This window comes from Bradyrhizobium sp. WSM1253 (genome assembly GCF_000244935.1).
In the GTDB taxonomy this organism is placed as follows: Bacteria; Pseudomonadota; Alphaproteobacteria; order Rhizobiales; family Xanthobacteraceae; genus Bradyrhizobium; species Bradyrhizobium canariense.
In genome coordinates this window covers 2,655,150-2,712,820 of the sequence record NZ_JH600073.1, presented here as the reverse complement: position 1 = coordinate 2,712,820, position 57,671 = coordinate 2,655,150, and the positions used below count along the sequence as shown (strand labels likewise).

42 protein-coding genes and 1 pseudogene (2 of these 43 cut by a window edge) are annotated in these 57,671 nt (G+C 61.5%); 30 read left to right on the top strand and 13 right to left on the bottom strand.

All coding sequences use genetic code 11. The features are described from left to right. On the top strand, nt 1-285 hold the 3' end of the coding sequence (locus BRA1253DRAFT_RS14370) for a glycosyltransferase (protein WP_007595300.1). 912 nt of this gene lie to the left of the window's left edge; only the last 285 of its 1,197 coding nucleotides appear in the window; its start codon lies beyond the left edge, outside the window; its stop codon occupies nt 283-285. Here the strand turns inward: BRA1253DRAFT_RS14370 and BRA1253DRAFT_RS14365 are convergent. Continuing rightward, entirely contained in the window at nt 274-1,272 is a 999-nt protein-coding gene (locus BRA1253DRAFT_RS14365) for a glycosyltransferase family 2 protein (protein ID WP_007595299.1), read from the bottom strand. The two genes, BRA1253DRAFT_RS14370 and BRA1253DRAFT_RS14365, sit on opposite strands and share 12 nt — an antisense overlap. A 914-nt stretch (nt 1,273-2,186) precedes the next feature. Between BRA1253DRAFT_RS14365 and BRA1253DRAFT_RS14360 the strand changes: the two genes are divergently transcribed. The 7 genes from BRA1253DRAFT_RS14360 (at nt 2,187) to BRA1253DRAFT_RS40455 (ending at nt 16,538) form a co-directional block, all read left to right on the top strand. Next, on the top strand, nt 2,187-3,158 hold the full coding sequence (locus BRA1253DRAFT_RS14360) for a UDP-glucuronic acid decarboxylase family protein (protein WP_007595297.1): 972 nt from the start codon (nt 2,187-2,189) through the stop codon (nt 3,156-3,158). Next, the gene (gene galE / locus BRA1253DRAFT_RS14355; protein WP_007595295.1) at nt 3,155-4,138 is read left to right on the top strand and encodes a UDP-glucose 4-epimerase GalE; all 984 of its coding nucleotides are present in this window, start codon (nt 3,155-3,157) and stop codon (nt 4,136-4,138) included. Before BRA1253DRAFT_RS14360 ends, galE begins: the two co-directional genes overlap by 4 nt. A gap of 12 nt (nt 4,139-4,150) precedes the next feature. Beyond that, nucleotides 4,151-5,311, top strand: a complete 1,161-nt coding sequence (locus BRA1253DRAFT_RS14350) for a glycosyltransferase family 2 protein (protein ID WP_198288247.1) — start codon at nt 4,151-4,153, stop codon at nt 5,309-5,311. Further along, nucleotides 5,308-8,238, top strand: a complete 2,931-nt coding sequence (locus tag BRA1253DRAFT_RS14345; protein ID WP_007595292.1) for a trifunctional glycosyltransferase/class I SAM-dependent methyltransferase/polysaccharide deacetylase — start codon at nt 5,308-5,310, stop codon at nt 8,236-8,238. The genes BRA1253DRAFT_RS14350 and BRA1253DRAFT_RS14345 overlap by 4 nt, the downstream gene beginning before the upstream one ends. Further along, complete coding sequence (locus tag BRA1253DRAFT_RS14340) at nt 8,235-9,230, top strand: glycosyltransferase family 2 protein (RefSeq protein WP_007595290.1); 996 nt, start codon at nt 8,235-8,237, stop codon at nt 9,228-9,230. The genes BRA1253DRAFT_RS14345 and BRA1253DRAFT_RS14340 overlap by 4 nt, the downstream gene beginning before the upstream one ends. Nucleotides 9,231-9,280: 50 nt before the next feature. Further along, entirely contained in the window at nt 9,281-11,074 is a 1,794-nt protein-coding gene (locus BRA1253DRAFT_RS14335; protein ID WP_198288246.1) for an ABC transporter ATP-binding protein, read from the top strand. Nucleotides 11,075-11,300: 226 nt separating this feature from the next. Next, nucleotides 11,301-16,538: an Ig-like domain-containing protein gene (locus tag BRA1253DRAFT_RS40455; protein ID WP_007595284.1), complete on the top strand. Its 5,238-nt coding sequence runs from the start codon at nt 11,301-11,303 to the stop codon at nt 16,536-16,538. Here BRA1253DRAFT_RS40455 and BRA1253DRAFT_RS14325 read toward each other — a convergent pair. Next, nucleotides 16,525-17,991: a lipopolysaccharide biosynthesis protein gene (locus tag BRA1253DRAFT_RS14325; protein ID WP_157158586.1), complete on the bottom strand. Its 1,467-nt coding sequence runs from the start codon at nt 17,989-17,991 to the stop codon at nt 16,525-16,527. The genes BRA1253DRAFT_RS40455 and BRA1253DRAFT_RS14325 overlap by 14 nt on opposite strands. A 415-nt stretch (nt 17,992-18,406) precedes the next feature. On the opposite strand from BRA1253DRAFT_RS14325, the gene BRA1253DRAFT_RS14320 reads away from it, so the two are divergent. Beyond that, nucleotides 18,407-20,047 (top strand): hypothetical protein, encoded by a 1,641-nt coding sequence (locus tag BRA1253DRAFT_RS14320; protein WP_007595276.1) that lies wholly within the window; start codon nt 18,407-18,409, stop codon nt 20,045-20,047. Next, on the top strand, nt 20,001-20,495 hold the full coding sequence (locus BRA1253DRAFT_RS14315; RefSeq protein WP_007595275.1) for a thiol-disulfide oxidoreductase DCC family protein: 495 nt from the start codon (nt 20,001-20,003) through the stop codon (nt 20,493-20,495). Before BRA1253DRAFT_RS14320 ends, BRA1253DRAFT_RS14315 begins: the two co-directional genes overlap by 47 nt. A 41-nt stretch (nt 20,496-20,536) precedes the next feature. On the opposite strand, the gene BRA1253DRAFT_RS14310 is transcribed toward BRA1253DRAFT_RS14315, so the two are convergent. Continuing rightward, a complete protein-coding gene (locus BRA1253DRAFT_RS14310; protein ID WP_007595274.1) occupies nt 20,537-21,688 on the bottom strand; it encodes a glycosyltransferase family 2 protein in 1,152 nt (383 codons plus the stop codon). 618 nt (nt 21,689-22,306) lie between these two features. Further along, a complete protein-coding gene (locus BRA1253DRAFT_RS14305) occupies nt 22,307-22,597 on the bottom strand; it encodes a hypothetical protein (RefSeq protein ID WP_007595273.1) in 291 nt (96 codons plus the stop codon). 1,001 nt (nt 22,598-23,598) lie between these two features. Between BRA1253DRAFT_RS14305 and BRA1253DRAFT_RS14295 the strand changes: the two genes are divergently transcribed. The 5 genes and pseudogenes from BRA1253DRAFT_RS14295 to BRA1253DRAFT_RS14275 all read left to right on the top strand — a co-directional run bounded on the left by BRA1253DRAFT_RS14295 (nt 23,599) and on the right by BRA1253DRAFT_RS14275 (nt 31,092). After that, nucleotides 23,599-24,822, top strand: coding sequence for an acyltransferase (locus BRA1253DRAFT_RS14295; RefSeq protein ID WP_007595271.1), 1,224 nt, complete (start codon nt 23,599-23,601; stop codon nt 24,820-24,822). Nucleotides 24,823-26,625: 1,803 nt separating this feature from the next. Then, nucleotides 26,626-26,775: pseudogene (locus tag BRA1253DRAFT_RS46195) on the top strand (aldose 1-epimerase family protein); the annotation flags it as partial. Nucleotides 26,776-27,682: 907 nt separating this feature from the next. Then, the gene (locus BRA1253DRAFT_RS14285) at nt 27,683-28,690 is read left to right on the top strand and encodes an NAD-dependent epimerase/dehydratase family protein (protein WP_007595270.1); all 1,008 of its coding nucleotides are present in this window, start codon (nt 27,683-27,685) and stop codon (nt 28,688-28,690) included. Between the two features lie 24 nt (nt 28,691-28,714). Beyond that, on the top strand, nt 28,715-30,127 hold the full coding sequence (locus tag BRA1253DRAFT_RS14280) for a mannose-1-phosphate guanylyltransferase/mannose-6-phosphate isomerase (RefSeq protein WP_007595269.1): 1,413 nt from the start codon (nt 28,715-28,717) through the stop codon (nt 30,125-30,127). Between the two features lie 74 nt (nt 30,128-30,201). Then, nucleotides 30,202-31,092 (top strand): aldose 1-epimerase family protein, encoded by an 891-nt coding sequence (locus BRA1253DRAFT_RS14275; protein WP_007595264.1) that lies wholly within the window; start codon nt 30,202-30,204, stop codon nt 31,090-31,092. A 30-nt stretch (nt 31,093-31,122) separates the two neighbouring features. Here the strand turns inward: BRA1253DRAFT_RS14275 and BRA1253DRAFT_RS14270 are convergent, their stop codons facing one another. After that, a complete protein-coding gene (locus BRA1253DRAFT_RS14270) occupies nt 31,123-31,971 on the bottom strand; it encodes an MBL fold metallo-hydrolase (protein ID WP_007595263.1) in 849 nt (282 codons plus the stop codon). Between the two features lie 248 nt (nt 31,972-32,219). Here BRA1253DRAFT_RS14270 and BRA1253DRAFT_RS14265 point away from each other — a divergent pair, with 248 nt between their 5' ends. Beyond that, entirely contained in the window at nt 32,220-33,032 is an 813-nt protein-coding gene (locus BRA1253DRAFT_RS14265; protein WP_007595262.1) for a response regulator transcription factor, read from the top strand. A 232-nt stretch (nt 33,033-33,264) separates the two neighbouring features. On the opposite strand, the gene BRA1253DRAFT_RS14260 is transcribed toward BRA1253DRAFT_RS14265, so the two are convergent. Beyond that, nucleotides 33,265-34,071 (bottom strand): transglycosylase SLT domain-containing protein, encoded by an 807-nt coding sequence (locus BRA1253DRAFT_RS14260; protein WP_007595261.1) that lies wholly within the window; start codon nt 34,069-34,071, stop codon nt 33,265-33,267. A gap of 98 nt (nt 34,072-34,169) precedes the next feature. Then, a complete protein-coding gene (locus BRA1253DRAFT_RS14255) occupies nt 34,170-35,312 on the bottom strand; it encodes a S9 family peptidase (protein WP_007595260.1) in 1,143 nt (380 codons plus the stop codon). Nucleotides 35,313-35,454: 142 nt separating this feature from the next. Between BRA1253DRAFT_RS14255 and pgm the strand changes: the two genes are divergently transcribed. From pgm to BRA1253DRAFT_RS14235, 4 genes are all read left to right on the top strand, one after another. After that, the gene (pgm, locus tag BRA1253DRAFT_RS14250) at nt 35,455-37,101 is read left to right on the top strand and encodes a phosphoglucomutase (alpha-D-glucose-1,6-bisphosphate-dependent) (RefSeq protein ID WP_007595259.1); all 1,647 of its coding nucleotides are present in this window, start codon (nt 35,455-35,457) and stop codon (nt 37,099-37,101) included. A 292-nt stretch (nt 37,102-37,393) separates the two neighbouring features. Further along, nucleotides 37,394-38,443 (top strand): aromatic ring-hydroxylating dioxygenase subunit alpha, encoded by a 1,050-nt coding sequence (locus tag BRA1253DRAFT_RS14245; RefSeq protein ID WP_007595258.1) that lies wholly within the window; start codon nt 37,394-37,396, stop codon nt 38,441-38,443. A 6-nt stretch (nt 38,444-38,449) separates the two neighbouring features. After that, complete coding sequence (locus BRA1253DRAFT_RS14240; protein WP_007595257.1) at nt 38,450-39,202, top strand: GntR family transcriptional regulator; 753 nt, start codon at nt 38,450-38,452, stop codon at nt 39,200-39,202. Nucleotides 39,203-39,213: 11 nt separating this feature from the next. Further along, nucleotides 39,214-40,194: a PDR/VanB family oxidoreductase gene (locus tag BRA1253DRAFT_RS14235; RefSeq protein WP_007595256.1), complete on the top strand. Its 981-nt coding sequence runs from the start codon at nt 39,214-39,216 to the stop codon at nt 40,192-40,194. 211 nt (nt 40,195-40,405) lie between these two features. Here BRA1253DRAFT_RS14235 and BRA1253DRAFT_RS14230 read toward each other — a convergent pair whose 3' ends face one another. Further along, the gene (locus tag BRA1253DRAFT_RS14230; protein ID WP_035995188.1) at nt 40,406-42,367 is read right to left on the bottom strand and encodes a bifunctional diguanylate cyclase/phosphodiesterase; all 1,962 of its coding nucleotides are present in this window, start codon (nt 42,365-42,367) and stop codon (nt 40,406-40,408) included. 421 nt (nt 42,368-42,788) lie between these two features. Continuing rightward, nucleotides 42,789-43,160 (bottom strand): hypothetical protein, encoded by a 372-nt coding sequence (locus tag BRA1253DRAFT_RS14225; RefSeq protein ID WP_007595254.1) that lies wholly within the window; start codon nt 43,158-43,160, stop codon nt 42,789-42,791. A gap of 662 nt (nt 43,161-43,822) precedes the next feature. On the opposite strand from BRA1253DRAFT_RS14225, the gene BRA1253DRAFT_RS14220 reads away from it, so the two are divergent. Beyond that, entirely contained in the window at nt 43,823-45,280 is a 1,458-nt protein-coding gene (locus BRA1253DRAFT_RS14220; RefSeq protein WP_007595253.1) for a DUF1254 domain-containing protein, read from the top strand. Between the two features lie 164 nt (nt 45,281-45,444). Here the strand turns inward: BRA1253DRAFT_RS14220 and BRA1253DRAFT_RS14215 are convergent, their stop codons facing one another. Further along, entirely contained in the window at nt 45,445-45,810 is a 366-nt protein-coding gene (locus BRA1253DRAFT_RS14215) for a nuclear transport factor 2 family protein (RefSeq protein WP_007595252.1), read from the bottom strand. A gap of 100 nt (nt 45,811-45,910) precedes the next feature. Here BRA1253DRAFT_RS14215 and BRA1253DRAFT_RS14210 point away from each other — a divergent pair, with 100 nt between their 5' ends. From BRA1253DRAFT_RS14210 to hemC, 3 genes are read left to right on the top strand one after another with little or no spacing between them, the layout of a single operon-like run. Then, nucleotides 45,911-46,501 (top strand): TetR/AcrR family transcriptional regulator, encoded by a 591-nt coding sequence (locus BRA1253DRAFT_RS14210; RefSeq protein WP_007595244.1) that lies wholly within the window; start codon nt 45,911-45,913, stop codon nt 46,499-46,501. A 51-nt stretch (nt 46,502-46,552) separates the two neighbouring features. Continuing rightward, nucleotides 46,553-48,178: a GMC family oxidoreductase gene (locus tag BRA1253DRAFT_RS14205; RefSeq protein WP_007595241.1), complete on the top strand. Its 1,626-nt coding sequence runs from the start codon at nt 46,553-46,555 to the stop codon at nt 48,176-48,178. A 25-nt stretch (nt 48,179-48,203) separates the two neighbouring features. Further along, entirely contained in the window at nt 48,204-49,184 is a 981-nt protein-coding gene (gene hemC / locus BRA1253DRAFT_RS14200) for a hydroxymethylbilane synthase (protein WP_007595240.1), read from the top strand. Between the two features lie 203 nt (nt 49,185-49,387). Here hemC and hemE read toward each other — a convergent pair whose 3' ends face one another. Next, on the bottom strand, nt 49,388-50,422 hold the full coding sequence (gene hemE, locus BRA1253DRAFT_RS14195; RefSeq protein ID WP_007595237.1) for a uroporphyrinogen decarboxylase: 1,035 nt from the start codon (nt 50,420-50,422) through the stop codon (nt 49,388-49,390). Nucleotides 50,423-50,532: 110 nt separating this feature from the next. Here hemE and BRA1253DRAFT_RS14190 point away from each other — a divergent pair, with 110 nt between their 5' ends. Continuing rightward, nucleotides 50,533-50,748 (top strand): hypothetical protein, encoded by a 216-nt coding sequence (locus BRA1253DRAFT_RS14190; protein ID WP_007595236.1) that lies wholly within the window; start codon nt 50,533-50,535, stop codon nt 50,746-50,748. Between the two features lie 169 nt (nt 50,749-50,917). Then, nucleotides 50,918-52,822: a diguanylate cyclase gene (locus BRA1253DRAFT_RS14185; protein WP_007595234.1), complete on the top strand. Its 1,905-nt coding sequence runs from the start codon at nt 50,918-50,920 to the stop codon at nt 52,820-52,822. Between the two features lie 6 nt (nt 52,823-52,828). Here BRA1253DRAFT_RS14185 and BRA1253DRAFT_RS14180 read toward each other — a convergent pair whose 3' ends face one another. Both BRA1253DRAFT_RS14180 and BRA1253DRAFT_RS14175 read right to left on the bottom strand, forming a co-directional pair. After that, nucleotides 52,829-53,047, bottom strand: coding sequence for a SlyX family protein (locus tag BRA1253DRAFT_RS14180; protein ID WP_007595232.1), 219 nt, complete (start codon nt 53,045-53,047; stop codon nt 52,829-52,831). Continuing rightward, entirely contained in the window at nt 53,037-53,834 is a 798-nt protein-coding gene (locus tag BRA1253DRAFT_RS14175) for a rhodanese-related sulfurtransferase (RefSeq protein ID WP_007595230.1), read from the bottom strand. Before BRA1253DRAFT_RS14175 ends, BRA1253DRAFT_RS14180 begins: the two co-directional genes overlap by 11 nt. Before the next feature lie 186 nt (nt 53,835-54,020). Here BRA1253DRAFT_RS14175 and ggt point away from each other — a divergent pair, with 186 nt between their 5' ends. The 4 genes from ggt to BRA1253DRAFT_RS14155 all read left to right on the top strand — a co-directional run. Then, nucleotides 54,021-55,607: a gamma-glutamyltransferase gene (gene ggt / locus BRA1253DRAFT_RS14170; RefSeq protein ID WP_007595222.1), complete on the top strand. Its 1,587-nt coding sequence runs from the start codon at nt 54,021-54,023 to the stop codon at nt 55,605-55,607. A gap of 169 nt (nt 55,608-55,776) precedes the next feature. Further along, the gene (locus tag BRA1253DRAFT_RS14165; RefSeq protein ID WP_007595221.1) at nt 55,777-56,391 is read left to right on the top strand and encodes a (2Fe-2S)-binding protein; all 615 of its coding nucleotides are present in this window, start codon (nt 55,777-55,779) and stop codon (nt 56,389-56,391) included. A gap of 4 nt (nt 56,392-56,395) precedes the next feature. Next, on the top strand, nt 56,396-57,412 hold the full coding sequence (locus BRA1253DRAFT_RS14160) for a xanthine dehydrogenase family protein subunit M (RefSeq protein ID WP_007595219.1): 1,017 nt from the start codon (nt 56,396-56,398) through the stop codon (nt 57,410-57,412). A gap of 2 nt (nt 57,413-57,414) precedes the next feature. Then, a protein-coding gene (locus BRA1253DRAFT_RS14155) for a xanthine dehydrogenase family protein molybdopterin-binding subunit (RefSeq protein WP_007595217.1) crosses the window boundary here: on the top strand, nt 57,415-57,671 show its 5' end (the start). Its footprint extends 2,035 nt past the window's final position; the window shows 257 of its 2,292 coding nt (coding positions 1-257); the start codon lies at nt 57,415-57,417; its stop codon lies off the right edge, out of view.

The following is a 57,671-nucleotide window of genomic DNA, read 5'->3' as shown; positions in this document are numbered from 1 at the left end:
CCGATTGTCGCGTCGAACATTGGAACCTTTGCCGAATGGCTGAGCGATCGGGCAGAGGGAACGCTCGTTCCTCCAGATGACCCCGCCGCATTGTCCCGGTCACTCGAGCGGCTAATTGATGATCCTGATTATCGAAACTCCAAGGGACAAGCAATGCTGGATCTGCGCGACTCCGTGCCGACGTGGACCTCAATTGCCCGCCTGACCGAGGTCGCTTATGCGAAGGCGGGCCGGCATGCAGACGCACTGGTCAGCGCCCAGGTTCTGCAGGATTCAGGAAACTGAAGGGGTCATCTGCCAGGTGGTCTGGCGGATCGACAGGATGCCCCAGAAAAAGCCAAGTGCCCACGCGAAGTGCATCACGACAGCGGCCGGCAGCGCAAGCAACCCGCAAATCGAGCGATGCTTTTGTGCAATTGTCACTGCAGTAAGCCCAAGTATCGCCAGATAAGCCATCGGCAATGTCAACAGTACAGGTGCGAATGGAGACAGAACGATGGCGCAGAACATCAACGCGACGTGAGTCGGTACCAGGAACTGGCGCAGTCGCAACGATCCGGGATGCCGTCTCACGGTTCTCGATCGACCGCGACCATAGTTGAAGTACTGCTTCGCCAGGCTCAGAAAACCCGACCTCGGTCGATATGAAAGGCGGATGTCCGAATCCAGAAATATCCGGCCGCCGATTGCACGCAGCCGGCAGTCAAACTCTGCATCTTCATTGTGAGTGAAGGTTTCATCGTAACCACCGGCCCTGCGAAAGGCGTCGATGGTCATCGCTGCGTGATGTCCATGATCGACAAAGCCGCTTTTCTTTCCGCCGCGATGTGCCGATCCGCCCGAACCGACCTTTGTGTCCGATACCCAGGCGACGGCCTTTTGCAGGCAGCCGTCACCGCGCGAGTCCATAGGGACCACGACCGAGTCGGCTTGGCGCTCGTCCAAGGTCTTGAGGAGGCGCGAAATATAGTCCGTCGGATATTGGCAATGGGCGTCACACCGCACCAGGACCTGCGCTGCAGCACCGTAGACTTGTACGGCCAGATTAACCCCGGCGCTCTGCAGCCGCTGCGGATTGCGCAACAGATGGACGCCGGCAATCTCCTCGGCCAGCTGGCGCACAATGTCAGCCGTCTCATCGGTGCTGCCGCCATCTGCAACCACGATTGTGCGATCTTCATGAACGCTGTCGCTAGCGAGGTTACGGACAACGGTCTCGATGTGGGGAGCCTCATTCAATACCGGTACGACGATCAGGACTTTTCTGGACACGGTTTAGCTACCATCCTGCGGTTCTTTGCTCAATCCGTTGGCAGGCACAGCATTGTTCTCTGATGCTCGCCAACGGATGTGTCGACGGTCAAATATAACAATGGCCAACTCGTGACCTGCCGCTCTTTTGTTGCCTTGATCAGCCAGTATGCTCAGCTACCAAGCCATAAAATGGCGATATATTTTGGTGGATACTGTGTGGCCGATCGCCTGAAGATCCGGCATCAAACCTGACCGGAGCGATATGTGAAAATTGTTGTCGCCGTCTTCGCGTTGTTGCTCGCGCTATGTCATCCTGCATCAGCTGATCCGATGACACTTGATTTTTCATGGGGCGGGACACGCGGCTGTATCACACTTTTCCCAAATCCCGAGATCCGACTGAGCAATGTTCCCGTGGGCGCCACGTCGATGTCGCTCACACTAGCGCAAGGCACCCGAGAGATGGGAGGCCAGGACGTTCCGGTTCCCCGTAACGGCGTTGTGCCGTCTGGGACGGTCCGGACATTTGGTCCTTGCAAGCCTGGAATGTACGAATGGACCGCTCTGGCGAAATCATCGACAGGGCAGGTTCTCTCGGAAGCGCATCAAACGCGGTTCTATCCCGCGGACGAAACCGCCACGAGGCAATAGTTTCATAGCAATGCGCGCACCAAGGACACCGCTCGCGGCTGCATCCGACACGAGGGGCCGCAGGGGCGCATTTGTCGATTTTGTCAGATGGTTGCTGACCTAAATTCGATGTGACGAAAGTGTCGAGGCCTTGCAACTGCGCGTTCCCGGTTCCTGCGTCCCACCTGCGGCTGCGTCGGAGCCACGCATCGCACCAACTCAGGCCACAATTGCTTTAGATAAGGATCAGCTGGAATTTGGAAGTCGGAGAGTTGACAACAAGAATTTGTGACGAGGAGTAAATGTTGGCGCGAACGAGGCGAATCCTTGTAACGGGCGGTGCCGGCTTTTTGGGTTCGCACCTCTGCGAACGGTTGGTAAGCGCCGGAAACGAAGTTTTGTGTGTCGATAATTTCTACACCGGCTCAAAGGATAATCTGACTGGATTGCTTTCCAACCAAAAAGTTGAAGTAATCCGGCATGACATCACATTTCCTCTCTATGTGGAAGTCGACGAGATATTCAACCTCGCGTGCCCGGCCAGTCCAATTCATTACCAGCACGATCCTGTTCAAACGACCAAAACGAGCGTGCATGGTTCCATCAACATGCTTGGGCTGGCCAAGAGGATACGCGCAAAAATTCTGCAGGCGTCGACTTCGGAAGTTTACGGTGATCCCGAGGTTCATCCGCAAGACGAAACCTATTGGGGCAGGGTCAATCCGATCGGGCCGCGCTCGTGCTACGATGAGGGAAAGCGGTGCGCGGAAACACTGTTTTTCGACTATCGGCGGCAACACAAGCTTTCGATAAAGGTTGCCCGCATCTTCAATACTTACGGTCCACGTATGCGTCCCTATGACGGGCGTGTCATTTCCAATTTCATTGTGCAGGCACTAACCAATCAACCAATCACAATTTACGGTGACGGGCAGCAGACACGCTCATTCTGCTACGTCGATGACCTGATCGACGGTCTGGTCCGGCTGATGAACACATGTGATGACGTCGTCGGTCCTATGAATCTCGGCAACCCCGCTGAGATCACAATGCTTGAATTGGCCGGGATGATCGTGGACCTCACTGGATCCAGATCGGCTATCGAATTCATGCCGCTTCCGATCGACGATCCCAAGCAACGCCGACCCAACATCAGTTTGGCCCAGAAATCGTTGGGATGGCTTCCATCCTTCTCGTTGCGCGACGGCTTACGCAAAACCATTGCATATTTCGAGAGCCTAATGATTGCGCGGGGAGCGGAAGCGGCGAGATGAAAAAGACTGTTCTTGTCACTGGTGGTGCTGGCTACGTCGGCTCGCATTGCTGCAAGGCGTTTGCGATGGCGGGCTGGAACGTCGTGACGCTCGACAATCTTTCCCGAGGCTGGCGCGATGCTGTGCGCTGGGGACCGTTGGTCGAGTGCGATATTCGCAATTCAGCCGGCGTACGCGCAGCGCTGGAAACCTACAAGCCTGACCTCGTCGCGCAGTTTGCGGCACTGGCTTATGTCGGCGAATCGGTGGCTGATCCCGCCATTTACTACGATAACAACACGAGAGGAACGCTTGCCCTCCTGGATGCCATGCGGGCGGTCGGCTGTTCGCGCGTGCTCTTTTCCAGCACGTGTGCCAGTTACGGAGTACCCACGCGCACCCCGATAGACGAAACGCATCCGCAGGCGCCGATTAGTCCCTATGGATGGTCCAAGATGATTATCGAGCGTATGCTCGAGGACTTCGGTCGCGCGTACGAGATGTCGTCGGTTTCGCTGCGCTATTTCAACGCGGCGGGCTGTGATCCTGATGGCGAGATCGGCGAGCGCCACGAACCGGAGACGCACGCCATTCCGCTGGCGATCGAAGCGGTGCGCCGACCCGATCGGCCTTTCACCATTCTGGGAACGGACTTTCCGACGCCGGACGGCACTGCAATAAGGGACTATATACACGTCACTGACCTGGCGCAGGCCCACCTTCTGGCAGGTGACATGCTGGTGGCTCGAGGCGGTACTCATGTCTTCAATCTCGGTACGGGGGTTGGCACGAGTGTGCTCGAACTAGTAGAGGCGGTGAAGCGTGTCTCCGGAAAGGACCCGGTCGTCCGCCGCGGCCCACGCCGCCCAGGGGACCCGCCCACGCTCGTCGCCTCCTTTGCCAAAGCCAAGCGGGAGCTCGGTTGGAGCCCGTGGCAATCCGAGATCGATTTCATTATCAAGACCGCACTGAGGTGGAGCGATAGCCACCCGCCGGCATGATTGCGCACGAAGATGATCGACACCTCATTCGCAAGAATTGGATTGGGAAGAGGCGTGACGCATGTCTCCGTGACGTCGGCGTCCGATGTTGCGGAAACGACGTTGAGCGAGGGCATGACGGTGTTCTGGCGTGCCAACCAACCGATCGGCCATGTGCTGATGCATGAAGGCCAGATAACGGACGCCAGGATCGATCATATCAACGACAGCTTTCTGTCAGCTGTCGACTCCAAAGTGCGAACCCCGACGAAAGTGAGGCTCTCGGCGAGCGTGGTGATCTGCACGCGCGATCGTCCGGACGAGCTGAGCAAATGCTTGTCGTCGTTGCCGCGGCAGACCCATCCTCCACGAGAAATCATTGTGGTGGACAATGCATCGCGCGATCGGAGGACGCGGGATGTCGCGTTGGCCGCGGCAGCAACTTATATTCGCGAGGATCGCCCCGGTCTGGATATTGCGCGCAATGCCGGCGCGCTCCAAGCGACCGGAGATATTGTCGCCTATACGGACGACGATGTGCTGCTTCACCCGCGCTGGCTGGAGCAACTGACATCTGCGTTTGACTCTCCCGAGATCGGTGCAGTGACTGGGCTTGTGCTTCCCGCCGAGCTCGCGACCGAGGCGCAACGGCATTTCGAGACGTATTGGGGATTTGGCAAGGGCTATCGCGAACAGGATTACGACCCCGCAGTTTTCCGATCTCATCGCGGCCAGGTTCTTGCCGCGTGGGAGATCGGCGCCGGAGCGAGCATGGCGTTCCGGCGCGAGGTGTTTCAGGCCGTCGGGCTCTTTGATGAGCGCCTGGACGTCGGTCAGGCCGGTTGCTCGGGCGACTCGGAGTACTGGTATCGATTGCTCGCGGGCGGCTACACGTGTCGTTATACTCCGGCGTCAGTCGCATTCCACTTTCACCGCAGTACAATGGATGGACTGGCCAGCCAGATCTATCACTACATGCGCGGTCATGCAGCCGCACTTTTGGTGCAGTATGAGCGAACGGGGATCTCGGCGAACCGGTGTCTGGCCTACTATTACAAGCCGCGTTGGTATCTCTATCGGCTGCTCCGGAATGCAATGGAAGGAGGGAGCATTCGCGACCGCTTCCTCAAAGAGGAGGTGACGGGGTATTTCGCCGGATTGCTGTTCTATCATCGCCGAAGGTTTCGAAGATGACGGCCCATCCGCGTACGTCCGTCGTGGTGGCCGCCCGCGATGCTGCAGGTACCATTGCCGAAACGCTTGACGGCCTGCTCGCGCAGCGCGACCTCGACTGGGAAGCTCTTGTCGTGGATGACGGTTCGACCGATGCCACGGCCGCGATCGTCGCCGAATATGCGGCGCGGGATTCCCGCTTTCGGGTTCTGCAGTCTGGCGGAGTAGGCGCTTCAGGTGCCCGCAATAAGGGAATTGCAAGCGCGCGCGGCGAACGAATACTGTTCCTTGACAGTGACGATTGGATTGATCGGTCCTTCCTTGCCCGAATGAATGATGCGCTGGATCTCGATCCTTCGGCGGTGGCTGCCTATTGCAACTGTTGCCGGGTCATGCCTGACGGCAGTGAATCTCCCGTTCGCTGCGATCCGGCCATCCAGGACAACGCCTTCGAGCGGTTCGCTCGTACGTGTGCCACGTTCATTCATGGCGTGCTCGTCTTGAAGAGCGCTGTTGCAAAGGTCGGCGGCTTTGAGGCCAGCCTCCGCACGTGCGAAGATTGGGACCTGTGGCAACGGATCGCCCGCTGCGGCGGCAGGTGGATCCATGTTGATGAGAAATTGAGCTATTACCGGACAAGCGACCGTTCACTGACGCAAGATGTCAAACGGATGCTGGCCGACGCGCAGGTGGTCGTTGCTCGCGGATTTTCGAGTGATGATCGCGTTAGCGCGCCGGCACCCGCACATCGGGCGGGAGCGTCAACTGCATACGGCGGCGCCGCGGCGGCGTACGCGTACTTCGCGCTCTGGTGTGCCGGATTTGAATGCGGGCGCAGAAACGCCAGCCATCCAATGCTGGAAACGCTCAGGGACATTCCAAAAGCCCAGACGGCGGCGGACGAGATCACCAGCGTCCTGCTCGAAGCCGTCGTGGTCGGCGCCAGAACGGTGCCTGCCAAGTTGGCGGAACGGTGGTCGCAGTACGGGGACGGGGTAACCGGCCTCATCTTGGCAATCGGCTGTGCGTGGAACGACCCCGCGGCGGGGCGAAAGTGCCAATACAGGTTTGAGCGGAAAGTGCTCGAGTATGACGACCTTTCGGCACCCAGGGTGCTCACACTGACGCTCGGCATGCGCGTTGACCTTCGCCGTATCGCCACCATCAGGCCGATCGGGACCATTGATCGATTATACGTCTATCTCTGCGACGGCCCTCGCATCCTGGCGCTGCTGGATATTGGTGCCCTCGGCACTATCGACAGCCGGTTCTGGATCGCGCTGGCCTCCAATGGCCTGGTTCATTCCCAGATCAGAGCACAGCTCGGAAATCTCGTTCGTGCAAGAATCGAACTTCACAAGTGGACCGGAATGCTTCGTCGTTTCATGCGAGACGGCCGAGATACTCACCGGGCGCGACTGCGCGAGCTGGCCTCGCGAGCTTCAGGCCAGGCGCGGCCGCTGGCCATTTCGGGTATACCCGATTCCAGCAGCCGGATTCGATGTGCCGAAAGGTCTCGACACACCGCGCGCAAGCAATTTTGGGAAGGTCTGTTCGAGCAGGAAGATCCCTGGAACTACGGTTCGCCGTATGAACAGGAAAAGTACAGCCGGCAACTTGAACTCCTTCCAGACCAACCAGTGGACGACGCGCTTGAGCTTGCCTGTGCGGAGGGACATTTCACGCGGCAATTGGCTCCCAGGGTCAAGCGCCTCCAGGCCACCGATATTTCGAATAAGGCGCTCGATCGCGCCCGTGTCCGGTGCAATGGGCATCAGAATATCGAATTCTCCCAACTGGATTTGTCCGCCAATCCGCTCCCGCAGGACATCGATCTGATCGTCTGCTCCGAGGTCCTTTACTACCTCGATGACGAGGCTGAACTCCAATCGGTGGCGAAGCGACTGGTGCAGGCGCTGCGTCCTGGCGGTTACCTGGTGGTTGGGCACGCCTTTGTGCTGAAGGACAACATGTCGCGAACGGGGCTCGACTGGGAGAGTCCGTATGGGGCGGAGACGATCACGCGAATTATCCAGAGCGTACCCGGACTTGCCCTGGAGACGTCGATCGAGACGGAGCTGTACCGTATCGATCGATTCAGGCGGTTACTCCCGGGTGAAGCTGCCCCTGACACACAGGTGAAATGCGCGGCTATCGACGCCCCGATTGAAGTCGAGGTTGTGCGGTACATCGTGTGGGGTGGTGCCGTCGCGCGCAGGTCTGACGTCGCGCAATCCGAAAGACGCGCGCACGCTCCGGTCCTGATGTACCACAGAGTTGCGGTTGAAGGACCACGTGAATTGGCGCGGTACCGGCTGTCTCCCGATGCGTTCCGGCAACAGATGCTGTGGCTTCGCCGCAATGGATACCATACCATCAATTCGGATCAGCTCGCCTGGTTCGTGGCAAGCAATCATCCGTTCGTCGGCAGGCCGGTGCTGATCACCTTCGACGATGGGTACGAGGATTTTGCCGAGCATGCATGGCCGATCTTGCAGGCAAACGATTTCTCGGCAGAGGTGTTCGTTGCGACCGACTTCGTGGGAAAGCGGGCGGAATGGGATGCTCCGTTCGGAGAGCCCGCTCCACTGCTCGACGCGGTCAGGATCGCCGGGCTTGCCGCCGAGGGCGTATCCTTTGGTAGCCATTTGGCGAGCCATCCGCGCGGCGAGGAACTTGCGACCTGGACTCTCGCCGAGGAATTGACGCGATCTCGTGCACAGTTGGAACGATGGCTTAGGCGACCCGTAACGTCACTTGCCGCGCCTTTTGGCTCCACAGATCAGCGGCTTGGAATTCTCGCAGCCGAATGCGGCTACAAGACGCTGTTCAATACTGTCAACCGGGCCGCCACACTAAGGGACAATTTGTTAGACCTGCCGCGAATTGAGATCAGAGGCGATTTTACGCTGGACACATTCGCGCGCTGCCTGGAGCAGTATCAATGAATATGGATGCGTTTCTGGTCGGTGTAGTTATTCCGGCCTTCAACGCCAGTGCAACGATCGACGAGACGCTTCGCAGCGTCAGATCCCAGTCGCACCGGGAGCTGGAAATTATTGTCGTGGACGACGGCTCCACAGACGACACGGTCGCAGTTGTGCAGCGGCATCTGATTCAGGATTCTCGAGTAACAATCATAGAACAAAGTAATGCGGGGGTGGCGGCCGCTCGGAATGCGGGCTGGCAGGCGGCGCGCGCGGACTTCGTCGCGTTCATTGATGCTGATGATCTCTGGACGCCCTGCAAGATTAAACGACAGCTTCAAGCCTTGCTTGATGGAGGAGAACGGACTGGTCTTGTCTACAGCTGGTATGACTGGATCGATGCCGATAGTCGCGTAAGCGCCAGGTCCGATCCCGTGTTTCATGCGGGCGAGGTGCTGGACTATCTCTGTCAGGGAAATTTCATCGGCAACGGCAGCTCGTCACTGGTCCGCCGAGAAGCCCTCATAGTTTCAAAAGGATTCGAGAGTGGACTCAGGGCATCGGGGGCAGAAGGCTGTGAAGATCTGCTGTTCTATTGCCGTGTCGCGGAAGCGTATCGTTTCGCGGTCGTGCCCGAGTACCAGATTGGATATCGCTACCTCCCGAACAACATGTCGAGCAACAAGACCCGGATGTTCCGGTCGTGGATGCTGGTCGCGGATGAGATCATGATGCGGCACCCCGAGCGCGCGGCGCTCCTTGACCTGGGCTTCAGAAACTATGCGCGTTGGTTGCTTCGGAGAGCTCTGACGGGCGGTGAGTTGTGGTACTTCGTTTCAATCTTTGGACTCCTTTTCAAACGGAATCCCTTGCTCGCGCTCAGGGTCGCGGTGCACGATGTGCCGCGGGATACCGTCTCGGAAATCCGGTGGAAATGGCGTCATCGGCGTCGCAGGGCGGTTCGACCCCCGGCTTCGTTGTTTGCCATCGGCGATCCCAGTCAATCGCTATGACACAACACGCGAACAACGCACGAAGACCGAGAGCTGCTCGCCGCGCTGCATTGGTCGAACTGTTCAAGCTGCTCAAGCTTGCTCCGCTGCCCGGTTGGGTGACGCCCGCACTAATTGTCCTTGGCTTGGCTACATCGTTGGCGGAGACGGTCGGGATCACCCTCGTGCTCCTGTTCTTCTATTTCGCCATGGGGCAGGTGGAACTTGCAACGTCGACCAGTGGCCTCCTGGGCGAAGCGCTCCGATACGCGGCGAATTGGTTTCAGAGCTCGACCGAAACTGCTGTCGTTCTGCTCCTTCTCATCATTGCTCGCGGTGCTCTTTCCTTCGTCAACACACTAGTCAGTGCGCGTGTTGGAGAGAAGATCAATGAGGTCGCGCGCAACCGCGTTCATCTGCAGTATCTGTCAACTTCCTATTCGTTCTTCCAACGCCATGACGAAGCATATCTCATGGAGGTGTTGGGAACCGAGACGTGGGTGATCTCCGGGGCATACGCGAGTCTTACCCGCATTATCGTGAGCTCGTGTTCGGTGTTTCTCTTCGCGTCCTTTCTGTTGGCGCTCTCAATCAAGGTAACCGTCCTCGCCCTCGTCGCTTCGATGATTGTGTCGGCCGGATTGCGGCATCTTTCGTTGCCCATGCAGCAGTTGGGTGCCGGTGTAAAGCTGGTTCATCAAAAGCTGGGTGAGCATATGCTGATGACACTCCAGGGTATGCGCACGATCCGCGCGTATGGCCAGGAGGAGATTCACCAGAAACGCTTCGAGCAGGCCTCGACGCAGGCCCGACAGGTCGCACTGCGGCTTGCGCGCCTAACCGCTATGATCTCGCCTCTGACGGAGGTGGGATATCTTGTCGTGCTGTTTCTCGTAGTCGCGTTCGCTGACTTATGGGGAATCGGTTTCGCGACGAGCCTGACCGCGGTCGCGTTGCTCTATCGATTGCAGCCGCATATGCGAGATTTGGAAGGGAACCTGCTGTATATGGCGCAGATCGAGCCTCAGCTTCGGTCCATCAGACACATGCTGTCGACAGATGACAAGGAATATCCGAAGGCCGGGCACGTGGCGGTGGCTAAACTGGAGGACGGCATCTCCTTTCGCAACGTGACGTTCCGCTATGATGCCGGTACGGAGCCCGCTCTTTTGGATGCTTCGTTTGACATTCCGGCGGGGAAGACCACTGCGCTCATTGGAGCCAGCGGAGCGGGCAAGACCACGATCGTAAATCTATTGTTACGCCTGTATTCGGCCAGCGAGGGTGACATACGGGTTGATGGCCGATCCATCGAAGACGTTCGTCGAACCGATTGGCTCGGCATGCTCGCGATTGCGGGCCAGGATGTCGACCTGGTCGAAGGCACGGTAATCGAGAACGTTCGGATGGCCAAGAACGACGCCTCCGAGGAAGAGGTTCGGCAGGCGCTGCGGGTCGCGGGCATTTCAGAGGTCGTCGAGGCCTTACCCGACAAATACGACACCTGGATAGGACAGCATGGCCTGCGCTTCTCGGGCGGTCAGCGGCAGCGTCTTGGTCTTGCACGAGCGGTTGTGCGCAATCCGAAGTTCCTCATCCTCGACGAAGCGATGAGCGCGCTCGATCTGACGCTTGAGGACAGCATTCGACGCGCTATCCAGCTGCAGTTCAAGAACCGAACCTTGTTGCTCATAACGCATCGCCTGGATTCCGTGCGCGATGCGGACCACGTGGTGTGCATTGAAAACGGCCGGGTTCGTGCTGAGGGCCCTCCGGCGAAAGTCCTGGTGAGTCGAGGAGCGTGCGTAACAGGAATTTCGCAAGATGATGTGGTTACCTACCGCATGCGGAATACGGTTCCCTAGTCGGAACCCAGGGTGTCGGCGCCCGCCCGTGAATGACGAGCCCTGCACTGAGCCTCCTGTTGCAAAGCAGCGCGGTTCACACGAGCCCGTAGCATTACGGTGTCTGTGCAGAAATATCCAGCCACCAGCCGATTCGCTCGTCATGCGTCAAATTGCGTCGAATCCATAAGGCTCTTTTGAACGCATGCATAGTTGTGTGCCACGTAAAAGGAGCACGCAATCCATCATGACGATTATCAATGGAAGCGCCGGTGCCGACGTTCTGTTTGGCGGTACTGGAAATGATGTTCTGACCGGAGGAACAGGCAGCGATACTTTCGTCGTCTCGAAGGGGTACGGCTCCGATACCGTCACTGATTTTCAGGCGGGCTTAGGCGGCGATGTGTTGCGATTGCAAAACTACGGCTTTGCGACGTTCGCCAGTTTCCTGGCAGCGGCCGCCCAAATGGGCTCCGATACGGTTGTGACGCTGTCATCCACCGAAACCTTGACGCTGCAGAACGTCGCGCTTTCGACCTTGGTTGCCAGCAATGTCGCACTGGACAGTCCGCTGCCAGCGAGCGGAACGGCATGGAACTGGGCGGGTACCGTCCTCGCGGGCGGCACGCTGACGACCGGGCCGACAAATGACGGCATGGAGGCCGGCGGCACGGGCGTCACGCTTATCGGCGGAGCAGGGGACGACACCTACTATGTCTATGACCACAACACCAAGGTCGTGGAGCAGGCCGGAGAGGGTATCGATACGATCCGTGTCTGGAACATCAACGGATACAGCCTGGTCAATGCGCCGAACGTCGAGAATCTTGTCCTGACGGATAGCGTTCCGTCTCCCGCCACCGGTAACGACCTCAACAACATCATTGTCGGCAATGCCGGCGACAACATGATCGACGGCGGGCGGGGCAACGATGTGCTGACCGGTGGGGCCGGTCGCGACACCCTTGTCGTCACCGCGGGCAACGGCAACGACATCGTCACCGACTTTCAGGCGGGCGCCGGCGGAGATGTCCTGCAGCTCAACAACACAGGCTTCAAGACGTTCGCCGACGTTACGGCGGCCATGAAGCAGGTGGGCACTGACCTTGTCCTGACGACCGCCAACGGCGAAACGATAACGCTTGAAAACACCAGCCTCCAGAATCTCACGGCCGCCAATATAAGCATCGTCAGTCCCCCGACCGGACTGGTCCAGACCTTCAACGACGACTTCAACGCGCTCTCCGCGGGCCAGGATCCGAGCCTGACCTGGCGCACGAGCTATGCCTGGAGCGGAGCCGCAGGGTACGGGCTGGCCGGCGAACAGGAAGTGTATGTCGATCCCAGCTTTTCCGGGCTGCCGGCCACTCAGGCATCAACGTCGCTCGGGCTTAATCCGTTCTCGATTCAGAACGGTCACCTCGTCATCACGGCGCAACCGCTGCCTGCGAGCGCAACGCCTTATACGGGCAGTGCCATATTTTCGTCGGGCATGATCTCGACTCAAAACAGCTTTACCCAGACCTACGGCTATTTCGAGATGACGGCCACGCTGCCCAGTACAAGCGGCGCGTGGCCGGCGTTTTGGATGTTGCCGAGCACTGCCAATAACCTCAACACGGAAATCGATGTGCTCGAAGCCTTTGGTCAGGACCCTGACCAGGCGCATTGGGCCATTCACTCACCGTACGCGCCTTCGACGAACGGGGCCTGGGCCAATACGGCCAACCTGACCGCTGGAGAGCACACGTTTGCGCTCAAATGGACGCCCTACGACCTGACATTGTTCGTCGACGGGAAAGAGGTCGCACAGCAGGCGACACCCTCCGACATGAACACGGCGATGTACATGATCGCCAACCTGGCAATGGGCGGGAGCTGGCCGGGCAACGCCACTGCAGGATCGACGGCGACGATGACCATCGATTCCATCACGGCCTATCAATTGCCGGAGTACACGCTTGCGAACTACACCCTGCTCACGAGTGGCGCGCCGACCAACACGATCGCGGGAAGCGCGGCAGCAGACACACTGACCGGCACATCCGGCAATGACCTGATCGGTGGTGCAGGAGGCGCCGATGTCATGACCGGCGGCGCCGGCGATGACACTTATGTCGTGACCGATTCCGGTGCGAAGGTTATCGAGGCCTATGGCGGAGGCATCGACACCGTAAACTCCTCGGTGACGTATACGCTTTCGAGCTACGTCGAAAATCTGACGCTCACCGATTCGACGGTCGTCAATGCCACGGGAAATATTCAGTCCAACATCATCATCGGCAATTCCGCGGCGAACGTGATCACCGGCGGGCTCGGCAATGATATCCTGACCGGGGGCGGCAGCGCGGATACCTTCGTATTTAACTCCGGCGACGGTTCGGACATCATCACCGACTTCTCGCCGGGATCGGGCGCCGGACACGATGTTGTCCAGTTGAACGGCTTCTCCTTTACCTCATTCGCCGACGTTCAAGCGGCTATGAGCCAGGTCGGAAGCGACGTGTATCTGAAGCTGACGAGCCAGGATACCTTGGTGTTCCGCAACACGACGGTCTCGGCGTTTACCGGCGACGACTTTCAGTTGCCTGCGACGCCGCCGGTCGGGGGGACGATCACATCATGGATCAGCGGGAAAGCGAGCAGCCGCATGGTGTATGGCACCGCGGCCAACGACAAGCTCTCGGCGCTCAATATCGATGACACGCTCATCGGAGGGAACGGCGACGACACCTACGTCATCGGAAGCGCAAACCAGAAGATCGTCGAGAATCCCGGCGGCGGCATCGACAGTGTGGAGGCATGGACGTCGCTCACGCTGTCCACGAACGTCGAAAACCTGACGTTGATGATGGGCGGGCTCGCGGGTGTCGGCAATCAAATGGCAAACCGTATGGTCGGTTCGAGCGGCGACGACATCCTGGACGGCGCCGGCGGGAATGACTGGCTCTCCGGAGGAGCCGGAAACGATACGTTCATTTACAATGGAGGCAGCGGCAACGATTCGGTCGCCGATTTCCACGTCTTCACGAGTGCGACTGCCGAACACGACAAGCTGAGTCTGAAAGGTTACGACAGCGGCGCCTATTTGACCCATGTGAACGATGTGTGGACCGTTCACTACGCTGGTGGAGCGGATACGCTGCGCATTGCCGGCGTCACCAGCTTGACGTCGGCGGACTATTCATTCATTTCCGCGACGAATTCGCCGATGGCGATGAGGTCTATCGCCGTGCCGACGATCTCGGCGGTCAACGACAGTGGCTCGATCGTGTCGGGCCTCATCAATACAAATCATCTGGTTCTCACGGGTCGCGCGCAACCAGGTTTAACCGTCAAGGTTTTCGACGGGGCAAATCAGATCGGCACGACGATCGCCGACGGCAACGGTAGCTGGAGTACGGCGACGGCATTGCTGGCTGAAGGCGGGCACGCTTTTGCCGCCTCAGCGATGGATGGGGTCGGAAACCTCACCGCGCTTTCAGCCGGGGTCAATGTCACCATCGATACGCTCGCCCCGAACGTGCCCAAGCTCGCGTCGTTCTCGCCAGACAGCAACGTTGCCGGCGATGGCATCACCAATGTCAACCACGTGAATTTGACTGGAACCGCGGACGCCGGGAGCACCGTTCAGGTCTTCGACGGAGCGACGATGATCGGAACGGCGATCGCCGATGCCAACGGAGCCTGGTCTTTTGACACAGCAACGTTGGCGGACGGTAATCACACCTTTACCGGCAAGACCGCGGACGCCGCCGGAAACGTCAGCGCTTCCTCCGGCGCGTTGAAGGTCGCGGTCGATACGCGTGCGCCGGTTGCACCTATCCTGACCTCGGGCGCACCTGGAGCTTCGGGCGCGATAATCGTTTCCGGCACGGCCGAGGCCGGAAGTACTGTCCGCCTGCACGAGGGCTCGACTTTGCTCGGCACGGGCGTCGCGGCGACGAGTGGGGCCTGGAGCGTCACCACCGGGGCGCTCACGGCGGGGCAACACAGCTTCACCGCGACCGCCACCGACATCGCCGGTAATTTGAGCCTGCTTTCGAACGCTCTCAGCTCCGCCGTCGGTACGGTGATCGAAGCGGCGGGCACGACATCGCTTATCAAGTCGGGAAGCAACTTTTACCTTTCGACGGCCGGCTCATCGGTGATCCTGAAGAATGGCGGAACAGCGGTTGTCGCGGGGCAGCTTGGCTCATGGGTGCCAGTGGCTGCGGAAGCGTCATCGAACGGCTACCTCGTCGCGTGGAAGATTCCCTCGACCGGCCAGTTCGCAGTCTGGAGCACCGACAGCAACGGCAATTTCGTATTCAACTATTTGAACAAGCTGCCCGGCACCGATCCGGCTCTTACATCGAGCGAGACCCTCTTTCATCAGGATCTCAACGGGGATGGCGTGATTGGTCTTCCACCAGCGCCTCAGAAGGTTTCGGGCACGACAATCGAGGCGTCCGGCTCGACCAGCCTGGTTCTGGTTGGCTCGAATTACTTGTTCGACGCGATGGCCAGCGGCGCGGGGCCGACCTTGAAGTACGGTGGCGTAGCGGTTGTGTCAGGACAGTTCGGCGCCTGGACGCCGGTGGGCGTGGAACAAACGACCAGCGGCTATGATGTAGCCTGGAAGATTCCGGCCACCGGCGAACTCTGTGTGTGGACCACGGACAGCAATGGCAACTATGTATCGAACCTCCTGAACAAGATGTCCCCGACCGACCCTGCTCTTAAAGCAGTCGAGACGACTTTTTATCAAGACCTCAATGGCGATGGTGTAATCAATACGTCATCGACCATCCTCAAAATCTCCGGAAATGTCGTACTGAATCTGGGCAATATGTCACAGGCCGTGACGGTCGACCCGGGCGCCACGCTCGAATTGTCTGGCGCCGCTTCCGGGTCGATCACCTTCAAGGCGTCGACCGGCAATCTGGTGTTGGACCACGCGTCACAATTTACGGGAACGCTCATCGGTCTGACGGGTGACGGCACCGCGTCCAATTCCAACCATATCGACCTGAAGGACATCGCGTACGGAGCGGGAACGTCGGCGTCCTTTTCCGGCAGCACAGCCGGTGGCGTGTTGACCGTGGTCGATGCTCAAAATCACACGGCACATATCTCGCTTGTTGGCGACTACACCAACTCGACCTTCAATCTCTCGAGCGACGGATCCGGGGGCACGCTGGTCATCGATCCTCCGAAGGCCGGCTTCGACTTTTCGGCGGTTGCGCCGTCGCAGCCGCCTGCTGCCGCACCGGCCGTCGGCCCCGCGCGCCTGGGGGACGGTGGCTTCGTGTTCGAGCAGTCCGCTAGCTCCAACGGACATGACATAATCGGCCAGGCGTTTGATCAATCGACCGGGGCAGTGTTCCTCTCGGCGACCACTTGGCCAGGTGTTGACACAGGCGTTCATCAGGTCGACGCCGTTCACGCGATCGCCGCGATCGATGTCCATCTAGCCGCGTTGCACGGCTTCATCCTTCACTAAAGGCCTTTGCCTTTCGAAAAACGTTGCGCAATACGCGTTTCGCCAATGCCCGTTTTCCCGCGAAGAAGGTCATGGGGAGGAGATATGATGCATAGGCAAGCGCCAGCAGCGCAGCCAGCCCAGCGAAGGAGTTTCCATCCAATGAGATGATCGAAATGCTTGTGACGGCCGCCGCAACGCCACAACCGATCCAATGCGGGACAGTCGTCTTGATCAAGCTCCTTGTCGTCACGGGGCCATGACGACCGATCGATATGGCGTAAAGCGGCAGCACGACCGTGCAGTTCACCAGCGTATACGCCGCGGCGATTCCAAGCGCGCCCCAGGGAAGACCGATGAGGAATGAGGTCACGTTGATCAGGGCGGTCCAAACGCCGAGCCTGAAGTACTCTTGGCCACGTCCTTGACTGAGGAATAGCCAAGCTGCCGTCGCGGTCGCGACCTGGATCAAGCCCGCGACGCCAAGCCAAGAAAAAATCGGGGCGGCACCCACCCAATGCTCGCCAAGGAGAACTCTGAAGAGCGGCTCCGAGAGCAGGATGGCGAAGACGATGCCCGGCTGACATATCAGCATAACCATGGAAAGGGCATCGTTGTAGGTGCTCAGATATCTCTCCTTCTCGAAACGAAGCCGTGAAAGCAACGGGACAATCACCTGGCCGATGGGGTTGTGTAATTGGATGATCGGCAGCAGCAACAGCTTATAGGCCCGATCGTACAGGCCGAGTTCGTCGCTCCCTCGAAATCTGCCGATCAGAATGTTGTCCGCATTTCTCGAGAGATAGTTGGCCAGATTGAACCCTGACACGTGCAGGCCAAATCGCGCCATGTGCCGCGTCTCGCTGTCCAGACGGGGATATCCAGGGCGATAGCCAGAGTACGCCCAGATCCCGACTGTCGAAATGAGCGTGAGAACGAGCGTGGACAGGTAAAGTGCCCAATAGTCTCTCAAGATGATTACGGCGACGATCCCTGCGGCAACGGAAGCGGTTGTCGCAGCGACGTCCAGGATTGCCAGGGGCTTGAACCGGGATTCTCTGGCAAGTAGCGCCGCCGGAACGGTCGGAAGGCCAGCAATGAAGCTTAGGCCGGCAATTGCGATCATGAGCTGTTGAAGCCTCCTATCGCCGTAAAACAGCGCAGCCGGATGGGCGCACAACGCCAGAACGAGAGCGGATGCCGCGGAAGCGAGCACCGACAGCCAGAACAGCGCATCGATCTGGCCCTTGGCGATTTCCGTGCGTTGAATGATGGTCTGTCCAATGCCGATGTCCTTGATGAGCCCGAGGAACGTTGCAGCCGTCGCAGACATGGCCAGCAGGCCGAAGTCTGACGGGGCAAGATTTCGCGTCGAGAATATCATCAAGACAAAACCGGCCGTCAGTTTCCAGGCCTGGGAACCGCCCGTTATGAGGATGTTGGTTACGGCCCGTGACTTGCTATCTCTGTCCAACGAGCTCACCCCCGCCACCTCAACAGTCTTGCGCGGTCTTGCGCCTGCCAGCAATGCCGCGGGAAATCCAGCGCGCTGAACGATGGCGGTTCCGATCGTCTCCGGCTTTTAGCTTGGCCTTGACACGAACGGAAGACGTGATCGGGCGATGTGGAATCGGCTACCTGGGCGAGCCTGGTCGAAATAGATTTCAAACGAGGGCCTGACCATCACCAATGTCAATGCCGAGATTTGTGGTCCAATCGATGCCCGCAGTGTGTCCTATTTCAATTCGCAGTGCTGAGGTTCCCGTGAGATGATTTTGTGAGCACTCACGCCAGGGGAAAGGCAACATGCGCTTGCGATGTTTGCAGACCGCTGCTGATTCTATATGTTCGGTTGATCTCGATGGCGAAGCACCGGAGTTCGAGACGGGATGACGTTGTATACCGTTGCATCACGGCAGGGAACCCGGTCTGGCGTCACGTCACTTGCGGGACCTCTCTTCCTCCTTGCAGTAGCCGTCATTCTTTCGGCGATTTCGCGGCGGGCCGTCACGCATCTCGCGCGCTGGTCTGACATTTACGCACTGGTGCTGGTTTGCTTGGCATTTGCCGGCGCGCTCGCCTTCAACTCCATTCGCTACCGTGATTTCTCGCCGCCATTGCGGATCACGGCCGTCGCGATCGGAATGGCGATCTTCGTGCAGTTGTTGTTCGATTCATTGGGGCCTTTTGCGGGGCCTCCCAACATCCTGTTCGGCTCGAGCGACAAAACACTGTTCTTCCGCTACGGTGCGGTGCTTGCGGTTGTGGCAGGAATAGCCGCGATCTGGCGACCTTCATTTCTGCTGCCGCTGTTTTACTTCTATCATGCATGGCGCGAAATGGTGAGCGTCGTGTCCAGCATCTTCGTGACCGAGACCGATTATCTCGGCATGCTCGACATCGGTAACTTCGTCGTCCTTGGCGTGCTCGGCACGATCGTCCTCACCAGCGCCCCGGTGATCGATCGCGTGCCGCGGCTGCGCACACTGTTCGCTTCCGCAGACAACGTGACGCAGCTTCGCGATCGCACCTATGGCTTGATTTGGGCGTGCGCCGTCGGGGCGCATCTCGGCAGCTATTTTTGGTCGGGAATCTCAAAGCTGCTGGCTGGTGGCGAGAAGCCATGGACCTGGCTGCTCGCAAATCCCACGCAAACCTCAATCCTGATGGGACTGGAACGCGGCGACGCCCCTCTCGGCCTATGGCCGGGCGCGTTGCAGACGATCTGGGACGCGATCGCGAGCAACCAGCTGATCTTCAACGTCTTCGTGCTGGGTGCCCAGCTCCTGTCGCCGCTGGGTGCGATCTCGACGCGCGTGCTGTCGTTCTTCTGCCTGCTGTTCGACATCTTCCACATCGGCGTGTACTTCACGCTCGGGGCTCTGTTCTTCTTCTGGATTGCGCTCAACCTGTTCATCGTAGCCGCGGCACGCACGCTGCCACGTGGTGGGTTTACCCCGGCGATGAAGGTTGTGATGGTCGTGACAATCATCTGTGGCCGGCTCTTCTTCTACACCAATTACCTTGGATGGCTGGACGGGCCGAAGCTGGCGAGCCCGCGGCTTTTCGTCGAGACTCGGGATGGTCGCCAGATTCTCGCGCCTTCCACGTATTTCGGTATCTACTCGTACATGATCGGAACCGGAACCATGTACATCCCTGAGAATCATTTCCGGGCTCGCGTTGGCGGCAACAACCACGATCTTGCGACTTGGCACGACGCGACTACCTGCGGCCCGGAGATGCTTCCGCGTCAGGACACAGGCGTAGCCATGGAGGCGGTGGAAAAATTAGTGCGCGAGACGGATCGCTTTTTCCGTGTCTATCCCTGGGTGAAGGACAACAACAGCTTCTATGCCTATCCGCACCACATGCTCTCCAATCCATGGCTGTATGGAGAATTCAACAAGCTGACCATGGACGATATTGTCGCCTATCACTATGTGGTGGACTCAGTATGCCTCGGTCTGGTGGAGGGCAAGCTTGTGCGCGACGTTCGGAAGCGAACGGATTATCGAATTGCCCCATAGCGATGACGATATCTGGGTGGTCTATGACGGCGAATGCCCGTTATGCAGTCGCTATGTTCTGCTGTACCAGTTGCGGGAACGTGGGCAGCGCATTCACCTGATCGACGCGCGTTCGGAGCATCCAATCATAGGCGATATCCGCGCGCGCAACCTCGATTTCAATGAAGGCATGGTGGTTCGCTGGCGTGGGCAGCATTACCATGGGGCCGATGCAATGCATCTGCTGGCAACGCTTGCCGGCAAGGCGACAGTCTTCAATCGCCTCAATCGACTCGTGTTCTCCCGGCCACGCCTCGCAAGGGCACTTTATCCGGCGCTGGTGCGCGGAAGGAAGCTTCTCCTTCGAGTTCTCGGCCGCAAGCTGATCGTTGAAATCAATGCTCCAGAGCAGCGGATACCGGTCGGTCCTTCCGACGAAGACATCAAGCACGACGACGGGGTCCGGTGACGATTGGAGGAAGGCTCCAGCGCGACTCCTGTGCGTCAGGATTATCGCATCGCGGCCTGGTAGGCCGGAGAGAGACGCATCAGACCGCAGCGGACAAGATCGTCGGATGATTGGTAGATCAGGCTTTTGGGATAGATGAGTTCGAATGACGGATTCTGATCGAGCCGCTCCGCGTAGCGTTGATACTCGACCGATCCGAGATAGTAGTTCCCCTCACGGACCGCGATTGCGACCTTATCGGTGAAGTCGTGGAGAAATTTGAAATGGAGCAGGGCGCCTGTGACGTCGCCTGGCTTGCCTGGCGGAGCCATCAGGTGACCGGCGGCGATATAGCGCCGGCCAGGCAACCAGCGCGCGAACGGCACTTTAGTGAGCAGCGGTGGCTGCCAGCGCGTGATGTTAACTGCAGGCAGCAGCCGCGCCAGCCCATATGGCTCAAGCAACTGTACAAGTGCGTCGTAAAGCGCGATCTTCGGCGGCATCGGTTCGTCATAAAACAGCCTCGCTCGCGCACCACCCACCAGGTAGCTGGTCGGAAAGCCGCGCCGACGGCGCTTCACATAGGTATCGGAATCGAAGTAGGAGGAGAAAGCGACGAGGCTCTCGCCGGCATGGTAGCGCTCCGGACCGCCGAGCCAGCGTGGATACATATCGACCATCTCCGCGGTCATGCAATCAGCGCCGACGCTCTCCAGATAACGGCACAGCCATCGAAGATCAAAATTTTCGCAGCCGGGGTAGACAAAGAGTTCGTCGGCGTCGAGTGTCAGCGCCCACCGTCCTGGCGCGAATTGGTCGAGCACGGCGCTGGTCCAACGCGCGCCACCACTTGATTCTGCAAAGGGCTCCCGGATCTCGAACACGTGAACGTCCGGCTGATCGAGCAGGAATGCTCGCGTGCCGTCATCCGAACGGTCGTCGATTGCGAGGAAACGTCCGACCCCGAGCCGGCGATGATGGCGCAGGAAATCGGGTAATCGCAGCATCTCGTTCCGGAGCTTGCCGACAGCCACGATCTCATCGGCGCCGAAGTCGAGCGGCCGGGTGTCGATCCGGTGAATGACCGGATCGGGGCGCTGCTTGGTCCGGGATCGCGTTGGCGTCACGACAGCCGCTTGACCCCTTACAATCGACTGTTGTAACGCGTTCTGCGCGCGGTTCCCGCCCGCCGCTGCTCTCGCCAGCAATTCCATAGAGTGTCCAGCCAACCGATCACATCTGCATTATTTACGATAAAAGAAGGCGAATATAGGTGCTATGGACGGTCACGATGTCCCAACGGGTTGATCTAGCCTCATAAGCCGTGGTGAGGGACAATGTGCGCCTCTTCTTTGCAATCGAGGAATATCGGCCGGCGGCTTCGCGCCGGTTCTAAATAAATTGCATCGCCATTCGTTCCCAAACGTCTTGAGCATACAGTGATGTGTCGCGGCAGCTTGTTGCGCATTCGTCTCGTCCGAAAGCATTTGCGCCAGTTGATTTTGTGCAACACAGCCACTGAAGTTTCAAGGAGCTGACATCAAAGTCAAAGGAAGGAGCCTCCGCCACGCATTCACACGCGTATTCAGTTGGGTGCAGGAGATCTTTCGGTTGAGCAGATTAGCGCTTGGCCACCAGCTTGTGCGGAGCATCACTCGTGCGCGGGATCATGCCGCGTAAACGAAGCGCGCTCACAAGCACACCACCAGGAATGCGGCCCTGCGGGATGATCTACATGGTAATTAATCAGGTGCGGAGCTTCTACAGGAGGATGTGTCAATGAACCGGCTAAGAGCACAACATCCTCGCTGGCCGCTTATGATAGGGGCTGACTAGAAGGCAATTTGCGATTCAGGCATCTGCGGTGATGCCTCCGACTGCACCTGGTCGAGCACCGAGAGGTTCGCGATGAGCAGATAGATCAGCAGGCTCGCGCAATAGACGACTTGCAAAATCACCGCGCCAGCGACGAATGCTATCGCGCCCGTGGCGAAACCCTGCTCGAGGCCCAAATACCACGATGCAACTAGGATCAGCGCCGTTGCGGGAATAAGCGCGTATGCGCGAAGAAATCGCCCCAGAACAACTCCCGCCACGGCGCTGGCAATCATCAGCACGATCAAAATCTGCCCTCCTGCTCTTGCACCAGAGATGTTCCGGACGCATGACAGGCCGTATTGTAGCCACAGAACCGCTAAACACATACCACTTTTGCGCAGCGGACGCCAGTCTTTGGTGCGCCTGCCGCTGCGCTGCGGGCGGGCGGTTCTTTCCCGGAACGTGTTCGGCCATTGACCCGGTTCCTTTGACCCCAGTCTCTCCGAAATCTGGTGCTTTGTTCCAGGGGTTTAATTCTTCGACGCGAAGTGGTCGACCTGGCAACGGGCCGACCCGCAGATGCCGCAAGAGACTTGTGACCAACACGCCCCGGGACGGCGAGCGGCCTACCTTTCCTGTTTTTTGCGCAGCAGGAGCCCGACCAGTTCTTCGAGGCTCTGCTCAATCTCCACGGACTCCAAAGATCGCGTGTCGGGCTTAGACAAAGGAGGCTCGATGAGACGCAAGTTTGCGCCGGCAGGCCGGGCGGGTTTCACTGGGTTCGGCTCCCCGACGGATATGCCTTGAAACGACTGAGGCATGTCATGGCTCGTCCGCTCAGGCATTGCGGGATGGGATGAGGCGGATCGCGTCCTGGTGCTTTCATCCGAAGACGGTTGCCTGGTTCTGAGCACGGGGGAAACGTAGGGTTGCAAGTTCAAGTACTCAGTGTGCCGCTTACGAGAGATCAGCTCGCGCGTGGCATAGCCGGCAGCGAAGCCAATCGCGAGCAGAACGAATATGATGAGGAGGCCTCCCATTAAACTATACGTGTCCGCTCATAATTCTGCCTCACAGTCAACCTGCTGCCGTCTTTATCCTATCGTTGATAGCTGCCGTAATTGACGATTTGAAGGCACGTCGTTCGCCGAGTCCGAGTTGGGCTGTGCTCGCCTGAGCCTAGTTGCTGGTCAATGTGCCCTCCGTCTGGCATCGCCCTCGAAAGTGATGCGACAGCCATTTATTGACAGCTCGCTCAACGTAGCGAGCATCGCAACAGGAAGCCACGAACATTGAGATCGCCGTCTTGTCATTGCAATCCCCAGGTTCCACCATCATAGCCGACAGCCCCGCGCAGAAAATCGGGGCCGTCAACGGTTTTCGCGGACTCGCCATCATGATGGTGATTCTTTTTCACTTGCTTGTTCCGTTCACATCCAGCGCGCCGGCGTTTCCCGGAGAACTTGATCCGAACGGTTTCCTAGCCATTGTCGCGAAGCACGGCTTCCTCGGCGTAAATATCTTTTTCGTGCTCTCCGGATTCGTTCTGTACCTGCCCTATCGCACAAAGAAGCGAACCATCGATCGGCTCGCCGACTTCACACATTTTTATTGGCATCGCGCAGTCCGGTTGCTTCCGCTTTATTATACGGTCGTCCTGGTGACGGTTGCACTCCATGCCAAGTCGCCTGCTGGATCGCACGCGTGGTATTTGGAGCTCGGCGGGCTTCTATCTACGCTTTTCATTTTCGTGCCGCATGGGTTTATGCCCCCCTCCAATCCGGTATTGTGGTCCGTAGGCGTTGAAATCTGGTTCAGCCTTTTGTTTCCGCTGCTGATTCTTCTGATCGCGCGCATCGGCCTTGGATGGCTGTTGCTGTCGAGCGTCGTCATCTGCTCAGCTTTCGTGGTGGCTGGGCATCTTATCGCGGTGGATCGGATTGGGATGTTTCGCCCGTTTGTGGGCGGAATATTCGGGTCGTGTTATCAGTTCATTTTCGGAATGTTGGCTTGCGATCTCTACGTCAAGTCCAGGGACAGCGTTTCAGCCAGGAGATTTCAGTCGCGCGGGCTGCTGCCCGGACTGCTGCTGATGATTGCCGCCATATATCTCAAGGATAACGGCCCCTGGGCTGTGAGCATTCTCTATGCCACGATCTTTTGCGCCGGGTTTTCCATGCTGCTGCTGGCGGTCTTGTGCGGGGCCTGGTCCGCAAATCGCTTGTTCGAAGCATGGCCAGTCCAAGTCGTCGGATGCATGTGCTACAGCATCTATGCGTGGCATTCGGCCATTATGGTTGAAATGATCCCGCCTGATACCTCTTCGTTAAAAGACACGCTTCGATTATCATTGCCATATCTCACGATAGTGATCGCGCTGAGTGCTTTGAGCTACCGCTATATTGAGTTTGGCCATCAGCGTGATTGGAGGGCTTTGTTCTTGTTGCGCAACACAAAATCCAACGAGGTCCCCGGCAATCAGGGATTCATTGGTGATCATGGCGACTCTAAGGCCTCTGCATCGTCCTGAAAGACAATTTCTATTGGAACACGTGCGATGCCGCCATTGGCATATCGGGTTCGGGTCGCTAATTTGCTATTTGGTTTCCACTTCTCGCGGCCGGTGTCGTCGTTGCGCTGCCTTTCGTAGCCTTCACTAGATCTGGCTTACTGCGGCGGAGTATCGCCAGCTGCCATCGAAATCGCGCTGCCCTTGCTGATGTTTTGACTGTGCGGAAACCTCAAGCTGCACTTCCTCTATCAGAGGTGGGCGTGAGTACTTGATTGCTGGTAAGCGCGCGTTTGTGCGCTTGGATCAGCAGCGAGCCGGGACGTTGGCTTTCTGGCTAGAAATGTAGGTGGCGACAATCACGGACATTGCTCGGGACCTGAAACGATGGCTGAGCAAGGTTGGGAAGTTGCTGAATTCGGGCGAGACCTCGTTCGAGCGGCACGAAACCGCGGTCAAAAGCTTGAGGCGAGGTCTCCCTTGAGGGGCTTGAGGCGAGGGCGTCGGAGCTGATGGGCAGCGGACGTGGCTAAATCGGCTCGTGACAGATGACTTTGATCCGGATCTTCGAACAATCGCGCGGTGGCACGTCGTAACTGCGGTGATGCAATAGCTCTCGCTTATGTCACACTGGCAAAATGCGAGGGTCCATCCGCTGGGGTTGGCGCCACCTTGGATTCTGCAACTCTTGGAATCGACACCTGGTGGCTCGCGCAGACCCGGCAGGTCCGCTAGCGCCGGGAATGTCTTCTGCGACTCACGCCTTTGGCGCGACCTCGACTTTCACGCCTTCTCTCTTTGAGCCGTTGCACCCGGTGACGGAGTCTCTGCAGCTCCGTAAGGAGAGTGACCAGCCTCTGAACTCTCTGACGCAGAATAGCCGAACGACTATAAACTTGACTTCGATTACTCATAGCTGCCTGGAAATGACTACCTGCTGAAAAAGGACGAGCAAAATGGGGAGTCTGGGTAGCGGGCCGGAAAACAACCGCTCTAGTGCTTCAGTTATAAAGGTTGTCCCAGTATCAAACGAAATGATTTGATCGATTGCAACCCGATTTTCTTCGCATTTTGCGATAGTCAGCTCGGAACCAATATGAGGGCCGCAGGCCCTCCAAACTGGCGGCTCGGCTCCTCCAAAAGAGTATGCGTGTTGCCGAACAGCTGCCCCATTTCTTTCGATCGAATTGGAGCTGAGCTCAGCTGCACAGTCACGGTTGCTGCGTCGCAGTCGCAAGCGGAACTGATCTTTGTGCGCTCGCATTATCCACCCTCGGCAAAGTCCACGCCTCGGGTGGAGGCCGCCTTCCCGGATCGGGTTCGAGCGTGAGATGATTTGCTCATTAATTCGCAAGCAACTGAGCAAACGGGACGACGGTTACGGTTCTATCCGGTCCAGAGCGGCGACGGCGGTGGACAAGTGCCGAAAAGCTTCGGATTGTGGAGGAGAGTCTGGCGCCTGGGGCCACCTGTTGTCGAGGTCGCTCGGCCACATGACGTTCACCGCAATCTGGTTACGGCTTGGCGGGGGCAGGCGCGCACAGGCGGCCTTGCGGCCCGGAGCCGATGCAGCGGCAGGATGGCGAAGTCCGTTTTGCGGCAGTGTCCATTGCGCCCGACCGGCGATCGTTGACTGCGCCCTCCGGAAGCTGCGGTGCGATCGAGATTGAGTTCTCGGCCGGGGCTCGGATGCGGATCACGGGCGCAGTTGACGCGGCGACGCTGAGCGCAGTCGTGGCAGCGCTGACTGATGGACGGCCACGATGATCCCGTTGCCGGCCGGCGTGCGGGTATGGCTCGCAGACGAGCGAAAACACCCACACGATCCGCAGCGGCGGGCTCACCGCGACCATCAAGGCGCAAGGCGCGGAGATGTGTTCGCTGGCGAGCGATGCCGGCCTCGAGTGCGTCTGGCAGGCAGAGGCGGCCTGGCCGCGCCATGCGCCGCTGCTGTTTCCAACTGGGATCGGGCGTTGTGGATTTCGAAATGCTCTGCGCTGTTGGGAATATCGGAATGTCCGTTTTCGAAAGGCCAAGCATTGCAGCCAGTTCATTGCGAGAAAAGGCTGATACGGTCGCGATCGTGGCCCGGCGTGCAAGCAGGCAACCCATCGTTCGGTGGACGGCCAAATAGCGCCAATTGAAGAAATCGGGCCGGCGGAAGACCTGTGCGTCGTGGATGACGACGATATGATCGCGATGAAAGACGGGTCCGGCATTGGCTAGACTGATCAGGCGACCTCCAGCGGCAGCGCGCGCGAGTTCAATCTGATCCCAGGCATGTCCGCTCAGCCGTCCTATCTTGTGGACCTTGATGCGGGTGAGTTTGATCGCTTCGCTCGTCTCGCTCGGCACGAGCAATTGCCACTCGGCTCCTTTGAGGGCAGCGGGCGATTGGTCGGACGCAAGCAGGGCATCGATCGCTTTGACCAGTTCGGCGGCATAACGCTGAACGCCGGTCAGCTTTTGCGAGAGAAAGCGGCCGTTGATGAAATGCTTCAATTTTGTGCCGTTCGGGTTGTCGATGCCATAATGCGTGGTCGCGATGTGTGCTTTCGAACCAAATGTGAGCACGGAAAGAAGCAGCCCGAAGGCACGGAATTATGACGACATCGGTCGCGTGATCGCGCTGTTCGTTCGGTGCTCCCGGGGAACACTTGTTGAAAGTCTTGCCGGGCAGCGGGCAGCCTTTTATGGACGCGCGTCCGATGTTGCGTCCGCAGGCAGAGGGCGCCCCTTCTGGTTAATTGGGAAGGCTGACAACCGAAGCGCCCGGCATTAAGGTTGCCGATGCGAGGCGGCTGTTCTCCAATGCTGAACCCTTGCCTCTACCGGTTCAGTCTGGCAATGCGGTATATGAGGACGGACAACGGAGTTTATTTTGGCCCCCGTGGTGGTTACCGGCGCTGCCGGCTTCATCGGCATGCATGTCTGCGAGCGCTTGCTTGCGCGCGGGGAACGAGTTGTCGGCATCGACGCAGTAACTCCCTACTATGATCCGGCGCTCAAGCGCGCTCGCCTCGAGACGCTCAAGCATGACGCCTTCACATTCCACGAGATCGATCTTGCAGACTTCGCTGCGGTGGCGCGTGTGTTCGACGAGGTCTCGCCCGACCGCGTGGTGCACCTTGCGGCGCAGCCCGGCGTGCGCGCTTCGATCGACGATCCCATCACCACCATCCGCGCCAATTGTGATGGCTTCGTCACCGTGCTCGAAGCCGGCCGGCGCCACGGCCTGGCGCATCTCGTCTACGCCTCGTCGAGCTCCGTGTATGGCGCCAATCGCACCTTGCCATATTCGACCGAGCATTCGGTCAATCATCCGGTCAGTCTCTATGCCGCGAGCAAAAGGGCCAACGAGCTGATGGCGCACACGTTCGCACATGTTCACAAGCTGCCGGTGACCGGCCTTCGCTTCTTCACTGTCTATGGTCCATGGGGCCGGCCCGACATGGCCGCCTGGCTCTTCACGCGCGCGATCTTTGCGGGTGAGCCGATCAAGCTTTTCAATCATGGAAATATGTGGCGCGATTTCACCTATGTCGACGACATCGTCGAGGGCGTGATCCGCACCCTCGATCGGCCCGCGACGCCGAATCCCGCGTGGAACGCCGAGCAGCCAGAAAACTCGTCGAGCTATGCGCCGTATCGCGTCTATAACATCGGCAACAATTGCTCGGTCAATTTGATCGAGTTCGTCGAGACACTGGAGAAGATCATCGGCAAGCCCGCGATCCGCACGCTTTTGCCGATGCAAGCTGGCGACGTCCTCGAGACGCGCGCCGACATTTCGGCCCTGCAACGCGACGTCGGCTTCACGTCCTCGACGCCGTTGGCGGATGGCTTGGGCCGCTTTGTCGAATGGTATCGAAATTATCACCGCGTATAAACCCCTCTCTTGAGTAGCTCACACGTGTCCCAAAAAATTATCCCCCTGATCATGTGCGGCGGTGCCGGAACGCGGCTGTGGCCGGCTTCGCGCGAGGTGCGGCCCAAGCAGTTCCTGCCGCTGTTCGGCACCCGCTCGACCTTCCAGGACACGCTGTTGCGCGTCTCGGAGGCCTCGCTGTTCGATCGCCCGATCGTCATCACCAATGCCTCCTACCGCTTCATGGTGCTGGAGCAGCTCGCCGAAATCGGCATCGAGGCCGACGTGATCCTCGAGCCGATGCGGCGCGATTCCGGCCCGGCGATCGCAGCCGGCGCGGTGTTCGCACAGAACCGTTCGAGTGAGGCGATCGTGCTCGCGCTCGCCGCCGACCACGTCGTGCAGGACAATGCCGCCTTCGTCGCGGCCTGCCGCCAGGGCCTCACCGCCGCGAGCGCCGGGCGCATCGTCACGTTCGGCGTCAAGCCAGAGCGGCCGGCGACCGAATACGGCTATATCCGCCCGGGCGAGGTCATCTCCGGCGAGGTGCACGCGGTCGCGCGCTTCGTCGAGAAGCCGGATGCGGTGAAGGCGGCCGACTACGTCAATTCCGGCTATCTCTGGAACAGCGGCAATTTCATGTTCCCGGCCAGCGTCCTGCTCGACGAATACCGCAAGGTCGATGCGGCAAGCGTGGAGGCGATTTCCAATGCCGTTAGCAATGCCGGCCGCGATCTCGGCTTCGTGACGCTGGAGCCCGAGGCGTTCGGCGCGGCCAAGGCGATCTCGATCGACTATGCGGTGATGGAGAAGACCGCGCGCGCCGCGGTGGTGCCGGTGTCGTGCGGCTGGTCCGACGTCGGCTCCTGGCACGCGGTGTGGGAATTGTCCGACAAGGACGCGCAAGGCAATGCTTCCCATGGCAGTGCGGTTTTCGAGGATTCCCGCAACTGCAACGTCACCACAGACTCTGCGCTGGTCGCACTCGAAGGCGTCGATGATCTCATCGTGGTTGCGACTGCCGATGCGGTTCTCGTCTCGCGCCAGAAGGATGCCAACGGGCTCAAGCGGCTGGTCACAAAACTCAAGGCGGTCGCACCGAAGGTCACCGAGGAGCATCTCAAAGTGCATCGGCCCTGGGGCAGCTACCAATCGGTCGACAATGGCGAGCGCCACCAGGTCAAGCGCATCGTGGTCAAGCCGGGCGGACGTCTGTCGCTGCAGAAGCACCATCATCGCGCCGAGCACTGGATCGTCGTCCGCGGCACGGCCCGCGTCACCGTCAACGAGACCGTCAAAAGCGTGCACGAGAACGAGTCGATCTACATCCCGATGGGCGCGGTGCACCGGATGGAGAACCCCGGTAAAATCATGCTGGAGCTGATCGAGGTCCAGACGGGAAGCTATCTCGGGGAAGACGACATCATCCGGATTGAAGACGACTATCAAAGGTCGTGAGCAGAGTGTCTCTCCAACATTCCGCGAACATTTGGAAATTGTCCTGCGAACTGCGATGATCTGAACAGGCTGTTATGACCGACGATACGCACACGATCCGCAGCGGTGGGCTCACGGCCATTATCAAGGCGCAGGGCGCCGAGATGTGTTCGCTGGCGAGCGATGCCGGCATCGAGTTCGTCTGGCAGGCGGAGCCGGCCTGGCCGCGCCATGCGCCGCTGCTGTTTCCCATCGTCGGGCGTCTCGCCAATGACGAATTGCGGCACCGGGGCAGGACCTACCGGATGACCCAGCACGGCTTCGCGCGTGACAGCCGCTTTGCGTGGGCGGAACGTGGCGAAAGTCGCTGTGTCCTGGTGCTCGAAGACAGCGAGACGACGCGCGCGCTCTACCCCTTCGCGTTCCGTCTGACGGCAACCTATGCGCTCGACGAATCCGGTCTCGATCTTTCACTCACGGTCGCGAACACCGGCAAGGAGATATTGCCGGCCTCGCTCGGCGGCCATCCCGCTTTCAACTGGCCGCTCCAACCGGGACTGGCGAAGGAGAGCTACGCGCTGAGCTTCGCGAACGCAGAACCATCTCCCGTCCGCCGACTCGACGGCGGCTTGCTGCGTCCGGCAACGGAGCCGAGCCCGATCAAAGGCTCCGTGTTGCCCTTGTCCGAATCCTTGTTCGTCGACGACGCAATCATCTTCGATCGGATCGCGAGCAATTCGGTCCGCTATGCCGCCGAGCAGGGGGCGTCCACCGGGCCGTGGTTGAAAATGTCATGGGACGGCTTTCGCGAGCTTGGCGTCTGGTCGAAACCGTCGGGCGCGCCGTTCCTCTGCATCGAGCCCTGGCGCGGCTATGCCACTCCGGCCGATTTCGACGGAGAGTTCAGCGACAAGCCGGGTCTGATGCACATCGCGCCCGGAACGGAAGAGCGATTGTCATTTCGGGTTGAGGTTGGATCGGCCTGAGGCCGGACGGCGTTCGCACATCTCAAGTTCTCAGACCTCGATCCGTGTGAGGTCCTCGCCGAGCACGACAGGACCCGAGTAGTCCCGCCTGACGTCCACGAGCAGCGCGTTCAGCATGGAATCGTCGGTGCGAGGCCGGTGATGGGTCAGCGCGAGCTTCTTGACGCCGGCCTTGGCCGCGACCTTGCCGACTGTATCGCCGCAGGCCATCGTGAATTTCGCAAGCCGGCGTAGGTGCTCGTTGTCGATCTCCGGCGTGGCGAGGAAGCAGCACTGGACCAGCAGGTCGGCCCCCTCAGCCAACCGCTCGAGACCGGGGCAGGGCACCGTGTCGCCGGAAATTGCGATGACCTTGCCCTCGGCCTCGAAGCGGTAGCCGAGACACATCCAGCGTGCGAGGAAGGCCGGTGACATGTCGAGGCCGTCGCCATGCGAGACGAGTTCGGCGCTGATCTTCCAGCGCCCGGTGTCGAGAACGGGGCCCGCTATAATGTCGGTCGCGACGACAGGTTTCCAGCCGCCGAAGCTCGGCTCGCCCTGATCGCGCCAGGCGATGTCCTTGTCGTAGACCTGCGTGACGAGCGTATTGACGAGCCGTTCGGTATCCGGCGGTCCATAGATGCGCAGATCGTCTTTGCGCCCGTGCAACCATGAATTGAGCATCACGTCGTAGAGGTCGCCGATGTGGTCGAAATGGTGATGAGTAAGGAACACCGTGTTGATGGAGCCGAGCGGCACGCCGGCCTTGCTGAGCTGCACCATGACGCCGCGGCCTGCGTCGATCAGGATATTTTCCTCGCCGAGCCTGATCAGCGTGGTCGTCGCCATGCGGCGCGGGTCCGGGCGCGGGCCGCCGGTGCCGAGCAGGATGACTTCCATGGCGCCACCTCCTGGGGCAGACTTTTCGGGACGCCACAGTAGATTTGAAGCTCTTGGCGTGGCAAGCGGCCGCGGGATGGGCTTCAGCCCGCACAACAGCCGCGCGTACGGGGCCCTCGAACATGCTGCGCGAGATGAGAAGTGTGGGCCAATTCATACTTAATCCAGCTGGATCGTGACCAATGTTGTTTGGGCGCGCTAACGCGCCTAGTATTGCAGCAGGCAATTCGAGGGGGCTCGAACAAGTCGTGAATGTACGTTCACAGGGCGGCGCGCTCGGCGACCTGAGCTTCCAGGTCGGCCCGCAAGCACACAGGACATCCAACATCGTGGCTGATTCCGCAGTTCAGGAATTGCGTGTCGCCGGCCGCGAGCGACTGATCGTCGTCGAGGACGATCCGGTGACGCGGACGATGCTGGTCGGTTATTTCAGCGAGAACAATTTCGACGTGGTCGGCGCCGGCTCCTGCGCGGAATGCCGCCAGGCGCTGCGGATGCGGACCGATCTCGTCTTCCTCGACGTGCAACTGCCCGACGGCGACGGTTTCGATCTCGCCAAGGAGATCCAGGCGACCAGCAATGCGGGCATCATCTTCGTCACCCGCCGCGACACCGACGTCGATCGCATCCTCGGCCTCGAGGTCGCGGGCGACCACTACGTTACCAAGCCGATCAATTTGCGCGACCTGCTCGCGCGCGCGCGAAGCGTGCTGCGGCGGCGCTCGATCGACCGCAAGGCGGCGCGCACCCACAATTCGATCGCGTTCGGCGACTGGATCATCGACCTGACGCGGCGCGAGCTGCTCGGCAGCGACGGCAAGCCGGTGGCGCTGACACGCGCCGAATTCGACCTGCTCGCGGCACTCGTCGGCGCCGACGGCAGGCCGCTTAGCCGCGACTATCTGATCGAGGTCGTCAGCAACCGCCAGGCCGAGGTCGACATCCGCACCGTCGATGCCTTGGTGGCGAGGCTGCGCCGCAAGCTCGTCGGCAGCGGCACGCCCGTCATCACCACGGTCACCGGCGTCGGCTACAAGCTCGCCCTGAGCGAGCGGCTCTAGACGGAGGCGCAGCACGAAATCGTGCCGGCTGCGCCATCGGGTTCAACCACTGAAACCGACGAGGAACCGAATGGCGAGAAAGGCGGACAGCGCCACGGCGCCGGTCGCGACGATTGCAAACAAAACTCTCAAACTATTGTGCATGATCTCTATTCACGTTCGGTTTCAAAGTTCGGTTTCAAAAATGTCGTTCGTCCAACCGCTGCTCGTCTCAAGGCAAGCAACTCTAATTCTATTGGCGTGATGCGACCCGTTTCCACTTGGCTTCGACGCGAGCCTTGATGAGGCGAACCCGGGCTTCCTGTGCTGCCCAATATGCCCTGCTCGCCGCGGCCGTGCCTTGGCGGTAACGCGCGTAAACGTCCTTCGGCTGTGCCGGTGTTTTTTGATTATGCGCTGACTTCTGATTGTGCGCGGACGTCGAGACGGTGGGTGTCGCTGTTGGCGCCGGTGCCACATCTGTGACGGCCGCAGCCTGGTTTCCTACATTCGTCGAGTTCATGGAGACCAGACGGTTGCGGGCGCGATGACAATAGACCTGCGAGCGCGGAGTCATGGACTCCTCGTCGTGACCTGCTCGATATTTCATCAGGGCTCGGCAAAGGTCCCCGCCGGCCAGGCGCCATGCGCGGCTCAGATAGAGAACGCCGTAGTGGATGTTGATGTCGGGCTCTGCGAGTTCTGCGTTATTTCCCCGAAATCCGAGCATCGCTGCCGTTTCGGGCCGAACCTGCATGAGGCCGATCTCGCCGACGGCGCCAATGGTGCCCGGATTGTATCCGCTTTCGACGAAGACGACGGCCTCGGCTATGTCGGCGGGCAGATTGGTCTTGGCCGTTTCTCTTTCGATGATTTTTCGGATCGCCGCCCGCGACGCCGGCGTCTCTCCAGCGCCGAGATCTGCATCGCGACCGCCCGCCGCCAACGCCGGTTCCACGTCGTTCTGGGCGTGCACGGAGGTGGATGCCAACCAAAGCACAGCGATCGCAACGTGTGTCCACGTTGCGCGGGCGTTGATGTGTGTTCGATCCCGCAGCATGGACCACGTATTATATCTTTCGAGTTAACAACCGATTTTCTGGCGGCTCGGGGTGCGGCCCGGCTCGGACGGCGCGAGCGGCCGGCGGCGCAATGAAGCTATCGCGACCGCGAGCTCTGGTCGGTTGATGTGCTTGGCGCAGCCCCGGCCAATTTGTCGTCGACTGCATAGAGCGTGCAGGCAGACGACCATTTTGTGCAGGCGGCAAGTGAATCGCGCTGGGCGTCGTCGGCCGTCGCCCGCCCCGAACGCCAGCCGTAACCGCCGTTCGGCGACACCGCAAAAGCCTTGTGCGGCATCGTGCTGGCGAGATAGCGCGCGAACTCGGCACGTGCGGCCTCGCTGAGCTGGCCCGGCGGCGGCAGCGGATCGGGCGGGCTCAGGACATCGTGGCCGAGACCTCGCTCGCGCAGGAAGGCGTCGAGATAGGGCGTCCATTGCGGACGGCTCACGACCGAATAGAGATAGTGGCCATCGTCGCCGTAAGGCGGCGCCGCGATGAATTTCGCGTTGCCGCCATTGGCGCGAAATCCGTCATGGAGGCGGCGCGCGAGGTCGGGACCGAAGTAGGAATCATTGCTGGCATAGACCCACAGCATCGGAGCGCGCGAGGTTTTGCCGAACGTGGCGAAGGCCTGCACCAGCCCGTTCGGATTGCAGACGTCGTCGTCATCGCGCGAGCCGCGCCCGCCGGCAAAGCTGATCGCGGCGGCGAGACCCGCTGGCGCCTGCGCGGTCAACGCGACGGTGGCGAACCCGCCGGCGGAATGGCCAGCCGCGATCATGCCTGAGGTGGTGACGTCGGCCCTCCGCGCCATCGCCTCGATCGACGCGCGCAAATCCGCCACCGCGACCGCCGCGGCCGGCAGATAAGCGGCGTTGGCGCAGCCGCCGACGCTGTCGACGCGCCCGCCGGGCGAGGTGCCGTAGCCGCGCCGCATCACGATCAGCGCGGCAAAGCCGCGCCGGGCATATTCGAGAGCGATGCCATAATATTTGTGCGCGGACATCGTCGCGCGATCGTCGAAACTGCGCGGCGAGCCGTGGCTGAGCAGCGCGAGCGGATAGCGCTTGGTCCCGGCCGGCCGGACCAGGAACGCCTCCAGCCCCTGCGGTCCGGCCTCGACCATCGGGATACGCAAATCCTCGGTGTAGAACTCCGCGGCCATCGCATCGGGCGCGATGCCCGCCATCGCAAGCCAGGCCATCAGAACAACCAAGAGCCTCTGAAACAGCGTCATGCCCCGACTCGAAAAGCCCCGATCGAAAGACCATAGCATGATCTCAGGAACGGCCGCCCCATTGCGGGTGTTGTGCTCTTGGCGCGGGCTTGGCCGATGCTATGGTATTGCGCAATCTCTACGACAGGACGAGGTATATCCAGTGGCTGATGTTCATCCCGCGGCGGGCAAGCAGGCCTCGCCGGACGCGCTCACCAACGTTCCGCGGCTGGTGACGGCCTATTTCGCCGGCAAGCCTGATGTCGCGGATCCCGCGCAGCGGGTGGCGTTCGGTACCTCCGGCCATCGCGGCACCTCGTTCAAGACCAGCTTCAACGAGGGCCATATCCTCGCGACGACGCAGGCAATCTGTGATTACCGACGTGAAAAGGGGCTGACCGGTCCGCTCTTTATCGGCATCGACACCCATGCGCTGGCCGAGCCGGCGCTGGTCAGCGCCGTCGAGGTGTTCGCGGCCAACGGCGTCGACATCATGATCGACAAGGACGGCGGCTACACGCCGACGCCGGTGATCTCGCATGCGATCCTGACCTACAACAAGGGCCGCACCTCGGGCCTTGCCGACGGCGTCGTCATCACGCCCTCGCACAATCCGCCCGAGGACGGCGGCTACAAATACAATCCGCCGCATGGTGGGCCGGCCGACACCGACGCGACCTCCGTGATCGAGAGGCGCGCCAATGCCTATCTCGCCGACGGCCTCAAAGGCGTGAACCGCATCGACTACGCCAGGGCACGCAAAGCCGCGAACGTCCACGCCTATGACTACGTCACACCCTATGTCGCCGATCTCGGCAACGTCATCGATCTCGACCTGGTCAAATCCGCCGGTGTCAACATCGGCATCGATCCGCTCGGTGGCGCCGCCGTGCACTACTGGCATCCGATCATCGAGCGCTACGGCCTGAAGGCGACCGTGGTGAACGAGGCGATCGACCCGACCTTCCGCTTCATGACGGTGGACTGGGACGGCAAGATCCGCATGGACTGCTCCTCGCCTTACGCGATGGCGAGCCTGATCGCGATGCGCGACCGCTTCGACGTCGCTTTTGCCAACGACACCGACGCGGACCGCCACGGCATCGTGACGCGCACCGGCGGCCTGATGAATCCGAACCATTATCTCGCGACCGCGATCTCCTATCTGTTCGCGCATCGCCCGAATTGGGGCAAGGACGCCGCGATCGGCAAGACCGTGGTGTCGAGCTCGATCATCGACCGCGTCGCAAAAAAACTCGGCCGCAAGCTGGTCGAGACGCCGGTCGGCTTCAAATGGTTCGTCGATGGCCTGCTCGCGGGCGGCTTCGGCTTCGGCGGCGAGGAGAGTGCAGGCGCCTCGTTCCTGCGCCGCGACGGCACGGCGTGGACCACCGACAAGGACGGCATCATCCTCGGCCTGCTCGCGGCCGAGATCATGGCCAAGACCGGCCGCGATCCGAGCCAGCTCTTCAACGACCTCACCGCCGAGTTCGGCGTGCCCCATTACGCGCGCATCGACGTCGCCGCCACCACGCCGCAGAAAAACATCCTGAAGTCCGTCACGCCCGAGCAACTCGGTCTGAAGGATCTCGCCGGCGATCCCGTCCGCGCCACCCTGAGCAAGGCGCCCGGCAACGGCCAGCCGTTCGGTGGCATCAAGGTCGAGACCGATTTCGGCTGGTTCGCCGCGAGGCCCTCGGGCACCGAGGACGTCTACAAGATCTACGCGGAGAGTTTTCGCAGCCCCGAGCACCTGAAGGCGATTCAGCAGGAGGCTCAGGCGGGGTTGGCGAAGGTGTTCGGGGCGTAGCCGACGAGCCAAAGCGCCGCTGCCACTGCTCCTCCAAGGGAGGACTCGCCGCATCAACAGCTGTCATCACCCGCGAAGGCGGGTGATCCAGTACGCCGTGGCGCCAGTTGAGTGAACCAATTACGGCCGCGGCGTACTGGATTCCCCGCCTTCGCGGGGAATGACAGCGGAGTTATGTATGTATACATGATCCCGTATTATGGTATTATAATACGCCCAATTCGCCCTTGAACGATTCCATTCCTCCGCTATTGTATACATAACGTATTCATAAGCCTTGGGAGTGAGACCGGTGACAAAATCCTTCCCGATGAACGCCTGGTATGCCGCCGCCTGGGACGCCGATGTGAAGCCGGCACTGCTGCCGCGGACGATTTGCGGCAAGCACGTCGTGATGTACCGCAAGGCCGATGGCTCGGTCGCCGCGCTGGAGGATGCCTGCTGGCACCGCCTGGTGCCGCTGTCCAAGGGCCGGCTCGAAGGCGACACGGTCGTCTGCGGCTATCACGGCCTGAAATACAATGCGCAAGGGCGCTGCACCTTCATGCCCTCGCAGGAGACCATCAACCCGTCGGCCTGCGTGCGCGCCTATCCGGTGGTCGAGCGTCATCGCTACATCTGGCTCTGGATGGGCGATCCCGCGCTGGCCGATCCTGCGCTCGTGCCCGACCTGCACTGGAATCACGACCCGGCCTGGGCCGGCGACGGCAAGACCATCCACGTCAACTGCGACTACCGCCTCGTGCTCGACAATCTCATGGACCTCACCCACGAGACGTTCGTGCACGGCTCGTCCATCGGCAACGAGGCGGTCGCGGAGGCGCCGTTCGACGTCACCCATGGCGAGAAGACTGTTACGGTGACGCGCTGGATGCGCGGCATCGAAGCGCCGCCGTTCTGGGCGAAACAACTCGGCAAGTCCGGGCTCGTCGACCGCTGGCAGATCATCCGCTTCGAGGCGCCGTGCACCATTGCCATCGACGTCGGCGTGGCGCCGACCGGCACCGGTGCGCCGGAAGGCGACCGCTCGCAAGGCGTCAACGGCTTCGTGCTCAACACCATCACGCCGGAGACCGAGAAGACCTGCCACTATTTCTGGGCCTTCGTGCGCAATTATCAGCTCGGCGAGCAGCGCATCACCACCGAGATCCGCGAGGGCGTCTCCGGCATCTTCCACGAGGACGAGCTGATCCTCGAGGCGCAGCAGCGCGCAATGGACGAGAACCCTGATTGCATCTTCTACAATCTCAACATCGACGCCGGTGCGATGTGGACGCGCAAGCTGATCGACAAGATGGTGGCAAAGGAAAACCCGCCGCATCATCTCCAGGCCGCGGAGTAAGCCGACATGGCCGAGCGTGAGGTCGACCGCTCCGTCTCGCAGACCGTGAAGGCGCAGCTCGCGCTGCGCGACCAGCTCCTGTCGGGTTCATTGCGCCCCGGCGAGCGCATCTCCGAGCTGCAGGCGGTGGAGACGACCGGCGCCTCGCGCACCCCGGTGCGCATGGCGCTGGTGCGGCTGGAGGAGGAGGGCCTCTTGGAGGCGATTCCCTCCGGCGGCTTCATGGTGAAGGCATTCTCCGAGCGCGACATCTCTGATTCCATCGAGCTGCGCGGCACGCTGGAAGGGCTCGCCGCGCGCTTTGCCGCCGAGCGCGGCGTCTCCGCGCGCGAGCTCGAGCCGCTGAAGGAGTGCCTCGCCGCGATCGACGAGTTGTTGCGCCAGGTCCCGATCTCGGTCGATGCGTTCTCGTCCTATGTCACTCTGAACGCGCGCTTCCACGCCCTGCTCACCGAATTGTCGCGTAGCCCGCCGCTGATCCGGCAGATCGACCGCGCCTCGTCGCTGCCGTTTGCGTCCCCAAGCGGTTTCGTGATGGCGCAGTCGGCGCTGCCCGAGGCGCAGCAGATCCTGATCATCGGGCAGGAGCACCACCGCGTCGTGATCGACGCCATCGAGAATCGCGAAGGCGCCCGTGCCGAAGCGGTCATGCGCGAGCATGCGCGGCTCGCGGTGCGCAATTTGCGGCTCGCACTGCGCAACCGGACCCATCTCGACCTGCTGCCAGCGCTCGCGCTGATCAAGTCCGCAACCGATTGAGGGCCGTCACCATGCGCTTCATCGAAACCTGGATTCCGGCGACGCTCGTCTCGACGCGCGATCTCGCGCCCAGTATCCGCGAATTCCTGATCCGGCCGGACCAGTTCGATGGCGCCGCCTATGCGGTCGGCAGCCACATCAATATCAGCGTCACCATCGACGGGCAGCCGGAGACGCGGTCCTATTCGCTGGTCGGGGAAGCGTCGTCGCAGGGTCTAAGGATCGCGGTGCGCCGCGCCGAGGATTCGCGTGGCGGCTCGCGCTATATGTGGTCGTTGCAGCCGGGCGCGCGGCTCGACATCACGACGCCCGCCTCGCTGCTCGCAGTCGATTGGGCGCGTCAACATTATTGCCTGATCGCCGGCGGCATCGGCATCACGCCGATCCTAGGTGCGGCGCAGGCGCTGGCCCGGCGCGGCGCCGATGTCACGCTGCACTACGCGGTGCGCTCGCGCAAAGAAGCCGCCTATCTCGACGATCTCGCCGCCGTGCTTGGTGATCGCCTGGTCGTTCACGCCAGCGATGAGGGCAAGCGGCTCGATCTCGACGCGCTGTTCGCCTCGGTGCCCAAGGACGCGCTGGCGCTGTTCTGCGGCCCGATGCGAATGCTGGATGCCGCGCGCCACGCCTGGATCGGCGCCGGCCATCCGCTTCCCGATCTTCGCTACGAGACTTTTGGTTCGAGCGGCACGCTGCCGACCGAGACATTTCGCGTGCGCCTGAAGGGCTCAGATGTCGAGCTGGAGATCCCGCGCGAGCGCTCGATGCTTGATGTCCTCAACGCCAGCGGCCACGACGTGATGTACGACTGCAAGCGCGGCGAATGCGGCCTGTGCGCCATCGACGTGGTCGCCATCGACGGCGAGATCGACCATCGCGACGTCTTCTTCAGCGACCATCAGAAGCAAAGCAACCAGAAGATCTGCGCCTGCGTCTCCCGCGCACGGGGCACCATCACGGTGGATACGCTGCTGCGTGCGGATCCGGTCTAAACGAATTGCAGCGGGATCCATCTGGCGGAATGGAAGGCGCCGCGGGCTCCACCTCGCCCGCTTGCGGGAGAGGTCGCGCCGAAGGCGCGGGTGAGGGCTCTCTCCTCTTGGGGATTCCCTCTACGGAGACACCCTCTCCCCAGCCCTCTCCCGCAAGCGGGAGAGGGCTCACCGTCCTTGTGGTCGGCATTCGGGCCCATCTGATTTCCACCTACGCCGCGTAGGTTGCCCGCAGCTTCTTCGTGTCCAGCAGGGCCATGACTCCATCCGCCGACACAGGCCGGCTGATGAGATAACCCTGGACTTCGTCGCAACCGATCTGGTGCAGATATTCGAGCTGGTCGGCGGTCTCGACGCCTTCCGCGACCACGCCGATGCGCAGGTCGCGCGCGAGCCCAATCACGGATTTCACGATCGCGGCGCAGTCGGGCTGCACCAGCATGTCGCGGATGAAGGACTGGTCGATCTTGATGCGGCTGAACGGCAGCTTGCGCAGGTAGGTCAGCGAGGAGAAGCCGGTGCCGAAATCGTCGAGCGCCACGGTGACGCCGAGCTCCAGCAGCGCATTCAGGACGGATGCGGCGGAGGCGTATTTCGACAGCAGCATTGATTCCGTGATCTCGATCTCAAGCTGGTGCGGGGCGATCTTCGCGTCCGCGAGCGCCTGCACGATGATCTGGAGGAGACCGTTGTTGTGAAACTGCGCGGCCGAGAAATTCACGGCGACCCTGATCTCTTTGGGCCACTCGGCAACCGTCGCGCAGGCGCGGCGGACGACCCATTCGCCGATCTCGTGGATCAAGCCGGTTTCCTCGGCGATCGGTATGAATTCGCTCGGCGGCACCAGTCCGCGCTGGGGATGCTGCCAACGCAGCAGCGCCTCGAAGCCGGTGATGCGGTTGCCGCCGAGGTCGAGAAAGGGCTGAAAGACCAGGAACAGCTCGTCCCTGGCGATGGCGCCTTCCAGATCCGATTGCAGCGCCTTGCGGTCGCGTGACGAGCGGTCGTCGGCTTCCTCGAAGAAACACACCGTGCCGGGTCCGGCCTTCTTGGCGCGGTAGAGCGCGGTGTCGGCGTTCTTCATGATGTCGAGTTGCGTGCTGCCGTCACGCGGCGCCAGCACGATGCCGACGCTGGTCGCGCCGACGATCTGGCGGCCCTCGATCTGGAACGGTTCGTCGAAGGCCGCGACGAAGCGCTCGGCGATCTCGAGCGCATCCTCCGGCCGCGCCAGATTGGCCATCACCAGCGCGAACTCGTCGCCGCCGATGCGTGCGACATGCTCGGCCGCGCGGGTGCAGCGTTGCAGGCGGCTTGCGATCTGGACCAGAAATTCGTCGCCGGCGGGATGGCCAAATTTGTCGTTGACCTCCTTGAAGCGATCGAGATCGAGCAGGAGCACCGCGAATTCCTCGCCGGACAGAGCGAGCCGCTTCAAGGCAGCATCGAGCGTTTCGTTGAAGGCGACGCGATTGGGCAGATGGGTCAGAGGGTCCTGCCGCACCGTGCGCTCGGCCTCGATCTGCCGCATCACGCGCCGTGCGAACGCGAATGAATTGACGAATACGCCGCGCAACAACACGCTTCCGTAGACCACGACGAGAAAGGCGATCAGCAGGAAGGCGAGGTCGCCGCTCCTGCCGAGGCAAATGGCGATCCCGACGAAGATGGGCGCCGTGAAAGCGATGGCCGCGATCGGGATCGTGCCGAAGGCAAGCGCGCCGCCGGCCAGCATTCCCGAGCAAAGGCAGGTGATGACGAGCTGCCCGCCGGTCGAAGCGCCTGGGAAGAACGCGACCGGGACGATGCCCCAGGCGGCGCCGAGCAGAAAGGCATTGCGCACCAGCCGATGCATGGCGCGGCGCGAGACGAATTGCGGCTTGGTGATGCGGCGCGCGGCGTGGGATTGCAGACCGAACGCGATCGCAGCGCCGGCCACGGCGACCGCCCAGATCAGCGCGAACATCCGGTCGGGCGATTGCCACAGCGCGATCGCGAGTACGGCAGCATTGCAGGCGTTCGCCAGCATGATGCCGACCGAATAGCCGAGCACCAGCGACATCTGTTCGGCGCGGATATGGCCGGTGACGGCTTCGTCGGTTGCAGGACCGCCAAAGGCCGACAGATCGCCCGCGAACAGCCGCGCGAAATAGCTGGTCGTTTGAGTCTGCATTCCAGAGCCCAGCAGCATGGGCCGTTTGTCCGGCCCGATCCGGAGAATTCGCTGCAAACCTTTGACGAACTATGAATTATCCCCGCTTGCGACGATAGCCGCGACCACTTCTGCGTGTTCGTCACGTCGTATCGATAACAAATCGATACAAATGCGCGCCGGCGAGGTTACGGTCACGGAGCTTGGGGCGCTGAAGCTACTATGGCGCCATGGCCGGGCTAATCCGTTCGAAGGACAGCGTCGCGTCCGCTCGCCTATGTCCCGGCCATCGACGCCTTTGAGGCCACGAGGGAACGTGCGTCCAAACAGCTTCGAGCCGGCGGTCGGCTCGGTGCCGAGACTTCCGATCACGCGATGCGGTTAGGGCGGGAGCGCCTGGACTTGGCACGGCACCCGCCTGCAAATAATCCTCGGCGCCATCTCACAGCTTGTTTCGGTTCTTGCTCGCTCCCTTCAATTTTGGAGCGTCCGAAGTCGATTTTGCCCAATCCGCCATTTGCATGCAGGTCAGCAGGTCGACATAGCTGTCACTGCCGCCAGCCGTCGCTTCGCCTTCGCATCGGGTTCGAAGGCTGTCGGAATTCGTGAGCCAAACGGAATGAAGTTGTTGCAGCGCGGAATTTTCGTCGCGCATGCAATCGTCGTAGGACTGCGCCAGATCCAGGCCCATCGCCTTGTCAGTGGCTACGGTGGCCTTGCAGGTCGCCTCGACATTGAGTTGAGGGACGCGTTCGCTGACTGGAATTGTTGTTTGGCCGCCTATCATCGCCAAGGTCAGCAATACAATCTTCATGCAGGACTCCCCGTTTGAGATTTCACTGAAGCAATTTCATCAGGCGACCGAGCGGGCATCGTATTGATCTGAATCAAGGGGAACGAAGGAGATTGTCTCTCAATATTGTGCGAGTAAACACACCGACCAGCACCGAGACAGTTTCGGGCAACCAGCCCGATCGCGCGAGCAAGAACACGAGGCAGATTGTGATAGTAGTGGGGTATTGAAGACGCAGACGATCCCTGCTGGCCCAAACGTTCAGGTTGTGCTAAAGTAATTCTAGAGGGCCCGTATTGCGCAAGCGACCGAAGATGCCCCTCAAGCGACGCTAGTTCGACCAGGCTTTATATCTCTGTTTCTAGCAATTTGTTTCGAGTTCTGCAGACGCCGTGCGGCGTTTGATGCGGTCGGTGACGCACGTTATCTTGCAAGCAATAAGCGCCCCTCGCGCTGGATCGAAAATACTTCAATTCATACCGCCGCGAGCGGTGTGAACGCATCTGACATCGGCTTTGCTGCCATTCTTCTCTTCGTGCTGAATTCCGGTGGCGCCACGCTGCAAGGCAATACGCTGAGACCTTCAATGCTCAGACCCTCGAACGCGGTCATTCCGACGGTACAAAGTGAATTGAACGAAGTCGCAAATCAGAGGTCACCAAATCAGAAGAGGAGGATTCGACATGTTTCGAGGAATTCTGACGCTGACAATTTCTCTTTGCCTTGGTGCGGCGGCCGTGCCTGTCGCGCAGGCGCAGGGCACTGCACCGGCCATCACCGAACAAGAGGCGCATGCCATCGCAGTGGATGCCTATGTCTACTTCTACTCGCTCATGTCGATGGACATCTCGAGAAAGCAATTCACCAACGGCACGACCGATTTCAGAGGTCCGATGAATACCTTTGTCAACGTGCCGGAATACCCCCCGGCCAATTTCAAGGGCGTGGTGCGGTCGAACTTCGACACGCTGTATTCCGTCTCCTGGCTGAACATGACCAAGGAGCCTGTCGTCATCTCCGCACCAGATACAAGTGAGCGCTACTATCTGCTGCCAATGCTCGACATGTGGACCGATGTCTTCGCGTCGCCAGGCTGGCGAACGACGGGCACCAAGGCCGGCACGTTCCTGATCACGCCCCCGGGCTGGCGGCCCGATCTGCGCGAAAGATTCGCGGAAGAATTCAAGCTTCCGAGCGACACCCAGCGCATCGAGGCGCCGACGCCCCATGTCTGGGTGATCGGCCGCACCAAGACGGATGGCCCGCCCGATTACGATGCCGTCCATAAGATCCAGGCCGGTTACAAGGTCACGCTGCTTTCCGAGTACGGCAAGACACCCAAGCCGGTCGAGTTCAAGCCGGACCCAAGCGTCGACATGAAGACGCCGCCGAAGGTCCAGGTCGATACCATGTCGGCCGGCGTGTACTTCGCCAGCGCCGCAGAACTGCTCAAGCTTCACCCGCCGCATGCTACCGATGAGCCGATCATTGCGCAGATGAAGAAAATCGGCATCGAGCCCGGCAAGAGCTTTGACATCGGCAAGCTCGATCCGGTGTTGCAACGGGCGCTGGAGACCGCTCCGCACGACGGCCAGAAGCTGATGGCCTGGAAAGTGCCGACACTTGCGCGGGTCGCAAATGGCTGGTCGATGAACACCGATACGATGGGTGTCTACGGCAACTACTATTTGAAGCGGGCCATCGTCGCCCAACTTGGGCTGGGCGCGAACCTGCCTGAGGATGCCATCTATCCGCTCAATCTCGGCGACGCGACCGGCAAGCCGCTGGATGGAGCCAACAAGTACACAATTACGTTCGAGAAGGGCGCCGCCCCGCCGGTCAACGCCTTCTGGTCGATCACGCTATACGACCCGGAAGGTTTTCAGGTCGGCAATGCGCTCAACCGTTTTGCCGTGAGCAGTTGGATGCCGTTCAAGTACAACGCAGACGGGTCGCTCGATATATTCTTCCAGAATGATAGCCCGGGCAAGGACAAGGATGCGAACTGGCTTCCGGCGCCGAAGGGAGCCTTTAATCTGACCATGCGCCTTTATAGCCCGAAGTCCGATGCGCTGACCGGAAAGTGGAATCCGCCGCCGGTCGTGAGGACGGAGGCCGGAACAGTGGGCTTGGCCCAATAAACTTGATTTGAGCGCCGGCGCTTTGGCGCCGGCGTTCGACCGCATGAGCACAATGGCGATGCGGCTCAACTGGCCCAGGACCGAAGCACCGTCGATCCTGCGTTCGGGCGAAGGGGATGGTAGCCGCCGGGTGTGAAGCCGGTCTCGTAGAGACAGTCAGCGGCTCAGCGTCCCAATTGTTTGGGGTCGTAATAAAACCGTTCTTCGATCAACTGATCGCCCCGCCACCTCTGCCACGCGATCTCATCCAACGTTCGGATGATGCCCTCGGCGTTGGTGAAGCTGAAGGTCCAGCGCGTGGCGACATGATCGCCTTCGATCAGGCTCGGCCCGATGCGCACTGCCTTGACCTCCTTGAAGGCTGCCAGCACGCCGCGCTCCTTGGCCGCGAGCTTGTCGCGTCCGACGAGGGGTTCGGCCTGGTTTTCACAGGTGGCAGCGTCCGGCGTGTAGTAGTCGAGGATCGCCCCGACGAAATCCCCGTCCTCCAATCGTTTGGCAAAAGCTTCGACGACATCACGGCTCGGCATGGCGCACCTCACAAATAAAACCGACTGGTAGTCGGTAAATACCGACCGGCGGTCGAAAAGTCAACTGGCTGTCCTCGTCCGTTTCGACTACAGCAGAGCCATGGCGAAACAGGCGGAGCGGCGGGCTGCGACATCGGAAGCGATCCTGACGGCGGCGCGCCGCCTGTTCGGGTCGCAAGGCTTTGCCGCGACGACGATGGACGAGATCGCCGAAGCCGCCCGCGTCGCCAAGGGCGCGGTCTATCATCACTTCAAGACCAAGGAGGCGGTGTTCGAAGCGGTGTTCGACCAGGTCTCGCGCGACCTCGTCGCGGAGATCGACAGCACGGCCCGTGCCGAGAAGGATGTGCTTGCCGCGATGGTCGCTGGCACCCAGCATTATTTCGCCGCAACCGCGAAGGGGCCGACCGGCCAGATCATCCTGCGCGACGGCCCGGCGGTGCTCGGCTGGGAGCGCTGGCGCGAGATCGACGCCAAACATTTCGGCGGCAAGCTGCCGCGTGCGATTGCGGCGGCGATGGAGGCTGGCCTGATCGCGCGGCAGCCGGTCGAGCCGCTGGCCCGGCTGCTGCTCGGCGCGGTCACGGAAGCGGCGGTCGCCTGCGCCGGCCGCGCCGATATCGCAAGGGCGGGTGCGGAATATGCCCGTGCGTTCAGGTCGCTGGTCGAGGCGCTGCGCGTCGCTGCATGATCGTGCTAAGTGATGATTGGAAACGCTCCCCAACAAAAAGAACAGTAGCGCATGAACGCAACTTCCTCCCTCTCGCCCTCCGACCCTGAGTTCGACTACGTCATCGTCGGCGCCGGCTCTGCAGGCTGCGTGCTCGCCAACCGGCTCTCGGCGAACGGCAAGCACAGCGTACTGTTGCTCGAAGCAGGCCCGAAGGATTCCAACATCTGGATCCACGTGCCGCTCGGCTACGGCAAGCTGTTCAAGGAAAAGACCGTCAACTGGATGTACCAGACCGAGCCGGAGCCCGAGCTGAAGGGCCGTCAGGTGTTCCAGCCGCGCGGCAAGACGCTGGGCGGGTCGAGCTCGATCAACGGCCTGCTCTATGTTCGCGGCCAGCACGAGGATTACGACAGATGGCGTCAGCGCGGCAACGCCGGCTGGGGCTATGACGACGTGCTGCCCTATTTCAAGAAGGCCGAGAACCAGTCGCGCGGCGCCGATCAATATCACGGCAGCGGCGGCCCGCTGCCGGTGTCCAACATGGTGGTGACCGATCCGTTGTCGAAGGCGTTCATTGACGCCGCGGTCGAGAGCGGTCTGCCCTACAATCCTGATTTCAACGGCGCCACCCAGGAAGGCGTCGGCCTGTTCCAGACCACGACGCGCAATGGCCGCCGCGCCTCGACGGCGGTGGCCTATCTCGGCCCCGCCAAGGCCCGCGGCAATCTCAAGATCGAAACTGGCGCGCTCGGCCAGCGCGTGTTGTTCGAGGGCCGCCGCGCCGTCGGCGTTGAATACCGTCAAGGCGCCAATTTGCGCCGCGCCCGCGCGCGCAAGGAGGTCGTGCTGTCGAGCGGCGCCTACAACTCGCCGCAGCTGCTTCAACTCTCCGGTGTCGGACCCGGCGACCTCCTGCGCAAGCACGGCATCGACGTCGTGCTGGACGCGCCGGGCGTCGGTCACGACCTCCAGGACCACATGCAGGTCCGCATTGTGATGCGCTGCTCGCAGAAGATTACGCTCAACGACACCGTCAATCATCCGCTCCGCCGCACCATGGCCGGCGCACGCTATGCGCTGTTCCGCAAAGGCTGGCTGACGATCGCGGCGGGCACCGCGGGCGCGTTCTTCAAGACCAGCCCGCGGCTGGCCTCGCCGGACATCCAGGTCCACTTCCTGCCGTTCTCGACCGACAAGATGGGCGAGAAGCTTCATGGTTTCTCCGGCTTCACCGCGTCGGTATGCCAGCTCCGTCCCGAAAGCCGCGGGTCCTTGCGCATCAAAAGCGCCGACCCGACGGTGCCGCCGGAGATCCGCATCAACTACATGTCGACCGAGACCGACCGCACCACCAACGTGGAAGGCCTGAAGATCCTGCGCAAGATATTGCATGCACCGGCGCTGAAGCCGTTCGTGGTCGACGAGTACGATCCCGGAGCGAAGGTAGCCACGGATGCCGAGCTGCTGGATTATTGCCGTGAGCGGGGCAGCACCATCTACCATCCGACCTCGACCTGTCGTATGGGCAATGATGCGCTCGCGGTGGTCGATCAGCGGCTGAAGGTGAGGGGCCTCGAAGGCCTCCGCATCGTCGACGGCTCGATCATGCCCGATCTCGTATCGGGGAACACCAACGCGCCGATCATCATGATCGCCGAAAAGGCCTCCGACATGATATTGGAGGATGCGCGGTAAACTCGCGTCTTGAGAGGATTTGGACTTGGCTACGCGATTCAAGATCGGCACACGCAAGAGCGCGATGGCGCTGGCACAGACGGAAGAGATCGCGCGCCGCTTGACCGCTGCCTTGCCCGATCTCGACGTCGAGATCGTCAAGTTCGACACCACGGGCGATCTCGACCAGACCAGCAAGCTGTTGCCTCATGGCGGCAAGGGTGGTGCCTTCGTGGCCCAGATCCGCGCCGCCGTACTGTCGGGCGAACTCCAGGCGGCGATGCATTCGCTAAAGGACATGCCCGGCAACGAAGACACGCCCGGTCTCGTGATCGGCGCCACGCTCTCGCGCGATCCTCCCAACGACGCGCTGGTGCTGCGTGATGGCGTGACGCTGGAGGCGCTGCGCCAGTCGCGTGGCAAGGATTTCAAGATCGGCACCAACGCCGTCCGCCGCGCCGCCTATGCGCGGCGATTGTTTCCCGACGTCGAGATCATCCATTTCCGTGGCGCCGCCGACACGCGCGTGCGAAAACTCGACAATGGCGAGAAGCAGCGCCTGCCGGATGGCGGCGCGGTGGGGCCTGCCGATGCGCTGATCATGGCGCGGTCCGGCCTCGACCGCGTCGGCCTTTCCCATCGCATCGGCTACGAATTCTCCGCGGCGGAAATGCTGCCGGCAGCGGGGCAGGGCATCGTCGCGGTCGAATGCGCGGCACAGGACTGGCAGACGCGTCGCATTCTCGCATCGATCGACGATCCCGCTGCTCACGCCTGCGCCGATGCCGAGCGCGAGGTGCTGTGGGTGCTGAACGGCCATTGCAATTCGCCGGTGGCGGGCTTTTCGACCATTGCGGGCGATCAGATGTCGCTCACCGCGTCCGTGCTCGATCTCTCCGGCAACACCATCATCGAAGCCTTGCGTTCGGGTCCCGCCAATCGTCCCCGCGAACTCGGCCGTGCGGTGGGACTGGATCTGCTGGCCAAGGGCGCCGCCGAGATTATCGAGCGCAGCCGGCCGCGCTAAGTCGGCCGCGAGGCGGGCATCGGTGTGATGATGGCATCATGCGCCTGTTTTGCCCGACGGGTCAAATGTTGGTGCGATCCGATGCGATGACGGCGCACCTGATTTCCGTCCGCCCTAAGTCATTGATCGGGCGTGGCCTCTCTACTGTGCATGGGGTTGTTTTCGTGCTTTTTTGTTTTCCCACTCCCCAGGCGCAAAATAAATCAGCCCCGCACACGCTTCAGCATCTGCTCAACATGGGCGATCGGCGTCTCCGGCTGGATGCCGTGGCCGAGATTGAAGATGAACCGCCCCTGCGCAAAATTCGCCAGCGTGTCGTCGACCGCGCGGTCGAGCGCGGCGCCGCCTGTGATCAGCACCAGCGGATCGAGATTGCCCTGAACCGCAACCTTGCTCTGCACGCGCTCGCGGATGAAGGCCGGCTCCGCGGTCCAGTCGATGCTGACAGCGTTGACGCCGGTCGCCTCGACGAACCCGGGCAGTTGCGCACCGGCACCGCGCGGAAAGCCGATGATCTTCGCATCCGGCACCTTGGCGCGCACGCCTTCGACGATGCGCCGGGTCGGTTCGATCGACCAGCGCGCGAACTCGGCGGGTGGCAGCACGCCGGCCCAGGTGTCGAAGATCTGCAAGGCGTTGGCGCCTGCCGCAAGCTGCGCCAGCAGATATTCGATCGAGTTCTCGACCAGCACGTCGATGATCTCAGCGAACGCCTCCGGATGCCGGTAGGCCATCATCCGCGCCGGCGCCTGGTCAGGCGTGCCCTGGCCGGCGACCATGTAGGTCGCCACCGTCCAAGGGGCGCCGCAGAAGCCGATCAACGCGATCTTGGGATCGACCGCGCCGCGCACGATTTTGAGCGCCTCGAACACCGGCGCGAGCTTGCCGAAATTGGCGTGCTTGGCCAGTGTCGCGACCTTGGCGGGATCATCCAGCGGCTCGAGCCGCGGACCCTCGCCGACCTCGAAGCGCACGGAGCGTCCGAGCGCATAGGGGATCACCAGGATGTCGGAGAAGATGATCGCCGCATCGAAGCCGAACCTCCGGATGGGCTGCAGCGTCACCTCGGCGGCAAGCTCCGGGTTGAAGCAGAGGTCGAGGAAGCCGCCGGCCCTGGCGCGCACCTCGCGATATTCCGGCAAGTAACGGCCGGCCTGCCGCATCATCCAGATCGGCGGAATGACCTGCCGCTGGCCGGAGAGGACGTCGATGAAAGGCTTTGTCGCAGACTGGGGCACGAACGGTCCTGAGGATGGTTAGGGCTCCTGATACACCGCCGCGGCCCGAAGCGGAACAGGGGAACCAAGCGCAATTCGACCGCGTTGACCAGCCAACGGAGGACGAGACCATGGCTGAGACATTCAACCCCGCGCCGCATGACAAGCACGCCGACGATCTGCACGAAGCGCTCGCCGCCGATCGCCACGCCAAGCTCGACGCCGGGCTGAAAGATACCTTCCCGGCGTCCGATCCCGTGAGCGCCGCCCAGCCAACGCCCTCGAAGGCCGATGCGGAGGCCGACAATCCCTCGCTCTGGGACAAGGTTAAGGCCATCTTCAGCTAGCCGCGGGAGCGCCGGATTCCGATAGGTCTGCTAATGCCCTGTTAGCGATGCGCTGATTTCGGTGTCCGTACGACTACGGGAACCGCCGACATCGCCGCATATTCTGCGGGCGTTTCAGAGTTCAATAACAGAAGCAGCAGAGTTTCCGATCTTCGGAGAATTCTGCCGCATGAGTGCTGTGACCCAAAGAGCCGGATTGAGCCGCCTGCCGCTGCGGGCAGCTGCGTTCGTCGCGCTGACCTGCGTGGCCATCCTCGGCGTCAGCGGCTGGCGGGAATGGGCGGCCCGCGACGCGGTGCTCAAGGGCGCCGAGACCGAGATGGCCAACGTTGCGCGATCGCTGACGCAGCATGCCGATGACAGCCTCGATCTGCTGGATTCTGGCGTCGTCGGCGTCGTCAGCCGGCTGGAGATGGACGGCACCGAGCCGGCCACGATCGCCAAGCTCAGAACCCTGCTGGAGGTGCGCAAGAAGGCGGTAGAGCGCATCCACAGCCTCGCCATCATTGACGACCGCGGCAACTGGTTGACCTCGCCCGGCACGATCGGCTCGACTCTGAACGACGACGCGTTCTTCCGTTATCACCAGCTCTCGCCGAAACGGGAGCCCCATGTCGGCCGGCCGGTGAAGAGCCTGCTCGACGGCGAGTGGGTCGTCACCCTGTCGCGCCGTTTCAACAAGCTGGATGGCAGCTTCGGTGGCGTGGTGCTCGCGACCATCAGCTCGGGATATCTCTCGCATTTCTACGAACAGTTCGAGATCGGCCGCAACAGCTCGGTGGCGTTGACACACGGCGACGGCCTGATCATCGCGCGCTACCCGAGTAACGAGAAATACATCGGCCGCAGCGTTGCCAATACGCCGCTGTTCCGCGACGCTGCTCTGCAGCGGCCGGGCGGCGTCTATCATTTCAAGTCGCCGCTCGATGGCGCCGAACGCGTCAGCTTCTTCAAGCGCTCTGGCCGTTATCCGCTGGTCCTGCTCGCCACCGTCGACAAGGACGAGCTGCTCGCACCCTGGCGCGCTGCGGTGATCTCCCGCATGCTCTACGTGCTCGCGTTGGTCATGCTGATCGCAATCATTGGTGCGGTGCTGGTGCGGCAGTTGCAGCGGGGCCAGAGCATGGCGGCCGCGCTGGTCGAGAAGGAAGCGAATTTCCGACTGCTTGCCGAAAGCTCCAGCGACATGGTGACGCGTATGGGGCTCGACGAGCGGCTGCGCTATGTCTCGCCATCGTCGATTGGCGTCGTCGGCTGGCGCGCCAATCAGCTGATCGGAACCCTCGCGCTCGCCGGCATTCACGCGGACGACCGGCCGCAGGTCCAGGCTCTCGTCGACGCCATGAAACGCGGCGAGAAGGAGGAGGTGCGCGTTACCTATCGCAACGCGCACCGGCAGAACGCCGAAGTCTGGCTCGAATCGACCATGCGGGTGACCCGCAAGGAGAGTGGCAGCGTCGACGGCGTGGTCGCGATCTCGCGCGACATCACCGAGCAGAAGAAGCTCGAGACCCGGCTCGAAACGCTCGCGATCGAGGACAGCCTCACCGGGCTTGCTAATCGCCGCCGCTTCGATGAACGACTGAAGGAGGAGTGGGCGCGTGCCTATCGCGAGCGCTCCAGCCTTTCCCTGCTGATGATCGACGTCGACCACTTCAAGTCTTACAACGACGAATACGGCCATCCCGCGGGCGATGCCTGCCTCCGGCAGGTGGCGCAGATCATCGCCGCCGAGATGCATCGTTCCGGCGATCTGGCGGCGCGTTACGGCGGCGAGGAGTTCGCCATGCTGCTGCCGAACACCGACGCTGCCGGCTGCGCCCTGATCGGCGACCGGATCCGACGGGCGATCCGCGATGCGGGCCTCGTCCACGCCAGCAACCATGCGGCTGGCTGCGTCACCGCTTCGCTCGGCGGTGCTGCCTGCCGGCCGGCGCTGGAGCGCACGGCCGGCGTCACCTCGCTGATCGAGGCCGCCGACCAGGCGCTCTATGCCGCCAAGGAAGCCGGGCGCAACCGGCTGATGATGTCGGGCGAGGTGAGCAACCTTCTTCTCAAGGCGTCCGGTCAGTAACCCCGCTCAATAATGCGGGGGGCGCTCATTGGCGGCTCCCGGCGCATTCGCCTCGGCCTCCTGCAGCCGCTCGCCGAGCTCTGCGATCCTTCGCGTCAGCGCGTCGATCTGCTTCCACTGCGCGGTGATGGTCTGGTTCAGCGTCTCGATCGCGTCGTCCTGATAGGCGAGGCGCGTCTCAAGCGTGTCGATGCGCTCGCCGAGCGTCTGGATCTCATTCGTCACGTGCCGCGTCCTTATTTCGTTCGGGCGAGCCAAGTTCTTGCAAGCCGAGTTGTTGCGCGCCAAGTTGCTGCAAACCATGACCGAGCGCGACCCGTTCGTCGAACACGAAGCATTCGCCGCGCCAGCGACTCTGAGCCTCCGGCACCTCTTCCAGATATTTGAGAATGCCGCCCTTGAGGTGATAGACCTCGGCAAAGCCGCGCGCGAGCAGATGCGCGCTCGCTTTCTCGCAGCGGATGCCGCCGGTGCAGAACATCGCGATTCTGCGGTGTTTGACAGGATCGAGCCGTTCGGCCGCAAATTCCTTGAACTGGCCAAAGCTCTCGATGCGTGGGTCGAGCGCGCCGTCGAACGTCCCCATCGCCACCTCGAAGGCGTTCCTGGTGTCGAGCACCAGCGTGTCGGGCGCCGCGATCAGCGCGTTCCATTCGCTCGCATCGACATAGGTGCCGACCTGCCGGGTCGGATCGGCGGCTTCGTCGCCGAGCGTGACGATCTCCTTCTTCAGCCGGACCTTGAGCCGGCCGAATGGCATCGCCTCGGCGGTCGAGAACTTCAATTCGAGATTGTTCAACCTGCCGCTGAAGATGTCGCCGTGCGCGAGCTCATGGACGAGAGCGTCGATCGCCGCGCCCGCACCCGCGACCGTGCCGTTGATGCCCTCCTGCGCGAGCAGCACGCTGCCCTTCACCGCCAGGCCGGCGCAGAACGCGCGCAGCGGCTCGCGCAACTCCCGGTAATCGGGCAGGGCGGCGAATTGGTAGAAGGCGGCGACCTTGCAAATCATGGCGCCCGTTTAGCAGGCGGGGCGCGCCCGGAAAACCCGCAAGAAGCAGCTCTATTCCCAGCGGATGGCAACCATTTCCCTGGTATGCCAGCATTGCCCCGGCGGGCCGGAATGTGTCATGTAGGCGCGGCTTTTTCCGAAACGACACGCCATCCGCGCCAGACGCCCAACGAGAGCAAGAATTCGATGAGAAACTTCCATTTCCCCGGCAGGTCCACGGTCCACGCCACCAACGCGATGGTGGCAACCTCGCATCCGCAGGCGTCACTCGCCGCGATCGAGGTGCTGCGCGAGGGCGGCACGGCGGTGGACGCGGCCGTTGCGGGCTCGGCCATTCTCGGCGTGATCGAGCCGCAATCGACCGGCATCGGCGGCGACTGCTTTGCGCTGATCCAGCCGCGCGGCGAGGGCAAGATCATCGCCTATAACGGCTCCGGCCGCGCCCCGAAGGCGGCGAACGCCGACTGGTATCTCGAGCGCAAGATCAACTCCGTGCCGCTGACCTCGGCGCATGCGGTCTCGATCCCCGGCGTGATCGACGCCTTTGCGACCGTTTTGCGCGATCACGGCAAGTTCGGCTTCGACCGCCTGCTCCAGCCCGCGATCAAGGCCGCCGAGGAAGGCTACGTCGTCGCCCCTCGCATCGCCTTCGACTGGAAGAACCAGTTCGAGAAGCTGAAGGGTGGCACCAACACGGAGCGGTATCTGTTGCCGCACGGCAAGCCGCCGGTGGCCGGCGACGTCATCCGCCAGGCCGAGCTCGGCAAGACGCTGCGGGCGATCGCCAAGGACGGCCGCGACGCCTTCTACAAGGGCCCGATCGCCGAGGACATGGTGGAGACCCTGCGCGGAATCGGCGGCCTCCACACGCTCGACGATTTCGCCGCGCACACCACCGAGACGACGACGCCGATCGGCACCATGTACAAGGGCTACGACGTCTGGCAGTGCCCGCCGAACGGACCCGGCCTCACCATGCTGCTGATGTTGAACATCCTGTCGCGGTTCGACCTGACGAAATACGCGCCGCTCAGCGTCGAGCGCTTCCACCTCGAAGCCGAGGCCGCGCGCATCGCCTACATGCATCGCGAGCTGCATGTCGCCGATCCCGAGCATATGCAGATCGAGGTCGCCAGGATCCTCGCCAAGGAATACTGCAACGAGCACATCGACAAGATCCGCATGGACGGCATGCTCGACCTGCCGAACGTCGCGCCGCCGATGAATCCCTCGACCATCTACATCACCGTCGTGGACAAGGACCGCAACGTCTGCTCGTTCATCAACTCGGTCGCGCATTCCTTCGGCTCCGCCATCGTCTCGAACAAGACCGGCATCCTGCTCCAGAATCGCGCCGGCGGCTTCCGCATCCAGCCCGGCCACCCGAATTGCATCGCCGGCGGCAAGCGCCCGCTGCACACGATCATGCCGAGCCTGCTCACCAAGGGCGGCCGTTCGGTGATGCCGTTCGCGGTGATGGGCGGACAATATCAGCCGGTTGGCCAAGCCCATGTGGTGACCAACATTCTCGATTATGGCTGCGACGTGCAGGAGGCGATCGATATGCCGCGCGGCCTGCATTACGAAGGACAGTACCAGCTCGAGGACAGCGTGCCGGCCAATATCGTCGAAGGCCTGAAGAAACTCGGCCACAAGACCACCAGCGTCGTCGGTCCGCTCGGCGGCGCGCAGGCGATCTGGATCGACTGGGACAAGGGCACGCTCACCGGCGGTTCCGATCCGCGCAAAGACGGTTGCGCGCTCGGATACTGACCGCCGCGCACGGGGTTCCCCGCGCAACATCAGCAAAATTTGACGAAGGGCGACGCGGCATTTGCTGCGTCGCCCTTTCTCGTTCGGAACGGAGTTCACTGCTTCAGGTTAAGGGCCGATGAGCGGTGCAGGCGTGCGCTGCTCTTGCTCGAAGCGGCGGAGGCCCTCCATGTCCGAAAAATCAGGTTCCGGACCGACCGGATTCGATCGGCGCGCCTTCATGGCTGGCGCTGCCGGCAGTGCGCTGGTCCCCATGACAGCGCGTGCGGCCGCCCAGGATGCGAGCGTGTCGGCCGCGCAGGATCCGGCGCTCCCCGTCGATGTCACGCTGCGGGTCAACGGCACGGACAAGCGCCTGCACATCGACGCGCGCACAACGGTGCTCGACGCGCTGCGGGAGCATCTCAAGCTCACCGGCAGCAAAAAGGGCTGCGACCACGGCCAATGTGGTGCCTGCACGGTACTGATCGACGATCGACGCGTGGTGTCGTGCCTGACGCTCGCGCTCGCGGCCGAGGGGCAGGAGATCACCACGATCGAGGGCCTTGCCACCGACGATCATTTGCATCCGATGCAACAGGCCTTCGTCGACAACGACGCGTTTCAATGCGGCTATTGTACGCCGGGCCAGATCATGTCCGCCGTGGCCTGCGTCAAGGAGGGGCATGCGGGCAGCGAGGCCGACATCCGCGAATACATGAGCGGCAACATCTGCCGCTGCGCCGCCTATCCCAACATCGTCGCTGCCGTGAAGCAGGCCGCGCCCGAGATCATGAAAGGCTAGGCCCATGCGATCGTTTTCCTACCAAAGGGCAACAGACCCCGACATGGCCGTGCAGGCGCTCAGCGCTGCCGCAACTGCGAACAATCCGCTGACCAAGGCTACAGCACAGCCGCTCGCCGGCGGCACCACGCTGATCGACCTGATGAAGCTGGACGTGATGCGGCCCGCGGCAATCGTCGATATCAATCCGCTGGCGCGCAGCTGGTCGGCGATCGAGCCCGGCAGTGACGGCTTGCGGCTCGGCGCGCTCGCCAAGATGTCCGACGTGGCCGCGCATGCCGAGATCCAGCGCAACTATCCGGTGATCGCGAATTCCCTGAAGCTCGCCGCCAGCGCCCAGCTGCGCAACATGGCGACGCTCGGCGGCAACGTGATGCAGCGAACGCGTTGCAGCTATTTCCGCGATGTCTCCTATGAGAATTGCAACAAGCGCAATCCCGGTTCGGGCTGTGCCGCCATGGACGGCGTCAATCGCATGCATGCGGTGCTCGGTACTTCCGATCAGTGCATCGCAACCTATCCCGGCGATTTTGCCCAGGCGCTGATCGCGCTGGATGCGGTGGTCGAAATCACCGGCAGGTCCGGCACGCGCAGCCTGCCGTTCGCAGATTTGCACAAGGCGCCCGGCACGACGCCCGAGATCGAGACCACGCTTCGGCCCGGTGAGCTGATCTCTGCGTTCTCCATTCCCGGCCGCTGGCCGCGCTCGGTGTATCTCAAGGCGCGCGACCGTCGGTCCTACGAGTTCGCGCTGTCGTCGGCTGCGGTCGCGCTCGATGTGCAGGATGGCACGATCAGGGACGCGCGTGTCGCGCTCGGCGGCGTCGCCACCGTGCCGTGGCGGGCGCGCGAGGCTGAGGCGCTGCTGAAGGGACAGAAATTCGACGACGGTCTGGCGCAGCGTGTGGCCGATGCCGCGTTTGCCGACGCCAAGGGCCGCCGGCACAACAGCTTCAAGATCGCGCTCGGCAAGCGCGTGGTGGCGCGCGCGCTCCAGCAGGCCGTAACCATGGAGATCTGATCATGACCGCTGCAGCTCCCGAGCCGAAAGCAAACATGGGCCATCCCGTGCCGCGCTATGACGCGGCCGCAAAGGTCACGGGCCGGGCGACATATGCGTCCGACATGCCGCTCGACAATCCAGCCTACGCATTCCTGGTCACCAGCGCCATCGCCAAGGGCCGCATCGACGGTTTCGATCTCGACGATGCCAGGCAGGTCCGCGGCGTGATCGACATCGTCACGCACGAGAACGCTCCGAAGCTGAAGGAATCGAAACT

Coding starts and splice junctions, on each gene's coding strand:
- BRA1253DRAFT_RS14360 (WP_007595297.1), top strand. CDS start 2,187: ATGTTGGCGCGAACGAGGCGAATCCTTGTAACGGGCGGTGCCGGCTTT.
- BRA1253DRAFT_RS14185 (WP_007595234.1), top strand. CDS start 50,918: ATGAGTGCTGTGACCCAAAGAGCCGGATTGAGCCGCCTGCCGCTGCGG.
- BRA1253DRAFT_RS14205 (WP_007595241.1), top strand. CDS start 46,553: ATGAACGCAACTTCCTCCCTCTCGCCCTCCGACCCTGAGTTCGACTAC.
- BRA1253DRAFT_RS14345 (WP_007595292.1), top strand. CDS start 5,308: ATGACGGCCCATCCGCGTACGTCCGTCGTGGTGGCCGCCCGCGATGCT.
- BRA1253DRAFT_RS14240 (WP_007595257.1), top strand. CDS start 38,450: ATGGCCGAGCGTGAGGTCGACCGCTCCGTCTCGCAGACCGTGAAGGCG.
- BRA1253DRAFT_RS14215 (WP_007595252.1), bottom strand. CDS start 45,810: ATGCCGAGCCGTGATGTCGTCGAAGCTTTTGCCAAACGATTGGAGGAC.
- BRA1253DRAFT_RS14230 (WP_035995188.1), bottom strand. CDS start 42,367: ATGCAGACTCAAACGACCAGCTATTTCGCGCGGCTGTTCGCGGGCGAT.
- BRA1253DRAFT_RS14175 (WP_007595230.1), bottom strand. CDS start 53,834: ATGATTTGCAAGGTCGCCGCCTTCTACCAATTCGCCGCCCTGCCCGAT.
- BRA1253DRAFT_RS14320 (WP_007595276.1), top strand. CDS start 18,407: ATGACGTTGTATACCGTTGCATCACGGCAGGGAACCCGGTCTGGCGTC.
- BRA1253DRAFT_RS14225 (WP_007595254.1), bottom strand. CDS start 43,160: ATGAAGATTGTATTGCTGACCTTGGCGATGATAGGCGGCCAAACAACA.
- BRA1253DRAFT_RS14275 (WP_007595264.1), top strand. CDS start 30,202: ATGACCGACGATACGCACACGATCCGCAGCGGTGGGCTCACGGCCATT.
- BRA1253DRAFT_RS14260 (WP_007595261.1), bottom strand. CDS start 34,071: ATGCTGCGGGATCGAACACACATCAACGCCCGCGCAACGTGGACACAC.
- BRA1253DRAFT_RS14220 (WP_007595253.1), top strand. CDS start 43,823: ATGTTTCGAGGAATTCTGACGCTGACAATTTCTCTTTGCCTTGGTGCG.
- ggt (WP_007595222.1), top strand. CDS start 54,021: ATGAGAAACTTCCATTTCCCCGGCAGGTCCACGGTCCACGCCACCAAC.
- BRA1253DRAFT_RS14255 (WP_007595260.1), bottom strand. CDS start 35,312: ATGACGCTGTTTCAGAGGCTCTTGGTTGTTCTGATGGCCTGGCTTGCG.
- BRA1253DRAFT_RS14190 (WP_007595236.1), top strand. CDS start 50,533: ATGGCTGAGACATTCAACCCCGCGCCGCATGACAAGCACGCCGACGAT.
- BRA1253DRAFT_RS14235 (WP_007595256.1), top strand. CDS start 39,214: ATGCGCTTCATCGAAACCTGGATTCCGGCGACGCTCGTCTCGACGCGC.
- BRA1253DRAFT_RS14350 (WP_198288247.1), top strand. CDS start 4,151: ATGATCGACACCTCATTCGCAAGAATTGGATTGGGAAGAGGCGTGACG.
- BRA1253DRAFT_RS14165 (WP_007595221.1), top strand. CDS start 55,777: ATGTCCGAAAAATCAGGTTCCGGACCGACCGGATTCGATCGGCGCGCC.
- BRA1253DRAFT_RS14310 (WP_007595274.1), bottom strand. CDS start 21,688: ATGGAATTGCTGGCGAGAGCAGCGGCGGGCGGGAACCGCGCGCAGAAC.
- BRA1253DRAFT_RS14270 (WP_007595263.1), bottom strand. CDS start 31,971: ATGGAAGTCATCCTGCTCGGCACCGGCGGCCCGCGCCCGGACCCGCGC.
- BRA1253DRAFT_RS40455 (WP_007595284.1), top strand. CDS start 11,301: ATGACGATTATCAATGGAAGCGCCGGTGCCGACGTTCTGTTTGGCGGT.
- galE (WP_007595295.1), top strand. CDS start 3,155: ATGAAAAAGACTGTTCTTGTCACTGGTGGTGCTGGCTACGTCGGCTCG.
- BRA1253DRAFT_RS14160 (WP_007595219.1), top strand. CDS start 56,396: ATGCGATCGTTTTCCTACCAAAGGGCAACAGACCCCGACATGGCCGTG.
- BRA1253DRAFT_RS14340 (WP_007595290.1), top strand. CDS start 8,235: ATGAATATGGATGCGTTTCTGGTCGGTGTAGTTATTCCGGCCTTCAAC.
- BRA1253DRAFT_RS14210 (WP_007595244.1), top strand. CDS start 45,911: ATGGCGAAACAGGCGGAGCGGCGGGCTGCGACATCGGAAGCGATCCTG.